At 63.5% G+C, this 55,922-nt stretch carries 51 protein-coding genes and 1 other RNA gene (1 of these 52 running past the window's edge); 22 read left to right on the top strand and 30 right to left on the bottom strand.

The features are described 5' to 3' along the window. On the top strand, nucleotides 1-1,135 hold the 3' portion of the coding sequence (ppk1, locus tag AC07VG_RS31400; protein ID WP_495000048.1) for a polyphosphate kinase 1. It extends 1,088 nt beyond the left edge of the window; only the last 1,135 of its 2,223 coding nucleotides appear in the window; the start codon falls outside the window, past its left edge; it ends in the stop codon at nucleotides 1,133-1,135. Here the strand turns inward: ppk1 and ppx are convergent. After that, entirely contained in the window at nucleotides 1,122-2,624 is a 1,503-nt protein-coding gene (gene ppx, locus AC07VG_RS31395; RefSeq protein ID WP_152736718.1) for an exopolyphosphatase, read from the bottom strand. The two genes, ppk1 and ppx, sit on opposite strands and share 14 nt — an antisense overlap. 424 nt (nucleotides 2,625-3,048) lie before the next feature. Here ppx and AC07VG_RS31390 point away from each other — a divergent pair, with 424 nt between their 5' ends. The 4 genes from AC07VG_RS31390 to AC07VG_RS31375 all read left to right on the top strand — a co-directional run bounded on the left by AC07VG_RS31390 (nucleotide 3,049) and on the right by AC07VG_RS31375 (nucleotide 7,575). Next, the gene (locus tag AC07VG_RS31390; protein WP_495000047.1) at nucleotides 3,049-3,702 is read left to right on the top strand and encodes a DUF1120 domain-containing protein; all 654 of its coding nucleotides are present in this window, start codon (nucleotides 3,049-3,051) and stop codon (nucleotides 3,700-3,702) included. 156 nt (nucleotides 3,703-3,858) lie between these two features. Further along, nucleotides 3,859-4,536: a fimbria/pilus chaperone family protein gene (locus AC07VG_RS31385; RefSeq protein ID WP_495000295.1), complete on the top strand. Its 678-nt coding sequence runs from the start codon at nucleotides 3,859-3,861 to the stop codon at nucleotides 4,534-4,536. A gap of 7 nt (nucleotides 4,537-4,543) precedes the next feature. Continuing rightward, a complete protein-coding gene (locus tag AC07VG_RS31380; RefSeq protein WP_495022431.1) occupies nucleotides 4,544-7,027 on the top strand; it encodes a fimbria/pilus outer membrane usher protein in 2,484 nt (827 codons plus the stop codon). After that, complete coding sequence (locus AC07VG_RS31375) at nucleotides 7,024-7,575, top strand: DUF1120 domain-containing protein (protein WP_495000045.1); 552 nt, start codon at nucleotides 7,024-7,026, stop codon at nucleotides 7,573-7,575. Before AC07VG_RS31380 ends, AC07VG_RS31375 begins: the two co-directional genes overlap by 4 nt. Nucleotides 7,576-7,579: 4 nt before the next feature. On the opposite strand, the gene AC07VG_RS31370 is transcribed toward AC07VG_RS31375, so the two are convergent. Genes AC07VG_RS31370 through AC07VG_RS31355 form a run of 4 tightly spaced genes read right to left on the bottom strand, consistent with a single transcriptional unit; the run spans nucleotide 7,580 to nucleotide 10,426 of the window. Further along, nucleotides 7,580-8,317, bottom strand: coding sequence for an amino acid ABC transporter ATP-binding protein (locus AC07VG_RS31370; RefSeq protein ID WP_495000044.1), 738 nt, complete (start codon nucleotides 8,315-8,317; stop codon nucleotides 7,580-7,582). Further along, a complete protein-coding gene (locus AC07VG_RS31365) occupies nucleotides 8,304-8,954 on the bottom strand; it encodes an amino acid ABC transporter permease (RefSeq protein ID WP_495000294.1) in 651 nt (216 codons plus the stop codon). The genes AC07VG_RS31370 and AC07VG_RS31365 overlap by 14 nt, the downstream gene beginning before the upstream one ends. Continuing rightward, nucleotides 8,951-9,616 carry an amino acid ABC transporter permease gene (locus tag AC07VG_RS31360; RefSeq protein WP_495000043.1) on the bottom strand — a complete coding sequence of 222 codons (666 nt, stop codon included), beginning with the start codon at nucleotides 9,614-9,616 and terminating at the stop codon, nucleotides 8,951-8,953. The genes AC07VG_RS31365 and AC07VG_RS31360 overlap by 4 nt, the downstream gene beginning before the upstream one ends. A gap of 24 nt (nucleotides 9,617-9,640) precedes the next feature. After that, nucleotides 9,641-10,426 (bottom strand): transporter substrate-binding domain-containing protein, encoded by a 786-nt coding sequence (locus AC07VG_RS31355; protein WP_495000042.1) that lies wholly within the window; start codon nucleotides 10,424-10,426, stop codon nucleotides 9,641-9,643. A gap of 252 nt (nucleotides 10,427-10,678) precedes the next feature. Between AC07VG_RS31355 and AC07VG_RS31350 the strand changes: the two genes are divergently transcribed. The 5 genes from AC07VG_RS31350 (at nucleotide 10,679) to AC07VG_RS31330 (ending at nucleotide 16,063) form a co-directional block, all read left to right on the top strand. Beyond that, on the top strand, nucleotides 10,679-11,380 hold the full coding sequence (locus AC07VG_RS31350; protein ID WP_495000041.1) for a FadR/GntR family transcriptional regulator: 702 nt from the start codon (nucleotides 10,679-10,681) through the stop codon (nucleotides 11,378-11,380). Between the two features lie 286 nt (nucleotides 11,381-11,666). Next, nucleotides 11,667-11,996: a thioredoxin TrxA gene (trxA, locus tag AC07VG_RS31345; protein WP_248795011.1), complete on the top strand. Its 330-nt coding sequence runs from the start codon at nucleotides 11,667-11,669 to the stop codon at nucleotides 11,994-11,996. A 244-nt stretch (nucleotides 11,997-12,240) separates the two neighbouring features. After that, nucleotides 12,241-13,500, top strand: a complete 1,260-nt coding sequence (gene rho / locus AC07VG_RS31340) for a transcription termination factor Rho (RefSeq protein WP_100942095.1) — start codon at nucleotides 12,241-12,243, stop codon at nucleotides 13,498-13,500. 128 nt (nucleotides 13,501-13,628) lie between these two features. Next, a complete protein-coding gene (gene ubiD / locus AC07VG_RS31335) occupies nucleotides 13,629-15,095 on the top strand; it encodes a 4-hydroxy-3-polyprenylbenzoate decarboxylase (protein WP_495000040.1) in 1,467 nt (488 codons plus the stop codon). Next, the gene (locus AC07VG_RS31330; RefSeq protein WP_495000039.1) at nucleotides 15,095-16,063 is read left to right on the top strand and encodes a CDP-6-deoxy-delta-3,4-glucoseen reductase; all 969 of its coding nucleotides are present in this window, start codon (nucleotides 15,095-15,097) and stop codon (nucleotides 16,061-16,063) included. Before ubiD ends, AC07VG_RS31330 begins: the two co-directional genes overlap by 1 nt. A gap of 174 nt (nucleotides 16,064-16,237) precedes the next feature. Here AC07VG_RS31330 and AC07VG_RS31325 read toward each other — a convergent pair whose 3' ends face one another. Further along, on the bottom strand, nucleotides 16,238-16,687 hold the full coding sequence (locus tag AC07VG_RS31325; protein WP_495000293.1) for a sn-glycerol-3-phosphate transporter: 450 nt from the start codon (nucleotides 16,685-16,687) through the stop codon (nucleotides 16,238-16,240). A gap of 382 nt (nucleotides 16,688-17,069) precedes the next feature. On the opposite strand from AC07VG_RS31325, the gene AC07VG_RS31320 reads away from it, so the two are divergent. Then, nucleotides 17,070-17,717 (top strand): gamma-glutamylcyclotransferase, encoded by a 648-nt coding sequence (locus AC07VG_RS31320; protein ID WP_495000292.1) that lies wholly within the window; start codon nucleotides 17,070-17,072, stop codon nucleotides 17,715-17,717. A 124-nt stretch (nucleotides 17,718-17,841) separates the two neighbouring features. Here AC07VG_RS31320 and AC07VG_RS31315 read toward each other — a convergent pair whose 3' ends face one another. Beyond that, the gene (locus AC07VG_RS31315; protein WP_495000038.1) at nucleotides 17,842-18,435 is read right to left on the bottom strand and encodes a flagellar basal body-associated protein FliL; all 594 of its coding nucleotides are present in this window, start codon (nucleotides 18,433-18,435) and stop codon (nucleotides 17,842-17,844) included. 118 nt (nucleotides 18,436-18,553) lie between these two features. Continuing rightward, complete coding sequence (locus AC07VG_RS31310; RefSeq protein ID WP_495000037.1) at nucleotides 18,554-19,531, bottom strand: NADPH:quinone oxidoreductase family protein; 978 nt, start codon at nucleotides 19,529-19,531, stop codon at nucleotides 18,554-18,556. A 156-nt stretch (nucleotides 19,532-19,687) separates the two neighbouring features. Between AC07VG_RS31310 and AC07VG_RS31305 the strand changes: the two genes are divergently transcribed. After that, a complete protein-coding gene (locus AC07VG_RS31305) occupies nucleotides 19,688-20,104 on the top strand; it encodes a flagellar basal body-associated protein FliL (protein WP_495000036.1) in 417 nt (138 codons plus the stop codon). Between the two features lie 65 nt (nucleotides 20,105-20,169). Here AC07VG_RS31305 and AC07VG_RS31300 read toward each other — a convergent pair whose 3' ends face one another. The 4 genes from AC07VG_RS31300 to AC07VG_RS31285 form a co-directional block, all read right to left on the bottom strand. Then, nucleotides 20,170-21,288: an ABC transporter permease gene (locus tag AC07VG_RS31300; RefSeq protein ID WP_495000035.1), complete on the bottom strand. Its 1,119-nt coding sequence runs from the start codon at nucleotides 21,286-21,288 to the stop codon at nucleotides 20,170-20,172. Next, nucleotides 21,288-24,011: a ribosome-associated ATPase/putative transporter RbbA gene (rbbA, locus tag AC07VG_RS31295; protein WP_495022430.1), complete on the bottom strand. Its 2,724-nt coding sequence runs from the start codon at nucleotides 24,009-24,011 to the stop codon at nucleotides 21,288-21,290. Before rbbA ends, AC07VG_RS31300 begins: the two co-directional genes overlap by 1 nt. Then, nucleotides 24,008-24,973, bottom strand: coding sequence for an HlyD family secretion protein (locus tag AC07VG_RS31290; protein WP_495000033.1), 966 nt, complete (start codon nucleotides 24,971-24,973; stop codon nucleotides 24,008-24,010). The genes rbbA and AC07VG_RS31290 overlap by 4 nt, the downstream gene beginning before the upstream one ends. 250 nt (nucleotides 24,974-25,223) lie before the next feature. Next, nucleotides 25,224-25,673, bottom strand: a complete 450-nt coding sequence (locus tag AC07VG_RS31285; protein ID WP_495022429.1) for an EVE domain-containing protein — start codon at nucleotides 25,671-25,673, stop codon at nucleotides 25,224-25,226. Between the two features lie 185 nt (nucleotides 25,674-25,858). Here AC07VG_RS31285 and AC07VG_RS31280 point away from each other — a divergent pair, with 185 nt between their 5' ends. Further along, a complete protein-coding gene (locus AC07VG_RS31280; protein ID WP_495000031.1) occupies nucleotides 25,859-26,017 on the top strand; it encodes a hypothetical protein in 159 nt (52 codons plus the stop codon). Nucleotides 26,018-26,050: 33 nt separating this feature from the next. On the opposite strand, the gene AC07VG_RS31275 is transcribed toward AC07VG_RS31280, so the two are convergent. The 4 genes from AC07VG_RS31275 to AC07VG_RS31260 all read right to left on the bottom strand — a co-directional run bounded on the left by AC07VG_RS31275 (nucleotide 26,051) and on the right by AC07VG_RS31260 (nucleotide 27,479). Next, nucleotides 26,051-26,659, bottom strand: coding sequence for a 5-formyltetrahydrofolate cyclo-ligase (locus AC07VG_RS31275; protein WP_495000030.1), 609 nt, complete (start codon nucleotides 26,657-26,659; stop codon nucleotides 26,051-26,053). 86 nt (nucleotides 26,660-26,745) lie between these two features. After that, a non-coding RNA gene (ssrS, locus tag AC07VG_RS31270) (6S RNA) lies at nucleotides 26,746-26,924 on the bottom strand. A 31-nt stretch (nucleotides 26,925-26,955) separates the two neighbouring features. Further along, nucleotides 26,956-27,273 carry a cell division protein ZapA gene (locus tag AC07VG_RS31265; RefSeq protein WP_495000029.1) on the bottom strand — a complete coding sequence of 106 codons (318 nt, stop codon included), beginning with the start codon at nucleotides 27,271-27,273 and terminating at the stop codon, nucleotides 26,956-26,958. Beyond that, nucleotides 27,270-27,479 (bottom strand): TIGR02449 family protein, encoded by a 210-nt coding sequence (locus tag AC07VG_RS31260; RefSeq protein WP_100942079.1) that lies wholly within the window; start codon nucleotides 27,477-27,479, stop codon nucleotides 27,270-27,272. Before AC07VG_RS31260 ends, AC07VG_RS31265 begins: the two co-directional genes overlap by 4 nt. Before the next feature lie 145 nt (nucleotides 27,480-27,624). Between AC07VG_RS31260 and AC07VG_RS31255 the strand changes: the two genes are divergently transcribed. From AC07VG_RS31255 to gcvH, 8 genes are all read left to right on the top strand, one after another. Beyond that, the gene (locus AC07VG_RS31255; RefSeq protein ID WP_495000028.1) at nucleotides 27,625-28,179 is read left to right on the top strand and encodes a YecA/YgfB family protein; all 555 of its coding nucleotides are present in this window, start codon (nucleotides 27,625-27,627) and stop codon (nucleotides 28,177-28,179) included. Nucleotides 28,180-28,210: 31 nt separating this feature from the next. After that, complete coding sequence (gene pepP / locus AC07VG_RS31250; RefSeq protein ID WP_495000027.1) at nucleotides 28,211-29,545, top strand: Xaa-Pro aminopeptidase; 1,335 nt, start codon at nucleotides 28,211-28,213, stop codon at nucleotides 29,543-29,545. Further along, a complete protein-coding gene (ubiH, locus tag AC07VG_RS31245) occupies nucleotides 29,542-30,729 on the top strand; it encodes a 2-octaprenyl-6-methoxyphenyl hydroxylase (RefSeq protein WP_495000026.1) in 1,188 nt (395 codons plus the stop codon). The genes pepP and ubiH overlap by 4 nt, the downstream gene beginning before the upstream one ends. 93 nt (nucleotides 30,730-30,822) lie before the next feature. Further along, nucleotides 30,823-32,040, top strand: a complete 1,218-nt coding sequence (locus tag AC07VG_RS31240) for a 2-octaprenyl-3-methyl-6-methoxy-1,4-benzoquinol hydroxylase (protein WP_495000291.1) — start codon at nucleotides 30,823-30,825, stop codon at nucleotides 32,038-32,040. A 259-nt stretch (nucleotides 32,041-32,299) separates the two neighbouring features. After that, on the top strand, nucleotides 32,300-33,301 hold the full coding sequence (locus AC07VG_RS31235; RefSeq protein ID WP_495022428.1) for an extracellular solute-binding protein: 1,002 nt from the start codon (nucleotides 32,300-32,302) through the stop codon (nucleotides 33,299-33,301). An 84-nt stretch (nucleotides 33,302-33,385) separates the two neighbouring features. After that, nucleotides 33,386-35,002 (top strand): ABC transporter permease, encoded by a 1,617-nt coding sequence (locus tag AC07VG_RS31230; RefSeq protein ID WP_495022427.1) that lies wholly within the window; start codon nucleotides 33,386-33,388, stop codon nucleotides 35,000-35,002. 155 nt (nucleotides 35,003-35,157) lie between these two features. Further along, complete coding sequence (gcvT, locus tag AC07VG_RS31225) at nucleotides 35,158-36,240, top strand: glycine cleavage system aminomethyltransferase GcvT (RefSeq protein WP_495000023.1); 1,083 nt, start codon at nucleotides 35,158-35,160, stop codon at nucleotides 36,238-36,240. Nucleotides 36,241-36,299: 59 nt separating this feature from the next. Then, nucleotides 36,300-36,683, top strand: coding sequence for a glycine cleavage system protein GcvH (gcvH, locus tag AC07VG_RS31220; protein ID WP_495000022.1), 384 nt, complete (start codon nucleotides 36,300-36,302; stop codon nucleotides 36,681-36,683). Between the two features lie 180 nt (nucleotides 36,684-36,863). Here gcvH and AC07VG_RS31215 read toward each other — a convergent pair whose 3' ends face one another. The 6 genes from AC07VG_RS31215 to AC07VG_RS31190 form a co-directional block, all read right to left on the bottom strand. Next, nucleotides 36,864-38,003: a DegT/DnrJ/EryC1/StrS family aminotransferase gene (locus AC07VG_RS31215; RefSeq protein WP_495000021.1), complete on the bottom strand. Its 1,140-nt coding sequence runs from the start codon at nucleotides 38,001-38,003 to the stop codon at nucleotides 36,864-36,866. 241 nt (nucleotides 38,004-38,244) lie between these two features. Further along, entirely contained in the window at nucleotides 38,245-38,565 is a 321-nt protein-coding gene (locus tag AC07VG_RS31210; RefSeq protein WP_495022426.1) for a DUF2388 domain-containing protein, read from the bottom strand. Nucleotides 38,566-38,632: 67 nt separating this feature from the next. Then, complete coding sequence (locus AC07VG_RS31205; RefSeq protein WP_495000019.1) at nucleotides 38,633-39,082, bottom strand: NfeD family protein; 450 nt, start codon at nucleotides 39,080-39,082, stop codon at nucleotides 38,633-38,635. Nucleotides 39,083-39,091: 9 nt separating this feature from the next. Beyond that, nucleotides 39,092-40,012 (bottom strand): SPFH domain-containing protein, encoded by a 921-nt coding sequence (locus tag AC07VG_RS31200; protein ID WP_103496108.1) that lies wholly within the window; start codon nucleotides 40,010-40,012, stop codon nucleotides 39,092-39,094. Nucleotides 40,013-40,124: 112 nt separating this feature from the next. After that, complete coding sequence (gene tfpB, locus AC07VG_RS31195; RefSeq protein ID WP_495000018.1) at nucleotides 40,125-41,906, bottom strand: type IV pilus assembly ATPase TfpB; 1,782 nt, start codon at nucleotides 41,904-41,906, stop codon at nucleotides 40,125-40,127. 142 nt (nucleotides 41,907-42,048) lie between these two features. Then, a complete protein-coding gene (locus AC07VG_RS31190) occupies nucleotides 42,049-42,387 on the bottom strand; it encodes an ACT-like domain-containing protein (protein ID WP_495000017.1) in 339 nt (112 codons plus the stop codon). Nucleotides 42,388-42,527: 140 nt separating this feature from the next. On the opposite strand from AC07VG_RS31190, the gene AC07VG_RS31185 reads away from it, so the two are divergent. Next, nucleotides 42,528-43,004: an Lrp/AsnC family transcriptional regulator gene (locus AC07VG_RS31185; RefSeq protein ID WP_495000016.1), complete on the top strand. Its 477-nt coding sequence runs from the start codon at nucleotides 42,528-42,530 to the stop codon at nucleotides 43,002-43,004. Between the two features lie 4 nt (nucleotides 43,005-43,008). Here the strand turns inward: AC07VG_RS31185 and AC07VG_RS31180 are convergent, their stop codons facing one another. The 8 genes from AC07VG_RS31180 to AC07VG_RS31145 form a co-directional block, all read right to left on the bottom strand. Next, nucleotides 43,009-43,677, bottom strand: a complete 669-nt coding sequence (locus AC07VG_RS31180; protein WP_495022425.1) for an alginate O-acetyltransferase AlgF — start codon at nucleotides 43,675-43,677, stop codon at nucleotides 43,009-43,011. Next, nucleotides 43,674-44,333 (bottom strand): SGNH/GDSL hydrolase family protein, encoded by a 660-nt coding sequence (locus tag AC07VG_RS31175; RefSeq protein WP_495000014.1) that lies wholly within the window; start codon nucleotides 44,331-44,333, stop codon nucleotides 43,674-43,676. Before AC07VG_RS31175 ends, AC07VG_RS31180 begins: the two co-directional genes overlap by 4 nt. An 18-nt stretch (nucleotides 44,334-44,351) precedes the next feature. Next, complete coding sequence (locus tag AC07VG_RS31170; protein ID WP_495022434.1) at nucleotides 44,352-48,236, bottom strand: cellulose synthase subunit BcsC-related outer membrane protein; 3,885 nt, start codon at nucleotides 48,234-48,236, stop codon at nucleotides 44,352-44,354. Between the two features lie 11 nt (nucleotides 48,237-48,247). After that, entirely contained in the window at nucleotides 48,248-50,545 is a 2,298-nt protein-coding gene (gene bcsB / locus AC07VG_RS31165; RefSeq protein ID WP_495000013.1) for a cellulose biosynthesis cyclic di-GMP-binding regulatory protein BcsB, read from the bottom strand. After that, nucleotides 50,542-52,743: a UDP-forming cellulose synthase catalytic subunit gene (gene bcsA / locus AC07VG_RS31160; protein WP_495022424.1), complete on the bottom strand. Its 2,202-nt coding sequence runs from the start codon at nucleotides 52,741-52,743 to the stop codon at nucleotides 50,542-50,544. The genes bcsB and bcsA overlap by 4 nt, the downstream gene beginning before the upstream one ends. After that, nucleotides 52,740-53,807, bottom strand: coding sequence for a cellulose biosynthesis protein BcsQ (gene bcsQ, locus AC07VG_RS31155; protein ID WP_495000011.1), 1,068 nt, complete (start codon nucleotides 53,805-53,807; stop codon nucleotides 52,740-52,742). Before bcsQ ends, bcsA begins: the two co-directional genes overlap by 4 nt. Nucleotides 53,808-54,228: 421 nt before the next feature. Beyond that, nucleotides 54,229-55,596, bottom strand: a complete 1,368-nt coding sequence (locus tag AC07VG_RS31150; protein WP_495000010.1) for a CYTH domain-containing protein — start codon at nucleotides 55,594-55,596, stop codon at nucleotides 54,229-54,231. Nucleotides 55,597-55,695: 99 nt separating this feature from the next. Then, the coding region (locus AC07VG_RS31145; protein ID WP_495022423.1) for a hypothetical protein at nucleotides 55,696-55,922 on the bottom strand (227 nt) is incomplete at its 5' end.

Raw genomic sequence — 55,922 nt, 5'->3', positions numbered from 1 at the left:
GCAATACACACCGTTCACCCCGCAGATCCCGAAACTGCTGCAGAACAGCGAGAATATTTTCAGCGTGATCAGCAAGCAGGACATCCTGCTGCTGCACCCGTTCGAATCCTTCACCCCGGTGGTCGACCTGCTGCGTCAGGCGGCCAAGGACCCGCACGTCCTGGCCGTGCGCCAGACCCTGTACCGCAGCGGCGCCAACTCGGAAATCGTCGACGCCCTGGTGGACGCGGCGCGCAACGGCAAGGAAGTCACCGCGGTGATCGAGCTGCGCGCGCGCTTCGATGAAGAGTCCAACCTGCAACTGGCCAGCCGCCTGCAAGCCGCCGGTGCGGTAGTGATCTACGGCGTGGTCGGCTTCAAGACCCACGCCAAGATGATGCTGATCCTGCGTCGCGAGGCCGGCGAGATCGTTCGCTACGCGCACCTGGGTACCGGTAACTACCACGCCGGCAACGCCCGCCTGTACACCGACTACAGCCTGCTGACGTCCGACGATGCGCTGTGCGAAGACGTCGGCAAACTGTTCAGCCAGTTGATCGGCATGGGCAAGACGCTGCGCATGAAGAAGTTGCTGCACGCGCCGTTCACCCTGAAGAAGGGCATGCTCGACATGATTGCCCGGGAAACCCAGTTCGCCGTCGACGGCAAGCCGGCGCACATCATTGCCAAGTTCAACTCGCTGACCGATCCGAAGATCATCCGCGCGTTGTACAAGGCCAGCCAGTGCGGTGTGCGCATCGACCTGGTGGTACGCGGCATGTGCTGCCTGCGTCCGGGCATCGCCGGGGTTTCGCACAATATCCACGTGCGCTCGATCATCGGCCGCTTCCTCGAACACACCCGGGTCTTCTACTTCCTCAACGGCGGCGAAGAACAGATGTTCCTCTCCAGTGCCGACTGGATGGAGCGCAACCTCGACAAGCGGGTCGAGACCTGCTTCCCGGTGGAAGGCAAGAAGCTGATCCTGCGGGTCAAGAAAGAGCTGGAAAGTTATCTCACCGATAACACCCACAGCTGGAGCCTGCAGTCGGACGGTCGTTATATCCGCAACACGCCGACCGGCAACCAGAACCCGCGCAGTGCCCAGGCGACCTTGCTCGAGCGCCTGAGCAACCCGATCCTCAGCGTACGTTGAGGGTAATACTGACTCGGGTCAGCCACTCCGCTTCCAGCGCGAAGTCGGCCTGAGTCAGCTGGTTCTGCTCCAGCCAGTCCTTGGGAAACACCACATCCAGGCTATCGCCGTCGGCACGCAAGGTGACCTGCGGCATTTCCTGGGTGCCACGGATGTGATGGAACAGGATCGCGAAGCGCAGCAATACGCACAGGCGAATCAGCTTGATGCCTTCATCGCCGAACTCGGCAAACTTGTCCTTGGGAATATTGCGCCGGTGCCCGCGTACCAGCAGGGCGAGCATTTGCTGGTCTTCCCGTGAGAAACCGGCCAGGTCCGAGTGCTCGATCAGGTAGGCGCCGTGCTTGTGGTACTGATAGTGAGCGATGTCCAGGCCCACTTCATGGACCTTGGCGGCCCAGCCCAGCAGTTCGCGCCAGACCCCGTCAGCCAGTTCCCAGGCATCCGCCACCTGGTCGAAGGCATGCAGCGCCTTGCGCTCGACCCGCGCCGCCTGTTCCAGGTCGACGTGGTAACGCTCCATCAGCGAGCTGAGGGTGCGTTCGCGCACGTCTTCATGGTGATGGCGGCCCAGCAGATCGTAGAGCACGCCTTCGCGCAGGGCGCCGTCGCAGTGGTCCATGCGTTGCAGGTCGAGGGCGTCGAAGATCGCCTCGAGAATCGCCAGGCCCGCCGGGAAGATCGCGCGGCGATCGGGCTTGATCCCTTCGAAATCGATTTTCTCGGCATCGCCGAGCTTGAACAGCTTGCGCTTGAGCCAGGCCAGCCCTTCGGCATTGACCTCGCCGCTGCCCTGGCCGCCGGCCTTGAGGGCCAGACCGATGGCGCGGATGGTTCCGGACGAGCCGATGGCTTCATCCCAGGTCAGGCGGTGCAGCGCGTGCTCGATGCTCATGATTTCCAGGCGCGCCGCGGTATAAGCCTGGGCGTAGCGGGCCGGGGTGATCTTGCCATCGCGGAAATAGCGCTGGGTGTAGCTGACGCAGCCCATTTGCAGGCTTTCGCGCAGCAGCGGTTCGAAGCGCTGACCGATGATGAATTCGGTACTACCGCCGCCGATGTCGGCTACCAGGCGCTTGCCCGGGGTGTCGGCGAGGGTGTGGGACACGCCGAGGTAAATCAACCGGGCTTCTTCACGGCCGGAAATGACTTCCACCGGGTGGCCGAGGATTTCCTCGGCGCGGCGGATGAATTCGCCACGGTTGCGCGCTTCGCGCAGGGCGTTGGTGCCGACGATGCGGACGGCGCCCAGGGGCATGCCGTTGATCAGCTGGGCAAAGCGCTTCAGGCAATCGAGCCCGCGTTGCATGGATTCTTCGGTGAGCTGACGGTCCTCGTCGATACCGGCCGCCAGCTGAACCTTCTCGCCGAGGCGCTCCAGGATTCGGATCTCACCGTTCTGGGCCTTGGCCACGACCATATGGAAGCTGTTGGAGCCCAGGTCGATGGCTGCGATCAGGGACAGATTCTTGGCTTGGGAATGCGGCATGGTTGAAGGATCTCGGTCGATAACCTCGCCATCCTGCCACGATCAGGCGCCGACGCCAATGTAGGACGCCTGGGAGCATCAGGCCTGGGGCTTGTGGCGAGGGGGTTGGAAAATCATTGCTTCAATTTTCCTACATAAATATTTCGCATTGATGACCTGGGTCATCAATTGTGACGACAGCGATCTTTATGAAAGTTGGCAGTGTTTGTCTATCCATCGTACCAAGAGCGTGGCCGCTTCCGGTTTTCTTGTCAGGGGCCAGCGTGGAAACTAGCGGCAGGCAATCAAGCCTGGGTGTTAATTATTTATTGGGCAGAACTCGGGAGTCCTGAGTACTTGCCCTGTTTCGGGTGAGACCCAGGGTCTGATCCCGCAGTCCTGAATAACATACATCTGCTAAAACTTAATAATAGGGAGTAGGAAAATGAAGTTGGTATCCGGCTGGACGCTCGGTGCTCTATTGGTTGCACTGGGGGGCAATGTCCACGCGGCGGACCTGTTGGTCAAAGGGACGATCGTTCCGGCCAGTTGCACACTGAGCCTGCACAATGGTGGGGTGGTCGATTATGGGAAAATTCGTGCTGCCGAGTTGGGTGTCAACGCCTACACGACCCTGCAGCCGAGAGGGGTACCATTTTCGGTCAGTTGCGACGGCGGCACGCGGGTCGGGGTGAAGACCCTCGACAATCGTTCCGCCAGCAAGGTCCCGGGGATCTTGCAGTCGGCCATCGGCCCGGAGTATGGCGATGTCTACAACTATGGCCTGGGGACCACGGCGCACGGCAAGCGGATCGGCGGTTACGCCCTGAGCGTGAAAGATTCCGTGGCTGATTTTCCGTTGGTCAACACGATCGTATCGACCAATAACGGCTTGAGCTGGAATCGTGGCAACGGCGCCTTGGGCCAGTACCAGAACATCATGTCCTGGAGTGGGTTCTTTGCCACTCATCCGGCAGCGGTACAGCGGGTCAGTGGTACCTTGGAAGTCCAGGCGGTTATCAACAAGACCTCCGAGTTGGATGTGACCGAAGAAATATACCTGGACGGTCTGGCGACGCTGGAACTGCGTTATCTCTGAGTCATGTTGATGTAAGTAACAGGGCGACCGGCACAGGTTCATGTGCCGGCGTTCCGTTGTTATTTGTTTCGAACAATAAGAACTCGTTCGCCAGGAGCGTATCGCTTGAAAGTTGTGACCCTTGTACCGGTGTCCGGGTCTTTGTGTGCCGGTGTGCTGTTCTTTCTCCTCGGGGTGTCCTGGAGTGTCGCCCGTGCCGATGGCATGCAACCGGAAACCACGGTGGTGGTTCTCTATGAGGAGGAGGGGGAGGCGAGTATACAGATCAAGAACACCGACAACGGTCCGGCCTTGCTGCATTCGGCTATCGAATCCATTCCCGAGGATCTTGAGTCGCTGGTGGTGATCACGCCCCCCGTCACCCGAGTCGATGCCGGTGAGACACAATTGGTCCGCTTGCTCAGCGCCAACAGTGAGCCACTCAAGACCCAGCGTTTGAAGCGCGTCACCTTCGAAGGCATTCCCCAGCGCAAAACCGGGGCCGGCGCTACCGTTGGCATCAGCCTGCGCCAGAACCTGCCGCTGATCCTGCATCCCAAGGGGTTGGCCCGGCATCCGGCGCCCTGGAAGGAACTGACCTGGCATCTGGAAAAATCTCGGCTGGTGGTGCGCAACGACAGTCCCTATGTGGTGCGTCTGTCGCCGGAGTTGGAACTCAATCCGCACAAGGTCAGCGTGATGCTGAGTCGCGGTTATGTCCTGCCGGGGGAGGCGCTGGCGATCGAAACGGGCGCGACGCAGCTCCCGGCCACCTCGGTCACGCTGCAGCCGGCGACGGTCTATGGTTTTGCCGTCGCCCGTCACGAAGCCCCGATCCTGGCCGAGGCGCTGTGACGGCCTTATGAGAAACCCAGGACCGCCAGGTAAGTTCGCTCCAGCATCGGGGTTGGCCAAGGCACTCGGTGTCGCGGCCTTGCTGGGGCTGGGCGAGCCGCTCGCCGCCGAGAAAAAGGATGATGGGTCGGATGCGGAGTTTGACCTGTCGGTGCTTTCCGAGCGTGGCCTCGATCCGCAGGTGGCCGATTACTTTCGCTCGGCGCCACGCTTTCGCGAAGGGACGCAGCGGGTGATGCTGGAACTCAACGGCAATCGTCTGGGACTGACAGCGCTACGTTTCGACCGGGACGGCGAGTTGTGTTTCACCTCCGGGTTGCTGGACAAGGCCGGATTGAAGATGCTCGACGCTGAGGCGCGGGCCACCGAGGAGGACTGTCATGCCTTTCTGCGCGAGTACCCGCAGACCCAGGTCATCCTGCGGCCCAGCAGCGAGGAGGTTTCCCTGTTGGTGCCGACCCAGGCCCTGCGCGGGCCGGCGCTCAACAGCGGGGTCTACGCCCGTGGCGGCACGGCTGGGCTGCTCAACTACGATGTGCTGGGTTTCGATACACGCTCACGCCAGGGCGGCGGACGTTTCTTCTCGGCGACCACCGAGGCCGGGTTCAATGCCGGCGACTGGTTGGTCCGCAGCCGCCAGTTGCACGTTTCCAACGATGGGCAGGAGCAGAGCTCGCATTTGTATGCCTATGCGCAGCGAGATTTCCTGCCGTGGCAGACGACCTTCCAGGCCGGTCAGATCAACAGTGCCGGGCCGGTGTTTGCCGGGGTCCAGCTTTCCGGCATGCAATTCATGCCCGATGGTGCACAGCGCGGCCAGGCCGGCCACGGGGTATTGGTCGAGGGCGTGGCCTTCGACGCGTCGCGGGTCGAGGTCCGCCAGTCCGGAGCGCTGATCCATACCAGCCTGGTGCCGCAAGGGCCTTTCAGCCTGGGCGGCTTGCCGCTGCTCAACGGCACCAGCGACCTGGAGGTGAAGGTGATCGGCCAATCCGGCGGCGAGCGCCGTTTCGTCGTGCCCGCCGCGTCTTTTCCGGGCGCCACGGCGGTCCAGCCCGGTTACTACCTCGCCCTGGGGCGGTTGCGTGGTGCTCAGGGTCGCGCCGAGGAACCGCCGTTGCTCGTCACCGGCAGTGGCACCTGGGGGTTGGGCCAGGCCACGTCCTTCAGCGCCGGGCTGCTGGGCAGCGATGATTACCGCGCCAGTGGCTGGGCGCTCGACAGCCGCCTTTGGCCGCAGGTTGGCGTCGGTCTGCGCAACAGCTTGTCCCACGACACCCGACGTGCCCTGGCGGGGAGCCAGAACAGCCTGTCGTTGAACAGCCCGCTGGGGGCAGGTGTCGATCTGGACCTCAGCGCCACCCTGCGCAGTAGCGGTTATCGCGATCTGCTGCAGGTCGGCGAGATGGGCCTGGAGGACGATCCCGGTTCACGCTTCAAGCACCAGTACACCGCCGCGCTCGGTTGGTCGGACTTGCAATTCGGCGGTTTCAGCCTCGGTTACTCGCGCAATGTGATGTTCGACGGGGGCTTGTCCCGACGCCTGCACGGCTCATGGAACAAGAGCTACCGCTACGCCAGCCTGAGCCTCAGTGTCGACTCCGACGTCGGTTCGGGCGGCGACCGCCATGCCCTCGACTCGGGCCTGGGCATACGGCTGGGCGTCAGTGTCCCGCTGGGTGGCAACCGGCGCATCGGCAGCTACCTCAATCGACGGGGCGAGCGCCTCGATATCGGCGGCGATTACCGTGAGCGAGTCAGTGACCTGGTCAGTTATGACCTGGGGCTGGAGCAGGACCTCAAGGGTGATCGGCAGATCACCCGCGGCAACCTGAACCTGATGCCGCGTTACACCCAGGTCGGCCTGGGGGTGACACGCAACCCCTCTAGCAGCAGCTACAGCGGACAGCTGTCCGGAGGCCTTGCGCTGCACGAGGGTGGCCTGACGTTCTCGCCCTATGCCATCCAGGAGACCTTCGGCGTGGTCTCGGTGGGCGATCTTGCCGGCGCCCGGATCGCCACGCCCCAAGGTCCGGTCTGGACCGATTTCAGCGGCCAGGCGGTGGTCGCTGGCTTGCCGGCCTACCGCAGCAGCCAGTTGGCAGTCGACACCCGCTCGTTGCCGCGGCGGATCGACCTGCGCAATGGGACGAAAACCCTCGAAGCCGGGCGCGGTTCATTCAATCGGGTGGATTTCACCGTGGTGAAGGCTCGACGGCTGCTGCTCAAGGTCACCGACGAAAACGCCGAGCCGTTGCCCCAGGGCGCCCCGGTATTCAGTGAGAACGAGGCCTTCCTGACCACGGTGGTGGGCGACGGCCTGGTTTTCCTGAGCAATGTCGAGGCCGGCCAGCGGCTCTCCATCAGACGGGCGGATCACACGACCTGCACGCTGCCGGTCGAGCTGTCCGAGTCCACGGACAGCGATCGGCTCTATGAAACGGCTACGGCGGTTTGCCGGGCGAGTCAACCCTATGGAAGACCTTTATGAGCTCTCGCGTCCGCGCGGTTTTACGGCGTTGTTGCTTCGCGCTGGTGCTGTTTTCAGTCCCGGTCGGCGCCAATGACTGCACGCTGTCGCTGAGTCAGTCGCAGATTGAATTGGGTGCGTTGCGCTCGGGAGCCTTGGCGCGGGCACCCGGGCAGCCTGAACTGTTTCTCGGGACCCGCCGGCTGAGCCTGAACATCGCCTGCCCCTGGCCGACCTCGATGGTGCTGCGTTTCGAGGGGGCGGCGGCGGGACCGCAGGCCTTTCGCTTCGATCGCCAGGGGCGTTTTACGGTGAGCCTGAGCAATGCCTGGCTCGACGGCAAGCCGGTGACCCTGGCGGTGGCGCAACGTCCGGCCGAGGCGGCGGCCAGTTACTTGATGGCGCCGGGCCAGAGTCTGGTGGTGCTGGCTCGGGGCCTACCGGCCAAGGGGCGGTTTTTCTCGGCGCAGGTCGAGATCGACACGCACCTGCCGGTCAGTGCGACCCGGGTGCGCGACGAGACGCCGGTCGAAGGTCGCGGGCGTTTCGAGCTGCTGCCGGGCGAATAACGGCTCAGGCCGGCGGTTCCACACTGCCGATAAAGTTCGCCAGTTCCGGTGTCTGCGGGTGGGCGAACAGATCCCTGGGATCGCCCATCTCATGCACCTTGCCCTGGTGCATGAACACCAGCTTGTCGCCGACTTCCCGGGCGAAGCGCATTTCGTGGGTGACCATGATCAGGGTCATGCCTTCCTTCGCCAACTGACGGACCACACTGAGCACTTCATTGACCAGCTCCGGGTCCAGCGCCGAAGTGATCTCGTCGCACAGCAGCACCTTGGGCGACATCGCCAGGGCCCGGGCAATGGCCACGCGCTGCTGCTGGCCGCCGGAGAGACGTTCCGGGAAAGCGTCGAATTTTTCCCCCAGGCCGACCCGTTCGAGCATCTGCCGCGCCAGCTCGGCGGCCTTGGCCCTGGGCATTTTCTGCACCACCTGGGGCGCGAGCATAACGTTTTCGCCGACGCTCAGGTGCGGGAACAGGTTGAACTGCTGGAATACCATGCCGACCGTTTGCCGCAGGGTGCGCAAATCGGCGCGGGCGGCGTCCAGGTAGTGGCCGTCGACCTCGATCACCCCGTCGTTGATCGACTCCAGGCCATTGAGGGTGCGCAGCAGGGTGCTCTTGCCCGAGCCGCTGCGACCGATGATCGCCACCACCTGGCCTTCCTCGACGCTGAGGTCGATGCCTTTGAGCACGTGGTGATCGCCGTAATACTTATGCAGGGCAGAAACTCTAAGAAGCGGCATGCAGTCTCCTTTCCAGGTAGCGCGCACTGAGGGACAGGGGGTAGCACAGCAGGAAATAACCGAGAGCTACCAGGCCGTAGATCATGAAGGGTTCGAACGTGGCGTTGGCGAGCATGCCGCCGGTCTTGGTCAGTTCGGTGAAACCGATGATCGAGGTCACAGCGGTGCCCTTGATCACCTGCACCGAAAAGCCCACGGTCGGCGCCACGGCGATACGCAGTGCCTGTGGCAGGATCACATGGCGCAGTTGTTCATACGGGGTGAGCGCCAGGCTCGCCGAGGCTTCCCACTGGCCGCCCGGAATCGACTCGACGCAGCCGCGCCAGATCTCCGCCAGGTAGGCGCTGGTGAACAGCGTCAGGGCAATGGCCGCCGCCAGCCAGGGCGAGATATCCACCCCGAGCAAGGCCACGCCGAAAAACACCATGAACAGTTGCATCAGCAGCGGCGTGCCCTGGAACAGCTCGATGTAGGCGTGGGCGAAACCGCGAGCAAAGCCGTTTTCGCTGATGCGCAGCACCATCACCAGCAGGCCGATCAGGCCGCCACCGACAAAGGCCGTCAGCGACAGGGCGACGGTCCATTGCAGGCCCGCCAGCAGGTTGTTGAGGATGTCCCACAAGGTGAAATCCATCAGCGGTTCCTCACGATGTAGCGGCGCCCCAGCCAGTTCAGCAACTGCCGGATCAGCAACGCCATGACCAGGTAGATCAGGGTGGTCAGGGTGTAGGTTTCGAAGGCGCGGAAGTTGCGTGACTGGATGAAGTTGGCGGCGAAGCTCAGCTCCTCGGTGGCGATCTGCGAGCAGACCGCCGAGCCGAGCATGACGATGATGATCTGGCTGCTCAGGGCCGGCCAGACCTTGCCCAGCGCCGGCAGCAGGACCACGTGGCGGAAGGCTTCGAAGCGGCTCATGGCCAGCGCCGCCGCCGCTTCCAGTTGCCCACGGGGGATCGCCTGGATCCCGGCGCGGATGATCTCCGTGGAATAGGCGCCGAGGTTGATCACCATCGCCAGCACCGCCGCCTGCCACTCGGAAATCTGCAGGCCGAGGGAGGGCAGGCCGAAGAAAATGAAAAACAACTGCACCAGGAACGGCGTATTGCGGATCAATTCGACGTAGACGCCGAAGATCGCCGCGAAGGGGCGGATCTGCCAAGCCCTGACCACGGCCCCGACAATGCCCAGGCTGACCCCGAGCAAAGTGCCGATGGCGGTCAGTTCCAGGGTGAACAGGGCGCCGCGCAACAGCAGGTCGGCGTTGTGCAGCACCGGCAGGAAGTCGAACTGATAAGCCATGGAGCGAACCTCAGGCGAGCGCGATCAGAGATCGGCCGGAAGTGGTTGCTTGAGCCACAGCTGGGCGTTTTTTTCCAGGCTGCCGTCGGCCTTGGCGGTGGCGAGGATCTGGTTCACTTTTTCCAGCAGCGCCGGTTCGTTCTTGTTCACGCCGACGTAGACCGGCGAGTCCTTGAGCTTGACCTTCAGTGCCGGGATGCGTTTCGGGTTGCGCTCGGCGATGGCCACCATCACCACGTTGCCGCTGGCGATCAGGTCGACCTGCTTGGCCAGATAGGCCGCAATGGTGGTGTTGTTGTCCTCGAAGCGCTTGATGGTCACGCCCTCGGGGGCCACGGCGGTCAGCTCGATGTCCTCGATGGCGCCACGGGTGACGCTGATGGTCTTGCCCTTGAGATCGGCCAGGCCGTTGATCGGGGCTTCCGGCGGGCCGAAGACCGCGAGGTAGAAGGGCGCATAGGCACGGGAGAAGTCGATGACCTTCTCGCGCTCGGGATTCTTGCCGAGGCTGGAGATCACCAGGTCGACCTTGCCGGTGGTAAGGAACGGAATGCGGTTGGTGCTGTTGACCGGGGTCAGTTCCAGCTTGACCTTGAGCTGCTCGGCGAGCAGCTTCGCGGTGTCGATATCCAGGCCGCGGGGTTTCATGTCCGGACCCACCGAGCCGAACGGCGGGAAGTCCTGGGGCACGGCGACCTTGAGGGTGCCACGGGCGACGATGTCATCCAGGCCATTGGCGTGGGCGGGGGCCTGACTCAGCATCAGGCTGGCCAGCAAGGCAGTGAGCAGGGCGCTGCGGCGTTGGGTCATGGCAACTCTCCGAATCCAGAAGGGCGATCTCTGTGCGGGGCAGTGCACAGCCCATGCCACACTTGTCCGAAACCCTGCACTTGCTGGTACGGCGGGGCTTTTCATGGTCTTACTGGTCTGAACAGTTGCAGAGCTTTCGCACTCTTATCGAGCATTCGTTCGCGGCGCTGAACCAGCGCTGGGCGTGACTTGCCGGATCCGGCCAATAGCTTTACAACTAGCGCTTTCCCGGACCAACAGCTGAAAAAGACAATGAATTCGATCTCCCGCGCCGTCCCGGAAGTGGCGCTGCAAGCCATCCGCAAACTGATCGCCGACGAGGGCTTCGGCCCGGGCGACGTGCTGCCCTCGCAGCGCGACCTGGCACTCCGGCTGGGGGTCAGCCGGGCGTCGTTGCGCGAGGCGCTGTCGTCCCTGAGTGCCCTGGGGGTGATCAGTGTGCAGCCGGGCAAGGGCGTCTTCGTGCAGGCGCCGGTGGAGTTGGCGCCGCTGGCCAGTGGCCTGGCCTGGCCGTTCGCGGCCCAGGCTTCAGCGGAGGATATCTTCCAGTTGCGTTATGCCCTGGAGGGGTTTGCCGCGGGCCTGGCGGCGGTGACCTTGAGCGCCGATGAGCTGGATGTCCTGCAGGACAACGTCGAGGCCTTGCGGCTGGAGCTCAAGGCGGGGGATTTCGAGGCGGCCGCGCGGCTGGATTTCGATTTTCACCGGCGCATCCTGCTGGCCAGCGGCAACCAGGCCATGGTCGGTATCCTCAGTGCCAGCGCCGAGCTGTTCCTGGAAAGCCAGAAGCTGCCGTTCATCCGGGCGGAGCGAGCCATGGAAACCTGGCAGGAGCACCGCAAGATCCTCCGTGCCCTGGCGCGGCGCGCCTCGGGAGCGGCTCAGAAGGCGATGCAGGAGCATGTGCGCAACGCGGCCCTGCGCACCGGTATTGTCTTCGTCACGCCCGGCTGATCACGGTCCCTGTAGGAGCAGCCGGTCGACGCTCGATTGCTCGCGATGGCGGCCCAGGCACCGCAGGGTCCCAGGCTTTACGCGTTATCGTTGATGTCCATCGCGAGCAAGCTCGCTTCTACAAGGGGGGCGGTGCTTGTGAGGGCGTCTTTGTGCAGCGCGCGCGTATTGGGCTATACCCAAATTGATCGTTTGTCATAGTTAGACTCAATTAACTGCGGCTTCCTGTACGTAGGAAGGCCAGCTATGATGAGCGACGTTTTTTGCTTACAACCTGGAGACTTCCATGAGCAGCGATCTGATCAAACACGTTAGCGACGCTAGCTTCGAGGCCGATGTAATCAAGGCCGAAGGCGCTGTGCTGGTCGACTACTGGGCTGAATGGTGCGGCCCCTGCAAGATGATCGCCCCGGTCCTGGACGAGATTGCCACGACCTACCAAGGTAAACTGGTCGTCGCCAAGCTGAACATCGACGAAAACCAGGAAACCCCGGCCAAGCATGGCGTGCGCGGTATCCCAACGCTGATGCTGTTCAAGAACGGCAACGTCGAAGCGACCAAGGTCGGCGCACTGTCCAAGTCGCAACTGACCGCTTTCCTCGACGCTCACCTGTAAGGTCGGCATCGTCAAAAAAGGCCCCGCAAATAGCGGGGCTTTTTTCGTTGTTAGGGGCTAGACGTTCACAATTGCAGGTGTTACATTCGGCCCCGCACTGGTTTCTCCACTGCCCCCTGCAAGCCGTCGCCGACGCTCTCCTTTTCGAACAAGTACGCGATCCTGTCGCCTTCTCTGCGGCGCGGCCTCATTAAGCCAAAAGCTTAATTTCTCCCCCCTCCATAAATGATTACGTCATTCCTATATGAATCTGACTGAACTCAAGCAAAAGCCGATTACCGAACTGCTCGAATTGGCCGAACAGATGGGCATAGAAAATATGGCCCGTTCGCGCAAGCAGGATGTGATTTTCTCCCTGCTGAAAAAGCACGCGAAAAGCGGCGAGGAAATCTCCGGTGATGGCGTGCTGGAGATCCTCCAGGACGGCTTCGGCTTTCTCCGCTCTTCGGATGCCTCCTACCTGGCCGGCCCGGACGATATCTACGTCTCGCCGAGCCAGATCCGCCGCTTCAACTTGCGCACCGGTGACACCATCGTCGGCAAGATCCGTCCGCCGAAGGAAGGTGAGCGTTATTTCGCTCTGCTCAAGGTCGACACGATCAACTTCGATCGTCCGGAAAACGCGAAGAACAAGATTCTCTTTGAGAACCTGACCCCGCTGTTCCCGACCGTGCGCATGAAGATGGAAGCCGGTAACGGTTCCACCGAAGACTTGACCGGTCGTGTGATCGATCTTTGCGCACCGATCGGCAAAGGCCAGCGCGGCCTGATCGTGGCACCGCCGAAAGCCGGCAAGACGATCATGTTGCAGAACATTGCGGCGAACATCACCCGCAACAACCCGGAAGTGCACCTGATCGTCCTGCTGATCGATGAGCGTCCGGAAGAAGTGACCGAAATGCAGCGCACCGTGCGCGGCGAAGTGGTTGCCTCGACGTTCGACGAGCCGCCAACCCGTCACGTGCAAGTGGCCGAAATGGTCATCGAGAAGGCCAAGCGCCTGGTCGAGCACAAGAAGGACGTGGTGATCCTGCTCGACTCCATCACCCGTCTGGCGCGTGCCTACAACACCGTGATCCCGAGCTCCGGCAAGGTCCTGACCGGTGGTGTCGATGCCCACGCCCTGGAGAAGCCAAAACGTTTCTTCGGTGCCGCGCGTAACATCGAGGAAGGCGGTTCGCTGACCATCATCGCCACCGCGCTGGTTGAAACCGGCTCGAAGATGGACGAAGTGATCTACGAAGAGTTCAAGGGTACCGGTAACATGGAACTGCCGCTGGACCGCAAGATCGCTGAAAAGCGCGTCTTCCCGGCGATCAACATCAACCGTTCCGGCACCCGCCGCGAAGAGTTGCTGACCGCCGACGACGAGTTGCAGCGCATGTGGATCCTGCGCAAGCTGCTGCATCCGATGGATGAAGTCGCGGCCATCGAGTTCTTGATCGACAAGCTGAAACAGACCAAGACCAACGATGAGTTCTTCCTCTCGATGAAACGCAAGTAAGTCGAGCAGGGCCGCAAAAGCCGGGGAAACCCGGCTTTTTGCTGTCTGGGCATTGTTCGATTGCGCGGTATCGGGGCGAACCGGGTAAACTGCCCACCCCGAACGCCACGGATCTACGAGGCTCACGCATGCAGTATCGCGACTTGCGCGACTTTATCAGCGGCCTGGAACAGCGCGGCGAACTCAAGCGCATCCAGGTTCCAGTGTCGCCTATCCTGGAGATGACCGAGGTCTGCGACCGCACCCTGCGGGCCAAGGGGCCGGCGTTGCTGTTCGAAAATCCCACCGGTTTTGATATCCCGGTACTCGGCAACCTGTTCGGCACGCCCGAGCGCGTGGCCCTGGGCATGGGCGCCGAAGCGGTCAGCGAACTGCGGGAAATCGGCAAGCTGCTGGCCTTCCTCAAGGAACCGGAGCCGCCCAAGGGGCTCAAGGATGCCTGGTCCAAGCTGCCGATCTTCCGCAAGATCATTGCCATGGCGCCGAAAGTGGTCAAGGACGCGCCCTGCCAGGAAATCATCATCGAGGGCGATGACGTCGACCTCGGCAAGTTGCCGGTCCAGCATTGCTGGCCGGGCGATGTCGCGCCGCTGATCACCTGGGGCCTGACGGTGACCAAGGGGCCGAACAAGGACCGCCAGAACCTCGGCATCTATCGCCAGCAGGTGATCGCTCGCAACAAGGTGATCATGCGTTGGCTCAGCCACCGTGGCGGCGCGCTGGATTACCGCGAGTGGTGCGAAAAGCATCCAGGCCAGCCGTTCCCGGTGTCCGTGGCCCTGGGTGCGGATCCGGCGACCATTCTCGGCGCGGTGACCCCGGTGCCGGACAGCCTTTCCGAATACGCCTTTGCCGGTCTCCTGCGGGGCAACCGCACCGAGCTGATCAAGTGCCGCGGCAATGACCTGCAAGTACCGGCCTCGGCGGAAATCGTCCTCGAGGGCGTGATCCATCCGGGCGAGATGGCGCCGGAAGGCCCGTATGGCGACCACACTGGCTATTACAACGAAGTCGATAATTTCCCGGTGTTTACCGTCGAGCGCATCACCCACCGGATCAAACCGATCTACCACAGCACCTACACCGGTCGGCCACCGGATGAGCCGGCGATTCTCGGCGTGGCGCTGAACGAAGTGTTCGTACCGATCCTGCAGAAGCAATTCCCGGAAATCACCGACTTCTACCTGCCACCGGAAGGTTGCTCGTACCGCATGGCCATCGTCACCATGAAGAAGTCGTATCCGGGCCACGCCAAGCGCGTCATGTTGGGTGTCTGGTCGTTTTTGCGACAGTTCATGTATACCAAGTTCGTTATCGTCACCGACGACGATATCAACGCCCGCGACTGGAACGACGTGATCTGGGCCATCACCACGCGCATGGACCCCAAGCGCGATACGGTGATGATCGATAACACGCCGATCGACTACCTCGACTTCGCCTCGCCGGTCTCCGGCCTGGGCTCGAAGATGGGGCTCGATGCCACGCACAAATGGCCCGGCGAGACCACACGTGAGTGGGGCCGGGTGATCGTCAAGGATGAGGCCGTGACCCGACGGGTCGATGCCATTTGGAATCAGTTAGGAATAGATTGATGCGTGTGACCTTGCAGCCGTCCGGCGCCGTGCTTGAGATACGGCCCGGCGAGCGGATTCTCGACGGTGCCCGGCGCCTGGGTTATGACTGCCCGCAAAGCTGTCGCAATGGCAACTGCCATGTGTGCGCCGCGTTGCTGGTGGAAGGGCGGGTCGCGCAGGCTGGCGACGTGCGTGATCATGGCGAGTTCTACACTTGTATCGCAGAACCCCTGGAAGACTGTGTGGTGCTGTGGGATGGCGTGCTCGCGCAAGGAGAACTGCCGGTGCGCAAGTTGGCCTGTCAGTTGATCGAATGTGCCGAGATCGGCGGCGATGTCTGGCGTGTGCGCCTGCGGGCGCCGGCGGGCAAGCCGCCGCGTTATCACGCTGGCCAGTACCTGATGATCGAGCGCGACAACGGCGAGAAATCGGCGTTTTCCCTGGCCTCCGCGCCGCACGCCGGGCGTGACCTGGAGCTGCATGTACTGGTGCGCGAAGCCAGCGCCCAGAGCCTGATCGAGCAGTTGCAGCGCAATCGCATGGCGCGGGTCGAGTTGCCGTTCGGCGATACTCATCTGGCCCAATTGCCGGATGGACCGTTGGTGCTGATCGCGGCGGGCACTGGCATGGCGCAGATGAACAGCCTGATCGAGCATTGTCGTTCCACCGGCTTCCAGCACCCGGTGCACTTGTATTGGGGCGTGCGTCGGCCCGAGGATTTCTACACGTTGGAGCATTGGGAGGAGTGGAAGCAACTGCCGAACCTGTTCCTGCACAAGGTGGTCAGCGATTTGTGTGGCTGGGAAGGGCGTTGCGGCATGCTGCACGAGGCGGTCCGCGAAGATATTGCCGACCTGTCGGGGGTGAGTGTCTATGCCAGCGGCTCGCCGGCGATGATTTATGCAACGCTGGATGCGCTGGTGAACGCCGGGATGGATGCGCACCAGATGCGTGCCGATGTGTTTGCCTATGCGCCTAGGCCTTAGCGCCAGGCGTTTGATTTTTCTGTGCCTGCCCCATCGCCTTCGCGGCACCGCCGCGTCCCGACAAGCTCCGCTCCCACAAGGACGGATTCGTACGCAAGCTTTGTGTACGACTCAGGACTTAATGTGGGAGCGGAGCTTGCCCGCGAAGGCGTCCTCAAAATCGCTACAAATCCCTCAGAAACGCACCCCAGTGGTAATCATCGCCGCATTGAACCCCAGCAACACCACCTCCGCTGCCACCGGCCCGTAATGCGTACCAACCGAAGGAATGATCACCGGCGCAACGCCCAGGTGGTTCAACGGGATCTTGTCGCGGTACTGGCCTTTGTAGCCCTGCAGTAAACCGCCGGAGACCTTCAGATACACCGGATAATCGGCACTCTCGAAGCGCTTGCCAACATAGGCGTAATACGCGCGCTGGCTGAACGAGTTGCGAAACGTCGCCGCCCCATAGAGCAACCCCGAGGCTTCATTGCGTTCCAGGCCGATCAGGTCCTGGTGATTGTTGTGGTCCGGGTCCGGTGAGAAATGGCGGGTGAAGACGCTGGTTTGCAGGTACCAGAAACCCTTGTCACTGGCGTTCGAATCGTCCGGCGACTGGGCCCGGACGCTGGGCGCCAGCATAAACAGGCACAACACCTGGATAAGGAGTGATTTGTTCATGGTTGTTGGCCCCTGGTGAAAACGTAGCGATTGAAGTAGGCGGCCGTTATACGTAAGTCGCAATCGGATTGTCAGACCGTGGTCTCTGAAGTGTATGTAGGGTTTTTCCCGTACGCGATGTTTAGCTTATCGTTATGTGATTTTGATATTTAATTTATTTGTTACGGAACATTAAGCTATATATCCATCGGAGCACCGGCCTCTATCGAACCAGCAATGCCTACGCCAATAACGGCGGCAACCTGGCCTACAGCACTTTTTCGCGGTACGGTTACAGCGGTGCGTTTTATTACGGTAAAGTGACTTACAACTGGTAATGATCAGGAATCCCGCGCAATCCGCCATGACCGCCATCGATCCTGCATTGTCGAGTTTGGCCTATCCGCCGCGCCTGGAACTGGGGGCGCAATTGACCCACGAGCAACTGCTCTGCTCCATGCAGGCCACCATGGCCCGGCACAAGGGCGGAGCGGTCTGGCTATTTGCCTACGGCTCGTTGATCTGGCGCCCCGAGTGCTCTGCCGTGGAGCGGGTACGCGGGCGGGTTCACGGTTACCATCGGGGCTTGTACCTGTGGTCCCATGAACACCGGGGCACGCCGGAATTTCCGGGGTTGGTGTTCGGCCTGGATCGCGGCGGTTCCTGCAGCGGATTTGCCTATCGGCTTCCGGACGATCAGCTGGAGGCATCGCTCTATGCCCTGTGGCAGCGGGAGATGCCGGTGCCGTCCTATCGGCCGCACTGGCTCAATTGCCGCTTGGCCACGGGGCAGACGGTTCAGGCGTTGGGGTTCGTGCTGGAGCGGCACCTGCCCAGCTATGCCGGTAACCTGTCGGACCATGTGCTGAACCAGGTACTCGAAAGTGCTTGCGGGCGCTATGGCACCACCCGCGACTACGTTGAGCAGACCGCCAGCGCCTTGCGCAGCCACGCCATGCCGGATCGCAACCTGGAAGCGCGGCTCAAGCGCTGTCGTTCGGTCTCGCATTAAGCGGTTGCTCGGTCTGTTGAGTTTCGACTACGTCCTTGGATTGAATCCGGGCTGGCATCGTCAGCTGGGGCTTGCGGTGAGCCGGAAAGGACATGACCAGGTGTAGCGTCGCTCCCTCGCCGTGTCAGCCGGGAAATGGCGGTTCCTGGATTTTCTCGCTGCGGGACTCGATCAACTGACCTTGGTGGTCAAAGCGCAGCACGATCAGCCAGTCATACACATCCTCCGGCCAGCGCTTTTGCCCGGTCAGCTTTTTCGCATCGCCGCCGAAGGCTTCGATCAGGTTGTCGATATGCCCGTGGTGCCAGGCGATCAGCACCACCGGTACGCTGTTGTCCTTGCCCAGGGACTTGGCCAACTGGTCGACCTCGTCGTCGGCGTAGGGTTGTTCGATGGGCAGCTTCAGGCGTTGCGACAACGGCGTCAGGGTCAGGCGTGGGCGGTCGCTTTCCTTGCTGTCAGTGGTGGCAATCAGGCGTTGTGGGATCAGTTTTCCAGCGTCCAGTAGCAGAGGGTCAAAGTAGCTGGCGTAGGCCTGGGCCCGATGTTCGCCCGCCGGGCTGAGCCCGCGACCCTGGTCGGGTTTCTCCGCGTGGCGGACGATCAGCAGCGTGACATCGCGCAAGCCATCTGCCTTGTGGGCCATGGCCGGTGTCGCGAGTATCAGCGTGGATAAGGCGAATACGCCGGGGAGCAAGGTGTGCAGCAGTTTGAGCATGGAGGTGCCTCGATGGAGTGCAGGGGCGCGCTCGTGATGAGCGCGCCCGGGCCATGGGCAAAATATAGCGGTATTCAGGCGTCTTGCCGGGTGAAACCAGTGTCAGCGTCGCGGCTGCTCAACGCACCTGTACCACCACTTTACCGACGGCCTTGCGCTGGCCGAGGTCATTGATGGCCTGGGCGGTTTGCGCCAGTGGATAGGTCTGCGACACCAACGGCTTCAATTTACCCTCGGCGAACCAACTGAACAGTTGTTGGAAGTTGGCGGCGTTGTCCTGGGGCTGGCGCTGGGCGAACGAGCCCCAGAACACCCCGACCACCGCCGCGCCCTTGAGCAGCGCCAGGTTCACCGGCAGCTCCGGGATGCGCCCGCTGGCAAAGCCCACGACCAACAGGCGGCCGTTCCAGGCGATGGAGCGGATGGCCTGGTCGAACAGGTCGCCACCGACCGGGTCGTAGATCACGTCGGCGCCATTGCCGTCGGTCAGGCGCTTGATTTCGTCCTTGAGATTGTCCTGGCCATAGTTGATCAGTTCGTCGGCGCCAAGGGACTTGGCCACCGCGAGTTTCTCGGCGCTGCTGGCGGCGGCGATCACCCGGGCGCCCATGGCCTTGCCGATTTCCACGGCCGCCAGGCCCACGCCTCCGGAAGCGCCGAGCACCAGCAGGGTTTCCCCCGGTTGCAACTGCGCGCGCTGCTTGAGCGCGTGCATCGAGGTGCCGTAGGTCATGCTGAAGGCGGCGGCGGTAGTGAAATCCATGGCGGCGGGGATCGGCAGCACGTTATAGCCGGGCACTTTCACCTCCTCGGCGAAACTGCCCCAGCCGGTCAGGGCCATCACCCGGTCGCCGACCTTGAGATGGCTGATCTTTTCACCCACCGCGGCGACCACGCCGGCCGCCTCGCCACCCGGGGAAAACGGGAAGGGCGGCTTGAACTGGTACTTGCCCTCGATGATCAGCGTGTCCGGGAAATTCACCCCGGCGGCGTGCACCTGCAGCAGGATCTCGTTCTTCGCGGGCACCGGGCTGGCGACCTCTTCCAGCACCAGCGTTTCGGCGGGGCCGAAGGCTTTGCAGAGCACGGCTTTCATCGGGCTATTCCTTTGGGAGTGATGGCCGATAAGTGTAGGTGTGTGAGTCAAAGGGTCAACGAGCATGCCCCACCCTGATAGTCCGCCATAAGCTTTTGCTTGGGCAGGGCGGTGCGGGTCGCTATGCTAGGCCGCAAACCGGATAAGGAGCGAATTGTGAAAGCGTTGATCATGTTGATGTTGGCCTTGTCCCTGCCGCTGGCGGCAGTGGCGGCGGAAGAAGCCAAGGAAGGGGAAGCGGCGGGGCCGAAAGTCAGCTATATCAGCCTGACGCCGCCGTTTGTCGGTAACTATGGCCTCGATGGCAGTCCGAAACTCAAGGTCTACAAGGCCGACGTGGCCTTGCGCGTCACCGGTGAAGAGGCGGCCAAGGCGGTCAAGGCCAATGAACCGCTGATCCGTAACCAGTTGGTGGCGCTGTTCGCCCAGCAGACCGTGGAGTCGATGAGCAACGTCGAGGCCAAGGAAAAAATGCGTCAGGAAGCGCTGAAGCAGGTTCAGCAGGTGATGAACGATGAAACCGGCAAACCAGTGATCGAGGACCTGCTGTTCAATAACCTGATCGTTCAATAACGCTCAAGAGGCATACCGGGGCCCGCTCGCCACAAGACCGTGCTCGGCTTTAGCTGAGCGGCAACTCAGGACGCCAGGCTCTTACGGAAGCGCGCCAGCGCTATCGCGAAGAACAGCAGGCCGATGGCGGCCAGCGCCAGCACATCCGGCCAGACCACGCTGATTCCCGCATCGCGGAACAGAATGGCCGCGCTCAGGCTGACGAAGTGTGTCGACGGCGAGCCCTGCATCACCCATTGCAGCCAGGTCGGCATGCTGTCCAGCGGCGTGCTGCCGCCGGACAGCAGGAGCATGGGGATAATCACCGGGATCGCCAGCAGGCCGAACTGCGGGGTCGAGCGCGCGAGGGTCGCAAGGAAGATGCCGAGTGCCGTGCTGGCGAACAGATACAGTGCCGTCACGCCCAGGAACAACCCCAGCGAGCCGGCCAACGGCACACCCAGCGCGCCCTTGACGATCACCTCCAGCGACACCCAGGTGCAGATCACCACCACCAGCAGGTTGCTCCAGATTTTCGCCAGCATGATTTCCAGGGCTGTGAGCGGCAGCACCAGCAGGTGGTCCAGAGTGCCGTGCTCGCGCTCGCGCAGCAGCGCGGTGCCGGTGAGGATGATTGCCAGGATGGTGATGTTGTTGACGATCTGGATCACCGCCAGGAACCAGCCGCCCTCCAGGTTGGAGTTGAACAATGCCCGGCTGGTCAGTAGCACCGGTGTCTGGCTCGTGGCTTCGGCCTGGCCGCTGTAGTCGAGGAGTTCGCGCTGGAAGATCCGCCCGATATAGCCGGCGCCCATGAACGCCTGGCTCATGGCGGTGGCGTCGACGTTGACCTGCACGGTGGGTGAGCGTCCGGCCAGCAGGTCGCTCTGGAAGTTGGCCGGCACATTGATCACGAAGGTGTACTGGCCGTTGTCCAGGGCCGCGTCCAGGCGGTCGTAGGCCAGCGCCGCCGGGTGCTGGAATTCCGGCGGTTGCAGGGCATCGCCCAGTTTGCGCGACAGTGCACCGCGGTCCTCGTCCACCAGGGCGACGCTGGCGTTGTGCACGCCGATCACCGAACCGGCCGCGGGCATGTAGATCGCCACGCTGAAGGCATAGAACAGGAATAGCAGCAGGACGCTGTCATGGCGCAGGCTGGTCAGTTCCTTGAGGCCCAGGCGCAGGATATGGGCGAGCTTGTGCATCAGGCCTCCTGCTTCTTGAGCATGATCAGGCTCAGGCCGGTAAAGGCGACGAAGAATCCGAACAGCGCCAGGCACTGCGGCCATAGCTGGCGCAGATCCAGGGCCTTGGTGAAGGTGCCGACGGCGATGTCGAGGAAGTGCCCGGCGGGGAACAGCATGCCCATCAACGCGGCGCCGCCGTCCAACGACGAGCGCGGTACGATCAATCCGGAGAACTGGATGGTCGGCAGGCTGGTGATGATCATGGTGCCAAGGATCGCGGCGATCTGGGTGCGGGTGAACGCCGAGATCAGCAGGCCCATGCCGGTGGTCGCCAGCACATAGAGCACGCCGCCCAGGGCCAGGGTCAGGCCGCTGCCCTTGAACGGCACGCCGAACAGCCAGCGGTTCATCGCCACCAGCAGGCCCAGGTTGACCAGGCTGACCGCCAGGTAAGGCGCCTGCTTGCCCAGCAGGAATTCCAGGCGAGTCAACGGCGTGGCATAGAAGTTGGTAATCGAACCGAGTTCCTTCTCGCGGACAATGCCCAGGGCAGTGAGCATCGCCGGGATAAAGGCCAGGATCAACGCCATGACGCCGGGGCCGATGGCGTTTACGCTGACCACGTCCTGGTTGTAGCGAAAGCGCGTTTCCAGACGGGCGGCAGGGCGGGCGTCGTAGGCCGGGCTGCTTTGCGCCGCCAGTTGTTCGAGGTTGGCCTGGTGCACGGCTTCGACATAGTTGCGGCTGGTTTCGGCGCGGAACGGCATGCCGCCGTCCAGCCAGGCGGCCACCGTGGGCTGGCGCCCGGCATACAGGTCGCGGCCGAAGCCCGGAGGGATCTCCAGGGCCAGCTTGATCTCCGAGCGTTGCAGGCGCTGGTGCAGTTGCGCGGCATCGCGGATCGGCGGTTTCTCATCGAAGTAGCGCGAGCCGCGGAAGGCTTCCAGGTAGGCCCGGCTTTGTGGCGTCTGGTCCTGGTCATAGACGGCGAAGGCAAGGTTCTCCACGTCCAGGGAAATCCCGTAGCCGAAGATCACCATCATGAACAGCGAGCCCAGCAGGGCGAAGGCCAGCCGGACCTTGTCACGCAGCAGTTCCTTGCCTTCACGGCTGGCCACGGCCAGCAAGCGCGCGGGACTGAAGCCGGTCTTGTTCGGTGCCAGGCTGGACGCCGCTGGCACCGTGTCATCGCTGGTGGTCTGCGGTTCCGGCGAACCGCCCTGCGCCTGCTCCAGGCAGCGGACAAAGGCAGCCTCCAGCGTGTCGCCGTGGAACTGCCGTTGCAGGGCGTCCGGGGTGTCGCAGGCGAGCACCTGGCCGGCATGCATCAAGGAAATACGGTCGCAGCGCTGGGCTTCGTTCATGAAGTGGGTGGAGAGAAAAATCGTCACCCCCTGTTCCCGGGACAGTTCGATCAACAGGCGCCAGAAATCGTCCCGCGCCGCCGGATCGACCCCGGAAGTGGGTTCGTCGAGGATCAGCACTTCCGGGCGATGCAGCACTGCCACCGCCAGTGACAGGCGCTGACGCAGGCCCAGGGGGAGGGCCGCGGACGGTTGGTCGGCGATCTCGCCGAGGTTGAAGCGCTGGATCAGTGCCTCGATCCGTGTCGAGCTGTCGGCCTTGGGCAGGTCGAACAAGCGCGCGTGCAGTTCAAGGTTCCGTCGCGTGCTGAGTTCGCCATACAGCGAGAAACTCTGGGACATGAAACCGACCCGCTTGCGGGTCGCCAGGTCCGCGGCGTCCACCGGTTTGCCGAGCAGCGTGGCGCGGCCTTCGCTGGCCGGCATCAGGCCGGTGAGGACCTTCATGGTGGTGGTCTTGCCGCAGCCGTTGGAACCGAGAAAGCCGAAGATCTCGCCGCGACCGATGGCGAAGCTGACCTTGTTTACCGCGGTGAAATCGCCGAAGCGCAGGGTCAGTTCGTGGGCTTCAATGGCGATTTCGGTCTGGCCGGCGTCCCGCGGCGGGATCACCAGGGGCTGGTTGTCGTGGCCGCTGTCGCCCTGGAAATGGGTGAAGGCGTCATCGAGCTTGCCGCTCGCGGTGCTGGCGGCCAGTTCCTGGCTCAGGCCCGCGGCGATCAGGCGGCCACGGTCGAGCATCAGGCAATGCTCGAACTGTTCGGCCTCCTCCATATAGGCGGTTGCCACCAGCAGCGTCAGTTGCGGGCGCTGGCGGCGGAACTCATCCACCAGTTCCCAGAAGCGCCGCCGGGACAGCGGGTCGACGCCGGTGGTGGGCTCGTCGAGGATCAGCAGGTCGGGGTCGTGGATCAGTGCGCAGCACAGGCCGAGCTTCTGCTTCATACCGCCGGAGAGTTTGCCGGCTGGCCGCTCGCTGAAGTGCTCCAGGTCGGTGGCGCGCAGCAGGTTGTGCATGCGCAGGTTGCACTCGGCTTTCCCCAGTCCGAACAGCGTGGCGAAGAAACGGATGTTCTCGCTGATCGACAAGTCGGGGTAAAGGTTGCCACCCAGGCCCTGGGGCATGAAGGCGATGCGCGGATACAGGCTGGCGCGGTGGCGGCGCTCGTCGATGGCGCCGCCGAGCACCTGCAACTGGCCTTGCTGGAGCTTCTTGACCCCGGCAATCAGCCCCAGCAGGCTGGATTTGCCCGCACCGTCCGGGCCGATCAGACCGCAACGGGTGCCGGCCGGCAGGCTGAAGGCGATGTCGACCAGGGCCTGTTGCTCGCCGTAGCGATGCTGGATACCACTGGCTTGCAGCGCCAGGCCGCTCATTTCAGGTTGACCGGCCAGTCCACGGGGCTCGTGCGCACGTAGCCGGCGCCGGGCATGCCGGGCTTGGCCTGGGGCGCGGCGGCGGGTTCGGTCAGGCGCAATTTGACCCGGAACACCAGTTTCTGCCGCTCGTCACGGGTTTCCACTTCCTTGGGGGTGAACTGCGACTTGGCGGCGACGAAGGCGACTTTCGCTGACAGGGGGTGTTCGGGCAGGGCGTCGAGCACGACCCGCGCTTCGTCGCCCTGGGTCAGGCGGCCGACCACGGAAGCAGGCAGGTAGAGGTTCATGTACTGGTCGCTGGGGTCGATCAGCAGCAACACCCGGCCACCGGCCCCGAGGACTTCCCCGGGTTCGGCCAGGCGCAGCTGGATAATCCCGTCGAGGGGCGCGCGCAGGCTGCTGTCGTCGATTTCGCTGGTCAACTGGGCGACCTGGGCCTGGGCCGCGCCGATGGCGGCGTTGGTGGCCGAGACCTGGGCCTTGGCGGCGGTCAGCGCGGCGTTGCTGGTGTCGTAGCGCGCCTGTTGCTGGTCGATCACCTGGCCGCTGGCGAAACCGCGCTGGGACAGTTCGCGAAAGCGCTTGAGCTCCTGGCCGGCCAGCAACAGTTCGCTCTGGCGCAGTTGCACGTTGGCCTGGTTCGCGGCGAAGTTCTCACGGGCCCGCAGCACTTCGGCTTCGGCCTGGTTGCGCTGGGCTTCGAGGGTGCGGGTGTCGAGGCGGGCGAGCAGTTGGCCCTGAGTGACCTTGTCGCCTTCGTCGACCAGCACCTCGGCCAGCCGACCCGGGGTCTTGCTGGCGATCTGTACTTCAGTGGCTTCGAGGCGACCGTTACCCACGCCGAGGCCTTCGGGCAGGCGGTCGTGAAGGGATTTCCAGTAGCCGAAGCCCCCGGCGGCGGCCAGCAGCACGAGCAGGGCGCCGGCGAAAAGGCGGGAACTACGTTGATTCATCGACATGGCGGCATCCTGCGTCAGTAGCGTCCAAGTTTGCGCGAATACGCGGCGAAACGCGTTGATATTGATCAAATGAGCGGCAAGCCCAACCTGAATCGGGCGCGGGGTGCATGGTTGGATACTGTGTTGTCAGTGCTGGCCTCTTCGCGGGCAAGCTCCGCTCCCACATTAGGTCAGTGTCGTGCACAAAATTCGTGATCGACACTGTACTGTGGTGTGGGAGCGGAGCTTGCCCGCGAAGAGGCCGTTGGATTCAGCGCAAAGCCAGAAGCGCTGCCCACTGCCCGGGTGTGACCGGCATCACCGACAATCGGCTACCTTTCTGCACCAGCGGCATCTCCGCCAGCTCGGCCTGCTGCTTCAGGTAACCAAGCCCGAGCACCTTGTCAAAGGTCTCCACATGGGCGACCTGCAAGGCGCTCCAGGGATTCTTCTCGGCACTGGCCTTGGGGTCGTGATACGGGCTTTCGGGGTCCAGCGCCGTCGGGTCCGGATACGCCACCGCGACGATCCGGCCAATCCCGGCAATCCCCGGCTCCGGGAAACTGGAGTGATAGAAGAAAAACTCATCGCCCGGCGCCATCGCCCGCAGGAAATTGCGTGCCTGGTAATTGCGCACGCCATCCCAACGTGCCTCGCCGAGCTTGGCCAAGCCTTCGATGGACAGCTCGTCGGGCTCGGATTTCATCAGCCAATAGGCCATGGTTTTGCTCCTTGGGCAATTTGTCGGGCAATTTCACACACTAACCGACAGTCGGTTGACGCCAATGTTTGCGTAGTGCTTCACGTTATCGCAAAATGCCGGGATTTTAAGCTTGACGCTGCTGCACGGCCTAATAACGAAAACCGTTGCTGTCATCGTGGACCATTTGCCTAGGGGGGCAATCGATGAAACGCAAACCGGATTTACTATGGATTTTGGTGATTTTGTTCGGTTTGGGCGTAGTCACTACCGGCTATGCCCAGGGCCTTTGGTCCGGCAAGAAAGACCTGCCGGTGGAAGTCGTCCAGCCGCAGCCGCAGCATTCGACCCTGTTCAAGCGCTGATCCCGGCGGCTCTTGCCGGATCGAGCCGATTGGTTATGGCGCGAAATACCAGGCGCGGTCGGTGACTGTGCCCTGTAACGGCACATCCCAGCTGGCCTGATTCAACTTCCCGACTTTCTGACATTCATGGGCCAGTCCCAGCAGCGTCGGCTTGCGCCAGCTTTGCCGGCGGGCCAGATACGCCAGGCTGCGATCATAGAAACCGCCGCCCATCCCCAGTCGCCCGCCTGCCACATCGAAACCCACCAGTGGCAGCAGCACCAGGTCCAGCGTCCAGACCTTGCGTTGCGCGGCCAGCTTGACCCGTGGCTCAAGAATCCGAAAGCGATTGGGCTGCAATTTTTCCCCTGGGCGAATGCGCTGGAACACCATCCGCGTGCGCGGCCAGGCGCTCAGCACCGGCAGATAAGTCTGCTTGCCGCGCCGTTGCGCTTCACGCAGCAGCAGGCGCGGATCGATTTCACCGTCGGTGGGCAGGTACAGGGAGATATGGCGGGCGCGGCGAAACAGCGGGTGTTGCGCCATTTGCCGATACAGGCCGCGGGCCGCCTGGCGTTGTTCGCTGGTGCTGAGCGCGCGGCGGGCCTGGCGCAGCAGGCGTCGAAGTTGCGGGCGGGAAGGCGGCGCAGGTTCGGTCGTCATGGTGTCTGGCTTGGGCAGTCGAGCGACCAGGACGGCAACTCGTTAACACCAATGCCGGCACTGATAGCCGGCAGTGGATTGAAATCAGGCTCCCCGACGTACCGCTGTCGGCTTAGCCCTTGAACCCGAGAGTTCAAGGTGGAAGTTGCAGGAGGCCTTAAGGCTTTCCGTCTAGCGGACATGCGCACCGGCCCCAACGTGCAACTCCCGTGGTTTTGCGAATCGGCTCAGGGACATCACCAACTGGCAAGCACTCCAGGGAGTGGCATCAGTATACCCGAAACTGGCTGTAGGAATCAGCCTTTGCTGTTGTCCGGATCAGTGGACAGCGCCAAATCGACACGGTCGAGCAAATCCCGCACCTGTTCGCGAGTCGAGCCACTGGCCTGTACATCAGGGCGTTCCTGGCGGTGCAGCAGGTCGTGGGTAATGTTCAGCGCGGCCATCACGGCGATGCGGTCGGCACCGACGACTTTGCCGCTGCTGCGGATCTCGCGCATCTTGCCGTCCAGGTAGCGAGCGGCACTGACCAGGTTGCTGCGTTCTTCCTGTGGGCAGATGATCGAATATTCTTTATCGAGGATCTGCACGGTCACGTTATTGCTTGAACTCATGAGTCTTGCTCCAGGGCTTTGAGGCGCGAAATCATGGATTCGACCTTACGCCGGGCGATTTCGTTTTTTTCAATGAGGGTTGCGCGCTCCTCGCGCCAGGTCTTTTCCTGAGCTAGTAAGAGTCCGTTTTGGCTTTTTAGTTGCTCGACCCGGGTAATCAGCAGTTCGAGTCTGGCCATCAGCGCGTGCAGGTCGGTGTCTTCCATCGGGTATCCACTGAATATGACTGATGAACGGTAGTAAACACCGCGCGGAGCAAACGTTTGGACGGCCGATGGTCTGGCTCGTGCGCGAATGCTAGGATACAAGGCCTTCATTCTAGACATTGCGCCGCTTGGCGCCTAGCCGCCCATGCCTATTCAGAATTCCCCGTATAACGCCTTTGCCACCCTGCTGAGCACCAGCGGTCACCCGGTCTCACCGGCCGAACTGCACGGTCTGTTGCTCGGCCGCAGCTGCGCCGGTGCCGGCTTTGCCGCCGACAGCTGGCTGGTGGACGCCGCCGAACTGCTCGAAGGCGAACCGCAAGACAACGTGCGCAACGCCCTGATCGGCCTGCAAGAGATGGTCAAGGGTGAGCTTACCAGCGACGACATGACCGTTGTCCTGCTGCTGCCCAGCGACGACGCACCCCTGACCGAGCGCGCTATCGCCCTGGGCCAGTGGTGCCAGGGTTTCCTCGCCGGCTTCGGCCTGACCTACCGCGCCAACGCCTTGAGCGTCGAGGCCACCGAGGTGCTCCAGGACCTGGCGGCCATCGCCCAGGTGCAGGACGCCCTGGAAGAATCCGACGACGGCGAAAGCGATTACATGGAAGTCATGGAATACCTGCGGGTCGCGCCGCTGCTGTTGTTCACCGAAGTCAACAAACCGGCTGAACCGGCTGCCAAGCCTTCTCTGCACTAAGACGCCTTCAGACAGGGAGCTCCATCTGCTCATGATTCATATCCCGAAAGCGGAATACGCGCGGCGCCGCAAGGCCCTGATGGCGCAGATGGAACCCAACAGCATCGCGATCCTGCCGGCCGCCGCCGTGGCGATCCGCAATCGCGATGTCGAGCATGTCTATCGCCAGGACAGCGATTTCCAGTACCTGAGCGGTTTTCCCGAGCCCCAGGCGGTGATCGTGCTGATTCCCGGCCGACTCCATGGCGAATACCTGCTGTTCTGCCGCGAGCGCAATGTCGAGCGCGAGCTCTGGGACGGCCTGCGGGCCGGCCAGGAGGGCGCGATCCGCGACTTCGGCGCCGACGATGCCTTTCCGATCAACGATATCGACGACATTCTCCCGGGCCTGATCGAAGGGCGCGACCGGGTCTATTCGGCCATGGGCAGCAACCCGGAGTTCGACCGGCACCTGATGGAGTGGATCAACGTGATCCGTTCCAAGGCCCACCTCGGCGCGCAACCGCCGAACGAATTCGTTGCCCTGGATCATCTGCTGCACGACATGCGCCTGTATAAATCGGCGGCGGAAGTGAAGGTGATGCGCGAAGCCGCGGCGATTTCCTGCCGGGCCCATGTGCGGGCGATGCAGGCCAGCCGCGCCGGCCTGCATGAATTCAGCCTGGAAGCCGAGCTGGACTACGAGTTCCGCAAGGGCGGGGCGAAGATGCCGGCCTACGGCTCCATCGTCGCGACCGGGCGCAACAGCTGCATCCTGCATTACCAGCAGAATGACGCGCTGCTCAGGGACGGCGACCTGGTACTGATCGACGCCGGTTGCGAGATCGACTGCTATGCCAGCGATATCACTCGCACCTGGCCGGTCAGCGGGCGGTTTTCGCCGGAGCAGAAGGCGATCTACGAACTGGTGCTGGCGGCCCAGGAGGCGGCCTTTGCCGAGATCGCGCCGAACAAGCATTGGAACCAGGCCCACGAGGCCACGGTGCAGGTGATTACCGCTGGACTGGTGGCGCTGGGGCTGTTGCAGGGCAATGTCGACGAGCTGATCGCCGCCGAAGCCTACAAGGCCTTCTACATGCACCGTGCCGGCCATTGGCTGGGGATGGATGTGCATGATGTCGGCGACTACAAGGTCGGTGATCAATGGCGCGTGCTGGAGGTCGGCATGGCGCTGACCGTGGAGCCGGGGATCTATATCGCCCCGGACAACCCGAACGTGGCGAAGAAATGGCGAGGCATTGGTGTGCGCATTGAGGACGATGTAGTGGTGACCCGGCAAGGCTGTGAAATTCTGACCGGCGGGGCGCCCAAGACCGTCGCCGAGATCGAGGCATTGATGGCCGCTGCCCGGGCCGAAGCGGCATGAGCCGGGTCAATCTGGCGATCATCGGTGGTGGCCTGGTCGGTGCCAGCCTGGCGCTGGCCTTGCAGGCTGGGGCCAAGGCCCGGGGCTGGAAGATTGTCCTGATCGAGCCGTTCGCCCCCGGCGACAGCTACCAGCCCAGCTACGACGCACGTTCTTCGGCATTGTCCTTTGGCGCCCGGCAGATCTATCAGCGCCTGGGCGTGTGGCAGTCGATCAGCCAGCGGGCCGAGCCGATCAAGCAGATCCATGTGTCTGACCGTGGGCGTTTCTCCACGGCGCGCTTGTCCGCCATGGAAGAGGGCGTGCCGGCCCTCGGCTATGTGGTGGAGAACGCCTGGCTGGGGCAATGCCTGTGGCAGGCGCTGGACCAGGAGGTGATCAGCTGGCGCTGCCCGGCCGAAGTCACCCACCTGCAACCGCTGGAAGACGGCTATCGGCTGACCCTGGGCGATGAAACCCAGCTGGACTGCGACCTGGCGATACTGGCCGACGGCGGTCGCTCCGGGTTGCGCGAGCAGTTGGGGATCGGGGTGCGCAAACGGCCTTACCACCAGAGTGCCCTGATCGCCAATATCACCACCAGTGAAGTCCACAACGGCATGGCTTTCGAGCGGTTTACCGACGAAGGGCCGATGGCCCTGCTGCCGTTGCCGGAGAATCGCTGCGCGCTGGTCTGGACCCGGCAGGGGATGGATGCCCAGCGTCTGGCCGGACTGGACGAGCGCAGTTTCCTCGCGGAATTGCAGGGTGTGTTCGGTTATCGCCTGGGCACCTTGCGCCAGGTCGGTGCGCGGCATCTGTACCCGTTGAGCCTGGTGGAAGCCGAAGAACAGGTGCGGGCGCACCTGGTGGTGCTGGGCAACGCGGCCCACAGCCTGCATCCGATTGCCGGCCAGGGCTTCAACCTGTCCCTGCGCGATGCCCAGGCCCTGGCCGAGGCCTTGCTGGCAAGCACGGTGCCACTGGGCGACCTGGCCACCTTGCAGGCCTATCAGACGCGTCAGCGCCTCGACCAACAGCTCACGGTAGGCTTCTCCGACCAGGTCACCCGCCTGTTCGGCAACGCCCAGCCGCTGGTGGCCCTGGGGCGTAATATCGGCCTGCTGGGCCTCGACCTGCTACCGCCGGCCAAACGCTGGTTCGCCCGGCAGGCCATGGGCCTGGGTACCCGCTCCGATGTCTAGGACCTGCATCGACACCCCAAACCCTGTGGGAGCCGGCAAGCCGGCTCCCACAGGGGGCATGCTCACTCTTCACTACAGGCTTAAAGCATGGAAATGCGCGCAGATGTGCTGATTGTCGGGGCCGGAATGGTCGGAAGCGCCCTCGCCCTGGCGTTGAAAGACAGCGGGCTGGAGATTCTCCTGCTCGACGGCAGCCCCCTGAGCGTCAAGCCGTTCGACCCGCAGGCGGCCTTCGAACCGCGGGTCAGCGCCTTGTCCGCCGCCAGCCAGCGGATTCTCGAACGCCTTGGCGTCTGGGACGGGATCAGCGCCCGACGGGCCAGTCCGTACCGCGACATGCAGGTCTGGGACGGCAGCGGCACTGGGCAGATTCACTTCTCGGCGGCCAGCGTGCATGCCGAGGTGCTGGGGCATATCGTCGAGAACCGGGTGGTCCAGGATGCCTTGCTCGACCGCCTGCATGACTGCGACATGGGCCTGCTGGCCAACGCGCGCCTGGAGCAGATGCGCCGCTCCGGCGACGACTGGCTGCTGACCCTGGCCGATGGCCGCAAACTGCGCGCGCCCCTGGTGATCGCGGCGGATGGCGCCAATTCGGCGGTCCGTCGTTTGGCCGGCTGCGCCACCCGCGAATGGGACTATCTGCACCACGCCATCGTCACCAGCGTGCGCAGCTCGCGACCGCACCAGATGACCGCCTGGCAGCGCTTTACCGATGACGGCCCGCTGGCTTTCCTGCCGCTGGAGCGGGATGGGCAGCAGGACTGGTGCTCGATCGTCTGGTCGACCACGCCGGAGCAGGCGCAGCGCCTGATGCTGCTGGAAGAGGCAGATTTCTGCCGGGAGCTGGAGCGGGCTTTCGAAGGCCGGCTGGGCTCCGTGCTTTCGGCGGATGCGCGGCTCTGCGTGCCGCTGCGTCAGCGCCATGCCAAACGTTATGTGGCCGAAGGGCTGGCGCTGATCGGCGATGCGGCGCACACCATTCACCCATTGGCCGGCCAGGGCGTGAACCTGGGCTTCCTCGATGCGGCGGTGCTGGCGCAAGTGCTGTTGCATGCGTGCGAGCGCGGCGAGCGGCTGGCGGATGTGCGAGTGCTCAGCCGTTTCGAACGGCGACGCATGCCGCACAACCTGGCGCTGATGGCGGCGATGGAAGGCTTCGAGCGGTTGTTCCAGGCTGACTCGCTGGCGCTGCGCTGGCTGCGTAACACCGGCTTGAAGAGCGTCGAGCAGATGCCCGAGGCCAAGGCGCTGTTTGTGCGCCAGGCGCTGGGACTGACGGGCGATCTGCCGGAGTTGGCCAGGGCCTGATGGTTTTAGCGGGGCTTTTCGCGTTCTCACGGCCCTCATCGCGAGCAAGCTCGGCTCCTGCAGAGTGCGCGCGGACCACTATTTTGTGACCGGCCCCGGCCCTGTAGGAGCCGAGCTTGCTCGCGATGAACGATTACGCGGTCTCATGGGCAGGCCCCCGTGCAACATCTGGTAACTCCTCCGTCTACGGTTAGGTTTGAGAAGCGAAATGTGAGTCACTATCATTTCGCGCTCATTTCGAAATCGAGAGACCGCTCCCATGTCGGCACCCAAGCGTCTACTGACGGCCCTGGCCCTTTCCCTCATGGCCAGCACTGCCCACGCCGCCGACGAAGTGGTGGTCTACTCCTCGCGTATCGATGAACTGATCAAGCCGGTCTTCGACGCCTACACCGCGAAGACCGGGGTCAAGATCAAGTTCATCACCGACAAGGAAGCGCCGCTGATGCAGCGGATCAAGGCCGAAGGCGAGAACGCCAGTGCCGACCTGCTGCTCACAGTCGACGCCGGCAACCTCTGGCAGGCGGAGAAGATGGGTATCCTGCAGCCCTTCACGTCCAGGCTGATCGACGCCAATATTCCGCCGCAATACCGTTCGTCCGCCCATGAGTGGACTGGCCTGAGCCTGCGCGCGCGAACCCTGGCGTACTCCACTGAACGGGTCAAACCCGCCGACCTGAGCAGCTACGAAGCCCTCGCCGACAAGCGGTGGGAAGGCCGCCTGTGCCTGCGCACGGCGAAGAAGGTCTACAACCAGTCGCTGACCGCCAGCCTCATCGAAGTCCATGGCGCCGAGAAGACCGAGCAGATCCTCAAGGGCTGGGTCGGCAACCTGTCCACCGATGTGTTCTCCGACGATATCGCCGTGCTGCAGGCGATCAATGCCGGGCAGTGCGACGTCGGGATCGTCAACACCTACTACTACGGTCGCCTGCACAAGCAGAACCCGGACCTGGCGGTCAAACTGTTCTGGCCGAACCAGGGCGATCGCGGCGTGCATGTGAACCTCTCGGGCATCGGCCTGACCAGGCATGCGCCCCATCCCGAAGCGGCCAAGGCCCTGGTGGAATGGATGACCACCCCCGAGGCGCAGCGCATCTTCGCCGACGTGAATCAGGAGTTCCCGGCCAACCCGGCGGTGCCGCCTTCGGCGGAAGTGGCGAGCTGGGGCAAGTTCGCGCCCGATACCTTGCCGGTGGAGATCGCTGGCAAGCGCCAGGCCGAAGCCATCCGCCTGATGGATCGCGCTGGCTGGAACTGACCTGGTAGTAAGCCCCACACAAGCACCACTCCCCCAAGGAGCATCTTCGCCCGCCCCCTGGCGTACCCTTTACCGAGAATCCCCTTGGCCCATTCCGCTCAACGCCGCTGGTACCTTCCGGTATTCACTGTCGCCGCCCTGGTACTGCTGCCGCTGAGCGTGCTGCTGTTGTCCTGGCAGTCGATCGACCTGCAGATCTGGTCCCACCTCTGGGACACCCAGCTGCCACGCCTGCTGGGTAACACCCTGAGCCTGGTGCTGGGCGTCGGCCTCGGCGTCACCCTGCTGGGGGTGAGCCTGGCCTGGCTCACCAGCCTTTGCGAGTTCCCCGGTCGACGCTGGCTGGACTGGGCGCTGATGCTGCCGTTCGCCATCCCGGCCTATGTGCTGGCGTTTGTCTTTGTCGGCCTGCTGGATTTCGCCGGTCCGCTGCAGAGCCTGTTGCGCGAATGGTTCGGCAGTGGCCTGCGCCTGCCCCGGATCCGTTCCACCGGTGGGGTGATCCTGGTTCTGGTGCTGGTTTTCTACCCCTACGTCTACCTGCTCGCGCGCAGCGCCTTCATGGCCCAGGGCAAGGGCCTGATGGAAGCCGCCCGGGTGCTCGGGCAATCGCCCTGGCAGGCATTCTGGCGGGTGGCCCTGCCCATGGCCCGTCCGGCCATAGGCGCCGGCGTGGCCCTGGCGCTGATGGAGACCCTGGCGGATTTCGGTGCCGTCGCGGTGTTCAACTTCGACACCTTCACCACCGCCATCTACAAAACCTGGTACGGTTTCTTCAGTCTCTCCAGCGCCGCGCAGCTGGCCAGCCTGCTGCTGTTGGCGGTGATGCTGGTGCTCTACGGCGAACGCCGCGCCCGTGGCGCCGTGCGCACCGGCAATGAGCGCACGCGGGCCCAGCCGCTCTATCATCTGCGCGGTGCCAAGGCCCTGGCGGCCAGCGCCTGGTGCCTGCTGGTATTCGCCTGCGCCTTCGTCATCCCGCTGCTGCAACTGCTGGTCTGGTTCTGGCAACGCGGCCGCTTCGATCTCGACGAGCGCTACACCGGATTGATCCTGCACACCCTGTACCTGGGCGTCATGGCGGCGTTGATTACCGTCAGCGTGGCCCTGTTGCTGGCCTTTGCCCGCCGACAGGCGCCGACCCGAGTCATCCGTTCCGGGGTCAGCCTGGCCAATCTTGGCTATGCGCTGCCGGGTTCGGTGCTGGCGGTGTCGATCATGCTCGCGTTCAGCTATCTGGACCGGGTACTGGTGATCCCGCTGTCGAGCTGGCTGGGCGGGACCGGTAAGCCGTTGCTGCTGGGCAGCCTGTCGGCCTTGCTGCTGGCCTATCTGGTGCGGTTTATCGCAGTGGCCTATGGGCCGCTGGAAAACAGCCTGGCGCGTATCCGGCCATCCTTGCCCGAGGCGGCGCGTAGCCTTGGTGTCAGTGGGCCACTATTGTTTTGCCAAGTGTATCTGCCGTTATTGCTGCCCGGTGCCTTGAGCGCGGCGTTGTTGGTGTTCGTCGATGTACTCAAGGAAATGCCCGCCACCTTGCTGATGCGCCCGTTTGGCTGGGACACGCTGGCGGTGCGGATCTTCGAAATGACCAGTGAAGGGGAGTGGGCGCGGGCGTCGCTGCCGGCCTTGACGCTGGTGCTGGTCGGCCTGTTGCCGGTGATCGGCTTGATTCGCCGTTCGGCGCATCGAATCGGCTAGGTGTCATGGCTCCCCCTTGCGGCTACAATGCGCGGCATTCGGTGCGGTCCGTCTGACAGACCGGGTACGAAACAGGACTCAAGGCCCCATCCATAAAGGGCTCAAGTCGGTTTCCTGCCTGTCCGCGCCTTCGCCACGCCCGGAAGGAGAAACCCATGGGACAGCGTACGCCTCTCTATGACCTGCACCTCGCCCTCGGCGCGAAGATGGTCGATTTTGGCGGTTGGGATATGCCACTGCATTACGGCTCGCAGGTCGAGGAACACCATCAGGTACGACGTGACTGCGGTGTGTTCGATGTCTCGCACATGACCGTGATCGATATCAGCGGCAGCCAGGCCAAGGCTTGGCTGCGCCACCTGCTGGCCAACGATGTCGAGCGCCTGGACAGTGCCGGTCGCGCCTTGTACAGCGCGATGCTCAACGAACACGGCGGAGTGGTCGACGACATGATCGTCTATCGCACCGAGGTCGGTTACCGCCTGGTGGTCAATGCCGCCACCCGTGATCAGGACATGGCCTGGATGCAGGCCCGGCTCGCCGGCTACGACGTGCAACTGCACGAACGCCCGGAGCTGGCGATGCTGGCGATCCAGGGGCCGCAGGCTCGGCACAAGATCGCCGAACTGGTGACCCAGTCCCGTGGCCAACTGATCCAGCAACTCAAACCCTTCGAAGGCCGCAGCGACGGTGACTGGTTTATCGCCCGCACCGGCTACACCGGGGAAGACGGTCTGGAGATTGTCCTGCCGGCCGACCAGGCCCCGGGCTTCTTCAACGATCTGGTGGGCGCGGGTATTTCGCCCATCGGTCTTGGCGCCCGGGATACCCTGCGGCTGGAAGCCGGTATGAACCTTTACGGCCAGGATATCCACCAGAACGTTTCGCCGCTGGCGGCCAATATGGCCTGGACCATTGCCTGGGAACCGGCCAATCGCGACTTTATCGGACGTAGTGCCCTGGAAGCGGAAAAAGCCGCCGGAGCGCAGCTCAAACTGGTCGGATTGGTGCTGGAGGAGCGCGGTGTTCTGCGGGCTCACCAGGTGGTTCGGATCGCCGAGGTTGGCGAAGGAGAGATCACCAGTGGTAGTTTCTCTCCTACGCTAAGCAAGTCGATTGCGCTGGCGCGCGTGCCCGCCGCCACGGCGGATCGCGCTGAAGTTGAAATTCGTGGCAAATGGTACCCGGTTCGCGTGGTAAAGCCGACGTTCGTGCGCCATGGCAAAACCTTGATCTGACTTTTCCGGCGGGCCCTCAATCGCTCCGCCACTGATACTTAAATTTGAGGACACTGAATATGAGCGATATCCCTGCTGATCTGCGTTTTGCCGAAAGCCACGAGTGGGCCCGCCTGGAAGCTGACGGTACTGTCACCGTCGGCATCAGCGACCATGCTCAGGAAGCCTTGGGTGATGTGGTATTCGTCGAACTGGCTGAAGTCGGCAAGGTGTTTGCCGCTGGCGAGGCCGCCGGTGTGGTCGAGTCGGTGAAGGCCGCTTCGGATATCTATTCGCCGGTGTCGGGCGAGGTGATCGCGGTCAACGAAGGGCTGTCCAGCGAGCCTGAGTTGTTGAACTCCGATCCGCACGGCGCATGGATCTTCAAGCTCAAGCCGAGCAATGTGGCGGAGCTGGAGACGTTGCTGGATGCGGCGGGTTACAAGGCGGCAATCGGCGAGTAATTCGCCGGCTTGGTTTTTGTGGGAGCGGAGCTTGCCCGCGAAGAACGATAACGCGGTGTATCTGAAAAACCGCAGTGTTCCCTTCGCGGCGGTGCGGCGTTCCGACAAGCTCCGCTCCCACAGGTCCTGCGTCGTTCAGAACTTTTGTACACGACTCGGACACTGTGGAAGCGGGTTGGATTAGCGCTGCAAGACTGCCTTGACCGCTGCCACCGAACGCTCGACATCGGCCTTGGTCATGGCGTTGAACATCGGCAACGACACGATCAGGCGCCCGACGCGCTCGGCGATCGGGAACATGCCTTCCTTGAAGCCGCGTTCGCGGTACAGGCTCAGCAGGTGGATCGCCGGGTAGTGATAGCCGATGCCGATGCCGCGCTGCTTCATCTCTTCCATGAAGGTCGCCCGGGCCGGTTGGCCGTCCTGACGCTCCGGCAGTACCAGCTGGAACATGTGCCAGTTGCTGTTGGTGAAATCCTTCACCGGTAGCTGCGCACCGTATTTCTCTTCGAAATCACTGCCGAAACATTCGAAATAGTATTCGGCCAGCCCGCGACGGTGCGGGGTGATCTTATCGATATGGGCAAACTGGCCCAGGCCGATGGCTGCGGCAACGTCGGTCATGTTGAACTTGCCGCCCAGCACGTCCACGTCCAGGCCGTCATGGCCGGTGCGGGTCACGCCTTGCAGGCGATATTTCTCGGCCAGACGGGCTTCTTCGGCGTTGTTCAATACCAGGCAGCCGCCTTCGGACGAGGTGATGTTCTTGTTCGCCTGGAAGCTGAACGACACCAGGTCGCCGAGGGCGCCGATTTTCTGGCCGTTCCATTCCGAACCCAGGGCCTGGGCCGCGTCTTCGACGATGCGCAGGTTGTGTTTCTTGGCGATGGCGTACAGGCGATCCATGTCCACCGGCAGGCCGGACAGGTAGACCGGGATGATGGCCTTGGTGCGTGGGGTGATGGCGGCCTCGACCTTGTCCAGGTCGATATTGCGGGTCACCGGGTCGATATCGGCGAACACTGGGGTCGCACCGACTTCGATGATCACGTTGGCGGTGGCGACCCAGGAGATTGGCGTGGTGATCACTTCGTCGCCAGCGCCGATACCGGCGATACGCAGGGCGATTTCCATGGTGCAAGTGCCGGAGTTGAAGGTGCGCACCGGACGTCCGCCGAAGTATTCCGACAGTTGCGCTTCAAAGGCCGCAACCTTCGGACCGCTGGTGATCCAGCCAGAACGCAGGACATCGCCTACGGCGGCAATGGTCGCTTCGTCGATGGTCGGTTTGGAAAAAGGCAGGAAAGGAAGTTCGCTCATGAGGTCGTGACGTCCGATGTGAAGGCCGGCAGTGCTCTGCCGGCGGCAATGAAGAGTAGGCAGCAAGGCTGCAATGGTGCCGATGATACTGTTTTAAGGTGAAAATTCGGTGCTTTTTTTGCTGTCCGGACGCTGAACGAGCACGTCGGGCCGGTGCCTGGGCGTCGATCGATGGTTTCTGCCGGGCAATGCAAAACGCCGCGGTTAAGCGGCGTTTTGACTGGGGGGTGAAGCCTTTGGATCAGTCTTCGGCGACAGTGTGCTTCGCCAGGATGGCGTTGGCCAATTCCATGTCGGTGGCCTTCAGGCTCGGGTTGTCGGTCCGCAGTTTCTGCATGGCGGCCTCCAGGTAAGGGCCGCGGATGCCGCCATCGCTGGCGACGAAGCTGCCGGCATCGTCCTGGGCCGCGGCCACCAGCTTGTGGTCCTTCCTGAAGGTCAGGTAGGTGGAACCGGTGGTGGCGCCAGAGGAAATGACGTTGCGCCAGAACTCGTCGGCCATCGCCGCACCAACGGGGAGGGTAAACAAGGCTAAGGCGACAACTGCTGTTTTGATACGCATGGGTAACTCCGGTGATGGGATATCTGAAAGGTTTGATTCAGTTTGTTACACCGGAGTTCCGTTGATCCTATTCAATCCGCTCCACGTGCAGGGTACTGCCGTCCTGGCCGATTACCCGGACCTGGGTGCCGACCTCGGCATCCGGCCCGGTGGCCATCCAGACGCTGTCGCCAACCTTGATCTTGCCGCGTCCGGCGATAATCGCGACATGCACCACGAAGGTCCGGCCGAGCAGATCATGACCGCGCTCATTGAGCCCCGGCTGGTCGCTGGGCCGGGCGTTGCTGCGTTGGCGCTTCCACCAGAGGTACGCCGTGAGAATCGACAGCACGCCGAACAGCACGAACTGCAAGGTCCAGTGCAGGCCGGGAATCAGGTAGGTCAGGACGCCCACGGCGGCGGCGGCGGTCCCGACCCAGAGCAGGTAACCGCCGGCACCAAATATTTCGAAAATCAACAGCAGCGTGCCGAGGGCCAACCAATCCCAGAACGACAGGTATTGCAGGAATTCCCACATGGCGCTGCCTCAGGGTTTCTTGCTGTCGAACGTGGCCTTGACGATTTCGCCGATGCCACCCACCGCACCGATCACCTGGCTGGCTTCCAGCGGCATCAGGATCACCTTGCTGTTGTTGGCCGAGGCCAGCTTGCCCAGAGCGTCGATGTATTTCTGCGCAACGAAGTAGTTCACCGCTTGCACGTTACCTTTGGCGATGGCCTCGGAAACCACCTGGGTGGCCCGGGCTTCGGCTTCGGCCTGGCGCTCACGGGCCTCGGATTGCAGGAAGGCCGACTGCCGAGCGCCCTCGGCCTCGAGGATCTGCGCCTGCTTCTTGCCTTCGGCAGTGAGGATCGCCGAGGCGCGCAGGCCTTCGGCTTCGAGGATTTGCGCGCGCTTGACCCGTTCGGCCTTCATTTGCCCGGACATCGCCGCCATCAGATCGGCGGGCGGGCTGATGTCCTTGATCTCGATGCGGGTCACTTTGATGCCCCACGGCGCGGTGGCTTCGTCGACGGTGCGCAGCAGGCGCTCGTTGATGGCATCGCGCTGGCCGAGCATGGCGTCCAGTTCCATGGAGCCAAGCACGGTGCGGATATTGGTCTGCAACAGGTTGCGGATGGCATGTTCGAGGTTGTTCACCTCATAGGCGGCCTGGGCGGCGTTGACCACCTGGAAGAAGCACACGGCGTCGATCTGGACCGTGGCGTTGTCGGCGGTGATGACTTCCTGGGGCGGGATGTCGAGCACGCTTTCCATCACGTTGATCTTGCGCCCGATGCGGTCCATGACCGGGATGATGATGTTCAGGCCCGGCTTGAGGGTGTTGGTGTAGCGCCCGAAGCGCTCCACCGTCCATTGATAACCCTGGGGCACGACCTTGAAACCCATGAATACGAGGGCAATGGCCAGGCCGACGAAGAGCAGGAGTACGCTACCGATTTGCATGACGATTCCCTGTTGCAAGTGTTGATCGAGAAGGCGGTTACCTTGAGTGTAACGGGGCTGGCGCGGATAAAAAGTGTTTACTCGGCGCCGGACGCATGGCGTGACACTTTCATCAGTGCTGCTCACTTTGCGGCGTCACCCGCAACACTTCTTCGACTGTGGTCAGCCCCGCCGCGACCTTCTGCGCGCCGGACAGGCGCAGGCTGCGCATGCCGTCCTTGAACGCCTGGCGGCGCAAGCTCAGGAGGTCGGTGTCGGCATGGATATGCGCCTTCAGGCCGTCGTTCAAGACCAGGATCTCGTAGACCCCGGCGCGCCCGCGATAGCCGGTGTCGCGGCACTCCAGGCAACCGACGGCACGCTGGGCGCCGCTCGGCATCGGCGCCTGCCAGGGCCGGGTCAGGCTTTGCCAGTCCTCTTCCTCCAGCTGGATCGGTGCCTTGCAGTGCGGGCACAGGGTGCGCACCAGGCGCTGGGCCATGACCCCGAGCAGCGTGGCCTTGATCAGGTAATGCGGCACGCCCAGTTCCAGCAGGCGACTGATGGCGCTCGGCGCGTCGTTGGTGTGCAGGGTCGACAGCACCAGGTGGCCGGTGAGCGCGGCCTGGATCGCCATTTCGGCGGTTTCCAGGTCGCGGATTTCGCCGATCATGATGATGTCCGGGTCCTGGCGCATCAGCGCGCGCACGCCGCTGGCGAAGGTCAGGTCGATGTTGTGCTGGACCTGCATCTGGTTGAAGGCCGGCTCGATCATCTCGATCGGGTCCTCGATGGTGCAGAGGTTGACCTCCGAGGTCGCCAGCTTCTTCAAGGTGGTGTACAGCGTGGTGGTCTTGCCCGAGCCGGTGGGGCCGGTGACCAGGATGATGCCGTTGGACTGAGTGGTCATGTCCTGCCAACGGCGCAGGTCGTCGGCCCCGAAACCCAACTGGTCGAAATTCTTCAGCAGCACTTCCGGGTCGAAGATCCGCATCACCAGCTTTTCACCGAACGCGGTGGGCAGGGTCGACAGCCGCAACTCGATTTCGCCGCCGTCCGGGGTCTTGGTCTTGACCCGGCCGTCCTGAGGTTTGCGCTTTTCCGCGACGTTCATCCGGCCCAGGCTTTTCAGGCGGCTGACAATCGCCATGGTCACCTGGGGCGGGAACTGGTAGACGTTATGCAGCACGCCGTCGATGCGAAAGCGCACGGTGCCCTGTTCGCGGCGCGGCTCGATATGGATATCGCTGGCCCGCTGCTGGAAGGCGTACTGGAACAGCCAGTCGACGATATTGACGATATGGGCGTCGTTGGCGTCCGGCTCCTGGTCACTGGCGCCGAGGTTGAGCAACTGCTCGAAGTTGCCCGGGTTATGGTTTTTCTGGTCGACCAGGCTGGCCCCGCTGACCGACTTGGCCAGGCGGAAAAACTCCACCGTGAAACGCTGGATATCCACCGGGTTGGCCACCACCCGGCGAATTGGCAGTTTCAGCACATGGCTGAGGTCGGCCTCCCAGGCCCGCACATGGGGCTGGGCGCTGGCGATGGTCACGCTGTCGCGGTCGATCGCCACCGCGAGGATCTTGTGCCGTTGGGCAAAGGCGTAGGACATCAGCGCGGTCACCGCGGCCACGTTGATCTTCAGCGGATCGATGCGCAGGTACGGCTGGCCAGCGTGGCGGGCCAGCCAGAGGGTCAGGCTTTCCAGGTCCAGGGTTTTACCGGGACGGCTCAGGTCATCCAACTGCTGGCTGGCGATGAGCTCCAGCGGATGCTGTTGGGGGGCGCGTGAGTTACGCCGAGTGGCCAGGGCCTGTTCGGCCGCATCCTGGCTGATAAAACCCTGGGCGACCAATTCGCGCAACAGCTCATTGAGATCCAGCCAGCGGTCCTGGTGGAGGGGGGCGACGGACATGCGGGCTCCTATGCGGTCGATCCTGCAAGCGGCGATCCAGACGTAGTCCCTGTCTGATCGTCAATTACCAAGAATAGACGCGAGGCTGCCTGACGTTGGCGTCGATACCAAGACAAAGATTGCGATTCTTTTCAAAAAACCTTCAGCCCGCCGTCTGTATGCCATGCAGTTGTGCGCCTTGGCTCGGTTGCAGGGCCACCGAGCAGACGCAGATCAGATTGCGCATTTTTTCAGCGATGACCTGGGCGCGGTGCCAGCTCAGGCCGTCCAGCTCGATATCGATCGCCAGCAGACCGTCGTCCTGTTGCACTTGCACCTGGTGCGGGGTCAGGAACTGTAGGGCAAACAGGTTCAGCAGACGACACAAGAGGTCCGGTTGCGCTTCGGCGAGCACCTGGTAGCGCACCCGGCAGTGGGGGTTGCCGCTGGCCCAGACATCGGCGCGGGCGGGAGCGTCATGGACGGCTTCGGGAGAGGGCATGGCGGAGGGTCCTGGGTCGGCGGCTGGATAGTCGTGGGGGATTTTTACACGCTGGGCCGGGTATTTCTTATCTATGATGGGCGGATAAGCACTGAGCAAGACATGATCTATTCGTAAATTTACGATCAAGGGGTTTTTTTATGCAGGGCGAGCTGGACACCTATGACCGCCGGATCCTGGCGTTGCTGCAAGAGGACGCTTCGCTTTCCAGCGCGCAGATTGCCGAGCAGGTGGGCCTGTCCCAGTCGCCCTGCTGGCGGCGGATTCAGCGGCTCAAGGAAGACGGGGTGATCCGGGCCCAGGTGACCTTGCTGGATCGCAAGAAGATCGGCCTCAACACGCAGATCTTCGCCGAGGTCAAACTCAACGCCCATGGTCGCTCCAACTTCACCGAGTTCACCGAGGCGATTCGCGGTTTCCCCGAGGTGCTGGAATGTTATGTGCTGATGGGCGCGGTGGATTTCCTGCTGCGGATCGTCACGGCGGACATCGAGGCCTATGAGCGGTTTTTCTTCGAGAAACTGTCGCTGGTGCCGGGAATCCAGGAGGTCAACTCCATCGTCGCCCTGTCCGAGATCAAGTCCACCACCAGTTTGCCGGTGTTGCGCCCGGCCTAGGCACTCATTGGGCGAAGGTGTCCTTGACCGATACCAGGACCGGTTTGCCGTCCTGGGACAGGAGCAGCACTGTATAGCGCTCTCCCGGCTCCAGCAGGCCCAGGTCCAAGGGTGCGGTGACCAAGGTCCCGTCGCAGAAACCTTGCACGGACAGCTTGACCGGGTTGACGTCGCGCCGCTCCAGCAGACCAGGGTTCAGGTCATGGAAAATCGGCGGCGCCTGCCGACCTGCACGGCGCAAACCGCCGCCGGTACAGTCCGGATCGGCGTTGATCAGTGCCAGCGAGGCCTGCAGGCGATTGAAATCCTTCGGTTGTTCGCGCACGGTCAGCAGTTCGAAGCCCTTGTCAGCGGGAGCCACCACGAACGTTACGAACTCGTCGGGCGCCAGGTTCAAGGTCACTGGCACGCTGACCCCGGCGCTGCTCAAGGTGCCGCTGACGGGACGGTCGGCGGGCACCGTGGAGAACCCCGAGATGACCGATGGGGCCAGCGTCGAAGGTGTCTGTTCACCCTCCGGGAGCACGTCGAGGGGCCTGTCCAGCGCGTTGACGAAGCGAATGAAAGCCGAGTCCCGGCTCGGCCCGGTGGGATAGAGCGCGGTATCGGCGTGGGCGGCGGTGAGGCTCAGCAGCGGCGCCAGGCTCAACAGCAGTTTGCCTGCCCGGTTCACTTTCTGACGGCCTTGAGCGCCGGCGCCTGCAACAGCGCCTTGACGATGTCGTCGCTCCAGGTCCGATAGCCGGTGCGGGTCAGGTGCTGGCCGTCAATGGTTGGCCACTGACCCTTGGTGGAAAACTGCAACGAGTCGATATAGCTGCACGGCGCGACGTTTTTCGCCAGGAAGTCCGACAGGGTCTTTACCCGCTCGTAGGTCTTGCCGTACATGCCGCCCTCGCTGCCCCAATTCGGTCCGACCCAGACACAGGGCGTGTGATGGGCGGCGATGGCCTTGACCAGGCTGTCGGTCTGTTTCCAGATCCAGGCCTTGGGGAAGCTCGGTTTGTCGTAGCTGGCCATGGTGTCGCCCATGACGATGACGGTCAGGTTGGGTTTGTCACTGTCCAGCAGTTCGCCGATCGGTCGGGTCGATGCGCCGGTGAGCACCGTGGCCTCGCCGCTGCCGCGCCGCTCGGCGCCGCCGCAGGGACTGGGCGTGGCCTTGAGCCAATCGCCGGCATTGGCCCCGCAGATCCCCAGGGAGTGGACCTGGGCGCCTTGCCGGCCGAGGGCGTCATGCAGCGGGTTGAGGAGGAAATCCGGGGTGGCCAGGTGGCTGTCGCCGATGATCAGGATTGCCAGGCCCGCCAGTACGGATGAGGTTGCCACGGTGCACGCTCCCAGGGATCAGTTGGAGTAGGGTGAACGATACGGACTGACCGGCAAGGCCATGGGCCCGGTCATTTTCTCGAACAGGTAGCGCAGGTACAGCTCGGCGTTCACCTCCCGGTAATCCTGGGCGTTATCCACCCCCAGTGCGCCGCCGAGCAGCACGTTCGAGCCGAGCCGGTACTCGCCCGCCGCATTCAGGTTGTAGCCGATACCGGTGCTGCTCTGACCCGGATAGGAGAGGTTGTTGGCGTTCTGCTCGGCGCTGTGGCCGGGAAAATAGTCGGCGCCTTTCTGGTCGATATGCTGGACCCCCACCGCGCCGCTGAGTTTGTAAGTGAAGCGGTCGGAACGCTGGGACCAGGTGACCGGCACCGCCATGGAAAAAAACGTCTGCGGACTGAAGTAGCCGCCGTGGCCGTAGGTGAAGAAGCCTTGGTTATTCTCATAGGACAGGGCCGTGGTGCTCAGGCCCAGGGTCAGCTTGTCGTCGGGCTGGTTGTCCAGGTACCAGTAGATCCCGCCGCCGAGTTCGGCGCGGGTGTTGGACTCGACGTTGTTGCCGATCAGCTTGTGCAAGGCGCCGTAGCCGTAGACCCCGACTTCCTGGTCGTCGTAGCCGAGCTGGGCGCGCCCACCGTTGGCGGTCACGCCACCCCAGGTCACGCCGGTGCGCCGGTCCTCGGTCCCGGCGAAGGAGGTCAGGCTGTCGGTGACCGGGCGCCGCGAGAGGGCGATGCTGTAGTGCAGATTGGGGCTGGACACCAGTGGCTGGTCCAGGCTGACGCCGCCGATCACGGTGTTGTAGGTGAAGCCCACGGGGCTGACGCCGATATCGGCCTTGACGCCGTGCTCCGGATTTTCCATCGCCACCGCCAATCCCACCCCGTTGGCCTGTTGCGAGCCGGGGGCGCCGCTGGACAAGCCGCTGCCGAAGCGGGTCAGGCTAAAGTTCTGGGCACTGCCGGCATGCAGCGAAACCGGGGTCACCCGCAGCGCCACGCGATTGTCGCCGGCGGGCAGATTGGCTTCGAACGGCGTTTCGACATCGGTCAGCTTGCTCAGGCCCGATTCATTGTTGTTGCTGCGCACGCTCAGGCCCTGGGCGATATAGCCGCTGCGCTCCTGGAGAATGTCATTCAGGGCCAACTGCGCCGGGCTCAGGTCCGCGCGCGAGGGCGGTCCTGAGCGGCGCCCGCTGGCGAAGGGATTGCCGGCCGTGCCGGGGTCGCTGTCGAGCCCGGCGTCCGAGCTGGCGTAGAGCGAGGGGGCCATGGCCGGATCGGCTGGCATCGTATCGGCCGCTTCGCTGCCCGGCATCAGCGGATCTTCTGAACGGGCCGCGGCCCGACGCGCTTGCCCAGGCTGATTGCGGAAGGGGTTGTCGCTGTCGTCGTCCAGGTTGTCGAGGGGCTGGCCGTCGCGGCGCTGGCCGCCTTCGATAGCCACGGCCTGGCGCAGCAGCTCGGCGGCTTCGGCGCTTTTGCCCATGGCGCGGTAGGTCGCGGCGGCGCTGGTCAGCACCTTCGGCACCCCCGGCTTGAGCGCCAGGGCGGTCTTCAGAGACTTGTCGGCCTGGGCATAGTCGTGGTCCTGGGCGGCCAGGTTGGCGACGCTCAGTTGCAGCTCGGCATTGCGCGGGTCGTTCTGCAGCAGGGGTTTGTACAGGGCCATGGCCTTGGCGTTGTTGCCATTGGCGGCGTACATCCGGGCCAGCGCCGAGATCGCCTGGGTGTCGTGGGGGTACTGCTTCAGGGTCGGCTTGAGGATGTCGTAGGCACCGGCCAGATTGCCTTTCTCGCGCAACTGGTCGGCTTGTTTGATGCGGTAGAGTTTCACCAGCTCGGCGTAGTGCCGGCGATCGGCCTCGTTGAAACGCGAGCCTTGCAAGGTGCGCAGGATGTCGGCGGCATCGTTGTCCTGGTCGGCCTTGAACAGGATGTCGGCATACAGCAGTTGCAGTTTGGCGTCTGGGCTGGGCGAGCGCTCCACCAGGTCGCGCATCAGGGCCACGCCCTGTTGCGGCTGCCCGGCGTCGATATAGGCCGAGGCCAGGATCGCCACCCGTTCGGGTTTGCCGGCGGTCAGCGCCTGACTGCGGGCCAGCAGTGCCTGGGCTTCCTGGCGCTGGCCGCGTCTGAGGTTGTCGACGGCAGCCTCGGTCTGCACATGCAGGGCGATTTCCTTGCCCAGTTCGTCCATCTCGGGGCTACGCCGGGCCGGCGGGATGCGCGTCAGGCTGGCCTGGGCGTCCTGCCATTCGCCCAGCTGCGCCGCGAGCAAGGTCCGGGTGTACAGCGCGTCGGGCTGGTCGGGGTGGCGTCTGAGCAGGTCGTTGACCTGGTCCTTGGCGGCCTGGGTGCGGCCTTGTCCCAGGTAGATCCGCGCCAGGGCAAAGCGCGTCCAGGTATTGCCCGGGTCGTCCACCAGCGCCTGGCGATAGGCTTGCTCGGCGGCGCGCAGGTCACCGCGCTGTTCGGCGAGCCGCGCGACCTGGGTGGCGCGCAACGCGCGGATGGACACGGCGGAGCCCAGGCGGGCCTGGTCCGCCGGCGGGATCGAGTCGATCAGTTTGAGCGCCTCATCGGCTTTGCCCTGCTGCGAGAGCACCGCGATCAGCCCGCTCAGGGCCTGGGGATCGTCGCGATGACTGGCGAGGATGCGTCGGTAGCTGGCCTCGGCCTGGGCCAACTGACCTTGCTCGGCCTGCAAGTTGGCGAGTGCCACCTGGCTGGCCGGTTGCGCGGGGCTCTGGCTGGCGGCCTGTTCGATCATTTTTCGCGCCTGATCCTGGCGTCCGGCTTTTTGCGCCTCGCTCGCGCCGGCCATCAGCCGCCAATAGCGCACGTTGTCCAGCGCCTGTTTCCAGGGGCGCCCGCCGGGCTGTTGAGTGGCACGCAGCAGCAAGTCCTCGGCTTCGTTCAGGCGCTCCTGCTTTTGCCGCAGAACACCCAGGCCGCCAAGGGCGTCAGGGTCGTTGGGTTTTTCCTTGAGGCGTGTCTGGAACGCCTGCTCGGCGGCGGCCAGGTCACCGCCTTCGAGTGCTTGCAGGCCTTGGGCGTCTTGCGGGTCGCGTTGCCAGGCGGGGACTTTGCGGGTGGGTGCCGCGGAGCCGCGGGCCAGGCTCTTGCCCTTGTTCATCAGGTCGCGGATCGCTCTGTCGTCCGGGTGCGCGGCGAGGAACTGCTCGAACAGCGGGACTTGCGCTGGCGACGGCGGACCGATCCAGGTCAGGGCGAAGCGCCAGGTCTCGTTGGCGTCACCGCCGACATCCTTGTCCTTGGCGAGGGCCGCCAGGCGGCGGATGCCTTCGGCCCGGGTGTCGAGGTTGCGGACCATGTGCTTGGCCAGGAACAGCGCGACGGCGCGGTCGTCCGGGTGTTCGCGCAGCAGTCGCTCGAGACCGGCGCGGGCCTCCTGTTCGCCGCCCTTGGTGTAACCCAGCAGGTAGTAATACTCACGGGCCAATGCCCCCTGGGGCTGGCGACCGTTGAGCAGTTGGCGATAGATCTTCACCGCTTCGTCGTATTTGTCGGCGTCCACCAGTTGCCGCGCCTGGGTCAGCAGCCGGGCCTGCTCATCGCTGCCCAGGGCAATGTCCTGTTCGAGTTGCTGGGCCTGAGGCGGTTGGGGGACCAGTGCCTGCAAACGGGCGAGGTATTTCTTCGCTTCTTCCGGGCGCTTGAGTTGCACGTTGCTCAGGCCCAGGCCATACAGCGCTTCGGGTTGCTCAGGGACGAGCAGAAGTAATTTGTTCCAGGCGCCCATGGCCCGGTCCGGATTGTGCTGGGCCTGCCAGTAGCGCCCTTGTTCGATCAATTGCGCCTGCGGGTCATCGGCCTGGGCCGCGCTGCTCGTCAGGGCGAGCAGCAAGGCCAGGGTCTGGCGCAGGCCCGCGCGCATCGGCGCCAGGCTCACGACAGCCGCCGTTTGGCCTGGGCCCGCAGTCCCAGGAAGATCAAGGCGCAGAGCAGCACGAAGCCGATCAGGACGGCGAGCAGCATGCCGCTCAGATGCCGCGACAGCAGCAACTGCAGGTGCCTGAACCAGCCCAGCTCACCGACGTAGTACGGCTGGTCGGCGGCCAGGGTGGTGATCTGCTTGTCCTGGATCACCGCCAGGCGGCCCTGGATCAGGTCCTTGTAGTCATCGCCACCGATCATCGCCGCGGTCACTTCGGTCAGCCGCGCCGGGTCGCTGCTGGCGACCACCACTACGCTGCGGCCGCTTTTGAGCGGCGACTCGAAGCCGGCCAGGTAAGGCGTGCCGCTGCCCGACCAGGCCAGGGTGGTGCGGGTTTTGCGCACCGCCGCTTGCGAGTCGGGGCTGAACCAGTCGTGAATGCGCAGCGCCAGGTCGCTCAGGTCGAAGAAGTGCCGGCCGCTTTCGCTACGGGCCGGCAACGCGTCGGCCCATTGCTTGAGCAGGGGCTGGTCGTTGCCGCTGGCAAACACCAACAGGTCCTTGTCGCTGACGGTCGTGACGTCCCGGGCCTGGATGACCTGCAGTCCGCTGGCCGGATAGCCGGTGGATTCGCCGAAGCGCCCGAGCACCGTGAGAAAGGCACTCAGGGTGGCGGGCTCCTCGGTGTCGGGCATCACCACCGCGGTTTCCGAGAGGTCGGCCAGGCGGGTGAAGGGGAAGCCGCTGTCGCGGAATTTGCCCAGGTCGGGCATCGCGGTGTAGTGGTCCAGGCCGCGCAGGTCCAGGGTCGAATCGCCCTCGATCTGGCCGCGCATGTCTTCGACGATGACGTCCCGGCATTCGCCTTGTTTGACATAGTCATACAGGTAGCGCATTTGCAGCTGCGACTCGAAGGTGGCGATATCCAGGGGCAGGAACATGCTGGCTTCGCGCGGCAGGCTGTCGTCTTTCTTGAGCCAGTCGAGCAGCTCCGGCCCGCCGTTGAGATTGGCGATCGAGGGTAATTGCATCGAGCGCACCAGGTGATCGTTGAGGTGCACCAAGAGTGCCGAGTTGGTCGAGAACTGCTGCGGCGTGTAGCGGTATTTGAGCAGCAGCGGCGCGCCGCGTCCGCGCCACTCGAACAGGTCCGGTGGCAGGCGCAGGGGAACGATGATGTCCGCGGGGCTGTAGCCGGAGACGTGCAATTGCCGGGTGTCGACCAGTTCGCCGAGCTTCACCGGCCGGTCGGTTGGCAGCCAGTTGGGCGCGTCATAGGGCACGCGGACCGGCACCGGGTCGAGGTGGTCGATCAGCGCGGTGGCGCCGGACATCGACTTGCTGCCCAGGGCGACGGCCATGGCGGCGATCTTCAGCTCGGCGTCGTTGCGCCCGCTGATCACCAGCAATTTGCCATAGGGGTCGTTGGGGTTGCTCATCATGGTTACGCTGGGACCGCTGGCGGCGTTGCTCGACAGTTCACCCAGCGCCAGGGTTTCGCGATGGGTGACCAGGACAATCGCATTGCCCTTGGCCGGCAGTTGCCCAATGCTGGCGGGGAAGGTCGCGGTACGGTAGGCGGCCAGAGCACCGAACTTGGAGGAGAGCGCGGCGGCGGCTTCCAGCTTGGCCGGGCTGGGTGAGGTGTCGAAGACGAAGGGCAGGACCAGCGGGCGCGCATCGTGGCGGTCGAAAAACGGCACCGGTAGCAGGGCCAGATCGTTTTTCAGGACGATGGGCGAATACTGGATATTCAGTTGGCTGTCGTTGCTGGCTCTGGCCCACAGGCTCGAATGCAACGGATCTTCGCATTGCATCGTGTAGTGCCCGATCAGTTGCAGGTCCAGCCGGTTGAAGTCGGTGATCAGCCGCGCGGGGATCTCGACCACCCGTTCCAGGTCCTTGCCGGCCTGTTCCCGGGGCAGCGGCAGGCTGGCGGCGACCTTGTCGTTGACCAGCACGTTGATCTGCGACAGCTCGGGCAGCATCAGCGCCGAATAGCCGTAATGCAGGACCACCTGGGCGCCGGTCACCACCTGGTCGGCGCGAATCCCGAAGTCGACGCTGTCGGTCGACTCGACCCCACGCAGGTACATGGGGTCGCGGCGGCCCAGTTGCTTGAAGGTCAGGCTGTAGCTGTTCTTGTCGCCGGCGCTCGCTTGAGCTTGGCCGGCGCCGAGCGGATTGGCGCGGTTGTCGGTTTGCGTCACGGCGCTGCCGGCGCCGGGATAGACACCGCAGCAGACCAGCAGCAGGAGAGCGTAACGAATGCAGCGTCCATCGCTGCCAGCGGAGAATGTCGGGCTCATGGCGTGTCCAGGGCAGGGGCTGAGGGAGAGGTGCCGGAGCGCCGCCGTTCGAGCGCCTGGCCGGGTAATCTGAGGGTTGCCTTGAGCAACTCGGAGAGGCCATGCGCGGCAATGACGCTGATCGCGCGCAGGGCCATGAGTGGCGAGTCGGGCACGCTGGTGCCCCAGTTCCGCGCCCAGGTGTCGGCGCGCGAAAAGGTCAGGTGGACCAGGTCGCTTTGCTGGCTCAAGGTCATCGGGTCGAAGCGGATGCCGAGCGTATTGGCGCGGCTGAAGACCACGCTGCCGTCGAAGTGATAGTGCTGCTGGTGACGAAGCAGCGAGACTTGCAGATGGGTGCCGAGGGGAATCGATTGGCCTTCATCCAGTTTCAGGCCCAGACCATGTTGCGAGAAGTCCTGGGTGACGTTGTGATACTGCGTGCCGTCGGCCAGCAGCAGGCCGACCGGTAACTGCGCCTCGACCCGGGGTTCGGCCCGCACCTGGCGACTTTCGCTGGCGACCGCGATGGCGGCGGCGCACATGATGGCGTTGTACAGGGCCCAGACCTGGTTGAGCAGCACGGTTTCATCGGTGGTGATATCGGCCCCGAGATAGTCGTAGACCCCGTAAACAACGGCGGCGATGTTCAGGACCAGCAGCACGATGTAAGGGCGCGCCATCTTCCAGTCGAAGAAGTCCGGATGCAGGTCGCCGCCCTTGTCGGTGACGTTGAAGTGCCCGGATTTTGGCTTGAGCATGCCCATCAGCACCGGTGCCAGGATGTACCAGGCCAGCACCGTTTCGTAGACCTCGTTCCAGTACGAATGGCGGAAGCGTCCCTGGATGCGCGAGTTGGTCAGGTTGGCCAGCAGCAGGTGCGGTGCCGCATAGGCGGCCACTATCAAGGGCGCGGCATGGAAAATCTGCGCGCCGAAAATCAGATAGGCCAAGGGTGCGGTGAGAAACACCAGGCGCGGGAAGCCATAGAAGAAGTGCAGCATGGCGTTGCTGTAGCAAATGCGCTGGCCGAGGCTCAGGCCGCGCCCGAGCATGGGGTTGTCGGTGCGGAAAATCTGCGTCATGCCCCGGGCCCAGCGCACCCGCTGATTGATATGTCGCGAAAGGTTTTCGGTGGCCATGCCGGCGGCTTGCGGCAGCGCCAGGTAGGCGGTGTTGTAGCCGGCGCGGTTGAGTTTCAGCGAAGTGTGGGCGTCTTCGGTGAGCGTCGTTTCGTCCATCCCGCCAATGGCTTCCAGCGGCGCCCGGCGCATCAGCGCGCAGGAGCCGCAGAACATTGCCGCGTTCCACAGGTCATTGCCGTCTTGCACCAGTCCGTAGAACAGCTCGGCTTCGTTGGGGACCGCCTGGTAGGTCTTGAGGTTTTTTTCAAAGGGGTCTGGGGAAAAGAACACGTGCGGGGTCTGCAACATGGCCAGCTTGGGGTCCTTGAGAAACCAGCCCATGCTGATTTGCAGGAAGGAGCGCGAGGGCACGTGGTCGGCGTCGAAGGCGGCAATGAATTCGCCGTCGGTGACCTTGAGCGCCGCGTTGAAATTGCCGGCCTTGGCGTGCAGGTTGTTGTCGCGGGTCAGATAGTGGGCGCCGACGCTCTCGCAGAACAGGCGGAACTCCTCGCGGTGGCCGTCATCCAGCACATGGACCTTGAGCTTGCCTTCCGGCCAGTTCATCCGTAGCGCGGCGAACACGGTGATCTTGACGATCTCCAGCGACTCGTTGACGGTGGTGATGAACACATCGACAGTGGGCCATTGCCCCGGCTCTTCGCTGAGCAGGATTGGCCGGCGCTTGAGTGGCCAGGCGGTCTGTATGTAACCGAAGACCAACACCAGCAGCGCATAGAGCTCGGCCAGCACCAGGGTGTAGCCGAACAGCATGTCGTGCAGGTTCTCCAGCTCCAGGGTCTCGGTCAGACGCCAGTACATGTAGCGCAGCGAGGCGATCAGCGACAGGCTGATCATCGCGATGATCGGCAGGCGACCCGGCAGGCGTCGCAAGAGCAGCACCGCGACCAGACAGGCGAGGCCGAACAGCGCTTGCTGGAGCAGGTCCGCGGGAGCGCTGATCACTCCCGCCAGGACCACCGCGCAGAGTATCGCGGTACCCAGGACAAGGCCCAGGCGCAAGGGTTGGGACCATTGGCGCATGTGCCGCAGGGAAGTGCCGAGCAGGCGATTGACGCGACGTTCGAAGGTCATGGGCGGTGTGACTCCAGCTGATCGTGGAGTTTGTCGGCGATGGCCAGGATGTCCTGGCAGCCACGGGATTCGGTGGATTGCTCGAACGGATTGCATTCATAGGCCAGCGCCTCGGCGATCGTGTCGTCCCAGGTGACCGTGCCCAGCCATTGCGCCTTCAGTTGATTTTCGAGGATCTGCGCGATATCCACGGACAAGGCATGAGCGTTGTCCACGCCGTTGATCACGAACCCGCAACTCGCCGGCCTTTCACCGCCCAGGTGGGGCTTGATCGAGCTGATCAGGCGCTCGAGCGCGGCGTGGGAAGCTGCGTCGGGCCGCACGACGGCGACCACCAGGTCGGCCATGCGCAGCGCCTGCTCCTGATAGAGCGTGCTGCCGGCGGGGGTGTCGATGATCAGCGTGTCATGCTCGCCGAGGGCCAGTTCGTGCAGATGACGGGCCAGCCAGTGCGGGTCAGCTTCGAGTTGGTGTTCGAGGCTGTGCAACTGCTGTGGGTCGTTCTCGCCGAAGGCCAGCAACTGGGTGTTGGCGTAGCCGGTTTGCGCGAGATCGCGCCAGCTCTGCTGTTCCAGGCTGGCCTGGCAGATGCCGTGCACCGTTGGGCGGGTGCCAAGGTGATGGTATTGCGCATTCTGCGGGTCGAGTTCGAGGACGATGGCCCGCCGCTCGGCGCTGTTGAGCAGGATTGCCAGCAAACTGGCCAGGGTGCTGCGGCCGACGCCGCCACGGGTCGAGACCAGCGCGACGATCCGCCCGGGAACCTGGGTGGCGAGGGCCGGTTGGGGATGTTGCGCGGTCTGCGCCTGGCGTTGCCGGGAGAGATCATGGAGCAGCGTACGCAGGGACGGGGCTCCGGCGTTTTCAGCCGACGCGGTATCAGCCTGGACGGGCGGTGAAGCGGGCTCGACAGATGTCGGCGCTGGCGTTGGGGGGCGCGCGGTGGCGGGCGGTGGCGTTTCGGTGAAGACCCTGGCCACCTCGATTTCCCGATAGCGGTCGGCCTTGGCACCGAACGTGCGCATCAGGTTTTCTACATCATCGTCATCATCTGAAGGCTGCATGACAGCGCCCATCCGTACCATTCTAAGAAAATCTTGGAAAGGGGACAGATACGGCTAATCACACAATGCCGTCGTGCTGCATGCCCACCAGGCGGTGAGGCAAACGATGGTGTTCTTAAAGGTGTCGCCTGAACGTCTTGCGATAGAACCGAAGGCACTTAGCGTTAATCCAGAGTGCTTTATCGTTCTATCAGGTTCAAATGTAGACCAGATTTACCGATGCAAGAAATTTTCGGCGAGTCGCGGCTCGAACGGTGCATGGCTGTACGAGGGGTGTGGCACGTTTACTTGTAGGCGCCAGCTTGCTGGCGATGCGATCTGATAGTCGACATCGCAGTCGTCTGAAAAATCGCCATCGCCAGCAAGCTGGCTCCTACAGTGGTCGCGTGGGCCGGAGTTGCGAGGCTAATATCGGGGGGAGTTACAGACGCAACAAGGTTTTCCAGGCACGGCTCTGGAACACGGTCAGCGCCTGTTGCACACGGGCTTCCAGCACTTCATCGCTGATGTCGGTCTCGGCCAGTTGCGCCAACTTGTTCATTTCACCGAACAGGCGATCCAGCTCCGGCAGCTCGAGCACGCCACGGGCCAGATGCAGCCAGGCCTGGATGCGTTCGATACGCGGCAACTGTTCGGCCAGGTCTTCCGGTTGCTGCTGGTAGCGTCCCAGTTGCAACGAGGTGGCTTCCTCGGCCAGCAGCCGTGGCAGCCAGTTCTGCAACTGTGCCGCGCCCTGGCGATTGCCGCGCGTGGTGCGCTCGGCGGTCCAGCTCCGGGCCAGCAGCCAGCGCGAGGTGTTCAGCGAGAACAGACCCCAGCGCACATCTTCCAGCTCTGCGAGGAATTGCTCCGGCGCGGCCTTGCGCACGTCTTCGTCTTCCAGGCCGGCGCTGACCAGTGGACGCCAGTCTTCCAGCAATGCATCCAGGGCGCTGCGCAACTCGCTGGTGGATTGCCGTGGCGCGGCCTGGCCGAGGCTGCCGAGCAGGGCGCGCAACTCGATCAACTGCGCGACCCAGTCCTGCAGCAAGCGCCAGTGACCATTGAAACGGTATTGCTCGGCCAGCCGCTGGCTGCTACCGAGCAAGTGCCAGGCGAGTGCGGCGAACGCGTCGTCGAGCGGCATCTCGGCGCTCAGTTGTGGGGCCGGCAAGCTCAGCGAATAGCTGTTGGCGTCGAACAGGCGATAACCGCGCTCGGCCTTGCTGATATCGCATGGCATCAGCGCCAGCTTCTCGGCCAGTTCGGCGGCCAGTTCCAGCAGCGCCGCCGGTTCGCCTTCGCGCAATTCCAGTTCCAGCTCGCAGATTTCCTCTTTCTGCTTGCCGGCGATGACAAAACCCAGGTCCAGCGCGGCTTCGATCACCACCTTGGCCTTGCCGCGACCCCAGGCGATTTCGGCGCGTTCGCGGACGAAATCGGTGGTGAAGATCGGCTTCAGGGTTTTCTTGTCCAGCTCAGCCAATGCTTCGGGCCAGCATTCGCCGTCGAGTTTTTTCACATCGAGCTTGGCCTTGGCCAGGGGCCAGTCGTACTCGTTGCGCTCCGACAGGCCGGCAACGCTCTGGCCACGGGTCTTGAGGGTCTGGATCACTTCCTCGCCGTCACGGCGCAGGCGCAGGGCAACCTTGGCCTTGGCCAGGTCGCGCTCGGGGGTGTCGAAATACTGATTGGTCAGCTCGCGACGTTCCCAGCCACTTTTGTTGCGTTTTTTCAGCAGCGGGTGCTCGCGCAAGGCGGCGAGGGTTTCGCGGCTGACGCGGAGTTTGATTTCGGTTTCTTTCTGCATGGCCGGAAAATCCAGGATCGGGAGCGCAGCCGGGGGGAGAAGGGGGCTGCCTAGGCCGTGCAGTGTACAGGACAAGCGGGCGACACGCGTCGCGGCGGTTTATTCCAGTCGCCGGATGGCTCTATGATGAGCCTCGTCCGGATGCCGATCGATTTCGAGATCCACGCGAACCCTGTAGGAGCCCGGCTTGCCGGCGACGAGGCCGTCATGCCAGGCGTTGTCCTTGAGGACGTCGTCGCCGGCAAGCCGGGCTCCTATGTATGGACTCGCCCACCCTGTCAACACGCTTTTGAACACTGCTACCCGGTTGCATCTATGTATCAGGC

It is taken from the genome of Pseudomonas sp. GW821-FHT03C07 (genome assembly GCF_059420925.1).
This window is presented reverse-complemented; position numbering and strand designations above follow the sequence as displayed.

What these genes read in the sequence shown, in the direction of transcription:
- rho (WP_100942095.1), top strand. Translation starts at nt 12,241, where the DNA reads ATGAATCTGACTGAACTCAAGCAAAAGCCGATTACCGAACTGCTCGAA.
- AC07VG_RS31375 (WP_495000045.1), top strand. Translation starts at nt 7,024, where the DNA reads ATGAGCTCTCGCGTCCGCGCGGTTTTACGGCGTTGTTGCTTCGCGCTG.
- ubiD (WP_495000040.1), top strand. Translation starts at nt 13,629, where the DNA reads ATGCAGTATCGCGACTTGCGCGACTTTATCAGCGGCCTGGAACAGCGC.
- AC07VG_RS31275 (WP_495000030.1), bottom strand. Translation starts at nt 26,659, where the DNA reads ATGACGACCGAACCTGCGCCGCCTTCCCGCCCGCAACTTCGACGCCTG.
- AC07VG_RS31360 (WP_495000043.1), bottom strand. Translation starts at nt 9,616, where the DNA reads ATGGCTTATCAGTTCGACTTCCTGCCGGTGCTGCACAACGCCGACCTG.
- bcsQ (WP_495000011.1), bottom strand. Translation starts at nt 53,807, where the DNA reads ATGCAGCCTTCAGATGATGACGATGATGTAGAAAACCTGATGCGCACG.
- AC07VG_RS31265 (WP_495000029.1), bottom strand. Translation starts at nt 27,273, where the DNA reads ATGAGTTCAAGCAATAACGTGACCGTGCAGATCCTCGATAAAGAATAT.
- AC07VG_RS31380 (WP_495022431.1), top strand. Translation starts at nt 4,544, where the DNA reads ATGAGAAACCCAGGACCGCCAGGTAAGTTCGCTCCAGCATCGGGGTTG.
- AC07VG_RS31260 (WP_100942079.1), bottom strand. Translation starts at nt 27,479, where the DNA reads ATGGAAGACACCGACCTGCACGCGCTGATGGCCAGACTCGAACTGCTG.
- AC07VG_RS31210 (WP_495022426.1), bottom strand. Translation starts at nt 38,565, where the DNA reads ATGCGTATCAAAACAGCAGTTGTCGCCTTAGCCTTGTTTACCCTCCCC.
- tfpB (WP_495000018.1), bottom strand. Translation starts at nt 41,906, where the DNA reads ATGTCCGTCGCCCCCCTCCACCAGGACCGCTGGCTGGATCTCAATGAG.
- AC07VG_RS31235 (WP_495022428.1), top strand. Translation starts at nt 32,300, where the DNA reads ATGTCGGCACCCAAGCGTCTACTGACGGCCCTGGCCCTTTCCCTCATG.
- AC07VG_RS31215 (WP_495000021.1), bottom strand. Translation starts at nt 38,003, where the DNA reads ATGAGCGAACTTCCTTTCCTGCCTTTTTCCAAACCGACCATCGACGAA.
- AC07VG_RS31185 (WP_495000016.1), top strand. Translation starts at nt 42,528, where the DNA reads ATGCAGGGCGAGCTGGACACCTATGACCGCCGGATCCTGGCGTTGCTG.
- AC07VG_RS31370 (WP_495000044.1), bottom strand. Translation starts at nt 8,317, where the DNA reads ATGCCGCTTCTTAGAGTTTCTGCCCTGCATAAGTATTACGGCGATCAC.
- ubiH (WP_495000026.1), top strand. Translation starts at nt 29,542, where the DNA reads ATGAGCCGGGTCAATCTGGCGATCATCGGTGGTGGCCTGGTCGGTGCC.
- AC07VG_RS31290 (WP_495000033.1), bottom strand. Translation starts at nt 24,973, where the DNA reads ATGTCGATGAATCAACGTAGTTCCCGCCTTTTCGCCGGCGCCCTGCTC.
- trxA (WP_248795011.1), top strand. Translation starts at nt 11,667, where the DNA reads ATGAGCAGCGATCTGATCAAACACGTTAGCGACGCTAGCTTCGAGGCC.
- rbbA (WP_495022430.1), bottom strand. Translation starts at nt 24,011, where the DNA reads ATGAGCGGCCTGGCGCTGCAAGCCAGTGGTATCCAGCATCGCTACGGC.
- AC07VG_RS31200 (WP_103496108.1), bottom strand. Translation starts at nt 40,012, where the DNA reads ATGCAAATCGGTAGCGTACTCCTGCTCTTCGTCGGCCTGGCCATTGCC.
- ppx (WP_152736718.1), bottom strand. Translation starts at nt 2,624, where the DNA reads ATGCCGCATTCCCAAGCCAAGAATCTGTCCCTGATCGCAGCCATCGAC.
- AC07VG_RS31205 (WP_495000019.1), bottom strand. Translation starts at nt 39,082, where the DNA reads ATGTGGGAATTCCTGCAATACCTGTCGTTCTGGGATTGGTTGGCCCTC.
- AC07VG_RS31170 (WP_495022434.1), bottom strand. Translation starts at nt 48,236, where the DNA reads ATGCGCGCGGGCCTGCGCCAGACCCTGGCCTTGCTGCTCGCCCTGACG.
- AC07VG_RS31150 (WP_495000010.1), bottom strand. Translation starts at nt 55,596, where the DNA reads ATGCAGAAAGAAACCGAAATCAAACTCCGCGTCAGCCGCGAAACCCTC.
- AC07VG_RS31240 (WP_495000291.1), top strand. Translation starts at nt 30,823, where the DNA reads ATGCGCGCAGATGTGCTGATTGTCGGGGCCGGAATGGTCGGAAGCGCC.
- AC07VG_RS31390 (WP_495000047.1), top strand. Translation starts at nt 3,049, where the DNA reads ATGAAGTTGGTATCCGGCTGGACGCTCGGTGCTCTATTGGTTGCACTG.
- AC07VG_RS31330 (WP_495000039.1), top strand. Translation starts at nt 15,095, where the DNA reads ATGCGTGTGACCTTGCAGCCGTCCGGCGCCGTGCTTGAGATACGGCCC.
- gcvH (WP_495000022.1), top strand. Translation starts at nt 36,300, where the DNA reads ATGAGCGATATCCCTGCTGATCTGCGTTTTGCCGAAAGCCACGAGTGG.
- AC07VG_RS31255 (WP_495000028.1), top strand. Translation starts at nt 27,625, where the DNA reads ATGCCTATTCAGAATTCCCCGTATAACGCCTTTGCCACCCTGCTGAGC.
- AC07VG_RS31300 (WP_495000035.1), bottom strand. Translation starts at nt 21,288, where the DNA reads ATGCACAAGCTCGCCCATATCCTGCGCCTGGGCCTCAAGGAACTGACC.
- AC07VG_RS31315 (WP_495000038.1), bottom strand. Translation starts at nt 18,435, where the DNA reads ATGCTCAAACTGCTGCACACCTTGCTCCCCGGCGTATTCGCCTTATCC.
- AC07VG_RS31320 (WP_495000292.1), top strand. Translation starts at nt 17,070, where the DNA reads ATGACCGCCATCGATCCTGCATTGTCGAGTTTGGCCTATCCGCCGCGC.
- bcsB (WP_495000013.1), bottom strand. Translation starts at nt 50,545, where the DNA reads ATGAGCCCGACATTCTCCGCTGGCAGCGATGGACGCTGCATTCGTTAC.
- AC07VG_RS31325 (WP_495000293.1), bottom strand. Translation starts at nt 16,687, where the DNA reads ATGCTGGCGCCCAGCGTCCGGGCCCAGTCGCCGGACGATTCGAACGCC.
- AC07VG_RS31355 (WP_495000042.1), bottom strand. Translation starts at nt 10,426, where the DNA reads ATGACCCAACGCCGCAGCGCCCTGCTCACTGCCTTGCTGGCCAGCCTG.
- AC07VG_RS31190 (WP_495000017.1), bottom strand. Translation starts at nt 42,387, where the DNA reads ATGCCCTCTCCCGAAGCCGTCCATGACGCTCCCGCCCGCGCCGATGTC.
- pepP (WP_495000027.1), top strand. Translation starts at nt 28,211, where the DNA reads ATGATTCATATCCCGAAAGCGGAATACGCGCGGCGCCGCAAGGCCCTG.
- bcsA (WP_495022424.1), bottom strand. Translation starts at nt 52,743, where the DNA reads ATGACCTTCGAACGTCGCGTCAATCGCCTGCTCGGCACTTCCCTGCGG.
- AC07VG_RS31285 (WP_495022429.1), bottom strand. Translation starts at nt 25,673, where the DNA reads ATGGCCTATTGGCTGATGAAATCCGAGCCCGACGAGCTGTCCATCGAA.
- gcvT (WP_495000023.1), top strand. Translation starts at nt 35,158, where the DNA reads ATGGGACAGCGTACGCCTCTCTATGACCTGCACCTCGCCCTCGGCGCG.
- AC07VG_RS31310 (WP_495000037.1), bottom strand. Translation starts at nt 19,531, where the DNA reads ATGAAAGCCGTGCTCTGCAAAGCCTTCGGCCCCGCCGAAACGCTGGTG.
- AC07VG_RS31350 (WP_495000041.1), top strand. Translation starts at nt 10,679, where the DNA reads ATGAATTCGATCTCCCGCGCCGTCCCGGAAGTGGCGCTGCAAGCCATC.
- AC07VG_RS31280 (WP_495000031.1), top strand. Translation starts at nt 25,859, where the DNA reads ATGAAACGCAAACCGGATTTACTATGGATTTTGGTGATTTTGTTCGGT.